Genomic DNA, 56,375 nt, shown 5'->3' on the forward strand with positions numbered 1-56,375 from the left:
ACGCTGAGATATTCCAGCGGAGTTGCCTGAAGCCGGTGCATGGCAAGGAGGTTGGTGAGGTTGGAGACCGGCAGAATCAACGAGCCCGCGTTGGCGAGCCAGATCGCCGCCATCGCGAACGGCAACGGCGATACCCGGATATTCTTCGCCATGCGGATGACGACAGGCGTCAACAGTACCGCGGTGGTATCCAGGCTCATCACCGTCGTTGTGAACAGGCCCAAAGCACTGACGCCGAAGAACAGAACCGCGATGCGCCCGCCCGAATGCCTTGCGAGATAGCGGCCGACTGCATCGAAAAGTCCCGCGGCGCTGCACAGATCGGCGACGATTGTAACGGCGACCAGGAACACGAGGATGTGGCTGGTCCTCGATATGATCGAAGCGACACTGTCTGTTCCGAGCACCGGCACCTGTCTGGAGGCGACTGCAACCGCCGCCGCCAGAGCGACGTAGAACCACAATGGCCAGTTCGGAAACGCGCTAAGCCGAGCTGCGATGTACGATTTTGTTTGTGCCATGGCGGTGCGTGGTTCCTGGTGTTCGGCCGTCAATTCGGCAGCTTGCAGCCCGTGCTCGTCTGCTCGCCCGCCCTATGGCAGGCGGTCAGGTGCGGCGTCAAGTCCGTGTTGACGTACGGCGCTGGACGCGCTTCCTGCAACAGCAATGTCGAGAGGATCGAGGCATTCAAAAACTGCCAATTGCGGCGGCTGCCATCCGACAAGCCAGTAAAATTTCTGGCGTCTTCAGGACTTCTGCCAGGTTTGCTCGGGTGGAGCATTTCGTGGATGACCTCGTCGGCCGAAGCAATGACACCAACATTTTCCAAGCCACGGAGAAGGCCCAAGGCCGAAATGAGGTGGAGATTGGGTGGCCTGTTCAAACCCCTCAAATCTGCATCCTCGAATAAGATTGCGACCGGTTCGTTCGCATTGAGATAGCGTTCTAGGTCGCTGTCGGAACTGCTGAAGTCGACGACCATTGCAAGCTCAACGGTCTTCATTTACCGCGGGAACCTCGCGTATAACATGTTGGCCGCGGACGATCTTGTGGGGCCGTCCCGCAATCATGAGTGCAACTCCAACAGCACCAACTTTCTCTTCAATCTCTACCCGAATTTCGCAAGCCAATAAGCCCCGCATAACAAGCAGTTGCGACTGGGTCATTTTCGGCTGCATTTTCGGACTCTAAAGGATTGCTTTCCTACCTCTAAGGCATTGAAATTGTTGACTCACGTAGTCATTTTGGTTGAATTTCTACACCCAGATCGGCGGCAGGATGTGGGAGCGAACCCGATTTGTGAATTGGGCGCCGGATAAGCCAAGGTCCGCTATTGCGACGCAGGGGTGAAGCGCGCCACCAGCGCATGCCGGTCGCCGGGATAGGTGAAGCGCACATGCGTGACCGGCCCGACATTGCTCCACGTGCGGCGCTCGACGACCAGGCAGGCGGTGTTGCGCGGGATGTCGAGGGCGGTAGCCTCGTCCGAACCGGCCGAGACGGCGTGGATGCGGTGCTCGGCGCTGCTCCAGGGGATCTGATTGATCAGCCACGCGCCTGGCGCCGTTTCAGAAAAATTGGCGTCGGCCGCCTCGGGTACGGTGGAAAGGCTGATCAGCCGTTCCTCCAGGCAGAACGGTCGTCCGCCTGCCTGATGGATGCAGGCCACATCGACAACTGAAGATCCTGGCACAACGTCGAGGCGTCTGATGTCGTCGGGCTTCGCCTTGCGTTGCTCGCGCCTCGACACGGCGAAGGAATAGGCAAGATTGAGTGACTGTACCTCAGCCCTGATGTCGTGGATCTCAAGAACGGCCGATTGGGCCTGCGGCTGCGTGACGAAGCTGCCGGACTTCTTGCGGCGCTCGATGAGGCCCGCCCTGGCGAGCTGGCTCAGCGCCTTGTTCACGGTCATGCGCGAACAGTCGTATTTCTTTGTGAGATCCACTTCGAATGGGATGCGATGACCCGGCGGCCACTCGCCCGAGACGATGCGGCCTTCGATGTCGCTCACGATCCGCTGGTGCAAGGTTGTGTCCTTGCTTTGGTTCATCGTCACGCTCCGGTTAATTCCTCCCGCTCTAATGTGAATGTCGCGGCCTGGAAAGCCCTATGCCGTCAGAAGCTCGCCCATCGCCTTCAGGAACCGGCGGTTGATCGCATCGCGCGCCACGTGGCGGCCGCCTTCCACTTGCTTGTGGCCGAGCGCCCAGACATTGTCGACGACAACTCCACCGGCAAACATCCAGTGATCGAGCATCTGGTCGCCCGAAAGGTAGGGCACGGCTGTCGTGTCGAGCGAGATGAGATCGGCGTGATGTCCGACCGCGATGCCGGCCGGCGCCTTCAGCGCAGCGCCGCCACCGGTGATCGCATGTTCAAAAAGGCTGCGCGCGGTCGAACCGCCTGATGCGGCAACGACATTGCGGGCCCTTAGCGCCAGACGCTCGGAGTATTCGAGCTGGCGCAGTTCGCCTGGAAGCGAGATTTGCACGTTGGAATCTGAGCCGACGCCGAAACGGCCGCCTTCTTCGATGAAGAGTGGCGCCTGGAAGGTGCCGTCGCCGAGGTTGGCCTCGGTGATCGGGCAAAGGCCGGCGATTGCCCCACTGCGCGCCATGCCGCGCGTTTCTGCGTCCGTCATATGGGTCGCATGGATCAAGCACCAGCGGCCATCAACGGGCGCATTGGCAAGCAACCATTCGACAGGGCGGGCGCGCGACCAGGCGATGCAATCCTCGACTTCTTTCACCTGCTCGGCGACGTGGATGTGGACCGGCCCCTCACCGGCCAGCGGCACGACGTTGGCCAGTTCCTCAGGTGTTGCGGCGCGCAGGCTGTGCGGGGCAAGGCCGAGCTCAGCACCTCGAAGCGCGCCTGTCACCTTGCGGCAGCCATCCATCAGGCTGGCAAAGCTGTCCAGCGTGTTGATGAAGCGGCGCTGGCCCTCGATCGGCGCCGCACCGCCGAATCCGGAATGGGCATAGAATACTGGAAGCAGCGTCAAACCGATGCCGCTGGTGTTTGCTGCCGCGCCGATACGCTCGGCCAGTTCGGCAATATTGGCATAGGGCGTGCCGTCCCTGTCGTGGTGCAGATAATGAAACTCGCCGACCCGGGAAAAACCGGCCTCCAGCATCTCCATGTAGAGCTGGGCGGCGACAGCCTCGACATGCTCGGGCGTCATCGACAATGCGAACTTGTACATGACGGTGCGCCAGCTCCAGAAACTGTCGTTTGCCGGGCCCCTCACCTCGGCAAGGCCAGCCATGGCGCGCTGGAAAGCGTGGCTGTGCAGGTTACCCATCGCAGGGACGAGCGTTTCATGATGCTCGTCTGCCGGCTCAAGGGCGACGCCCGTTTCGACGTTTGTGATAAGGCCGTCCGCGATCGTCAGGCGCACATCCTGTTGCCACCCCTGCGGCAAAAGCGCCGCGCTCGCATGAAGTCTCATCGCTGCCGTCTGAGCCATAACGCTTTTTCTCCTGTTTGGCGCCGCGCATCTTTCTTTTCCATGGAGACGCACAAAATTCCACTTGTCACCCGTTTATTATGTATATACATGTTTCCGTATAAGGAAAGGCGCAAAGCTGATGAATGGGAACAAATTTTCAAGCGAAGAGGCACCTGGCGACGTCCGTCCGCATCTCTGGCGGAATGCGCGCCTTGCAACGCTCGATCCCCAGAAGCACGGTCTCGGCATCGTCGACAAAGGGGCAATCGTCACCGAGGGTGGCCGCATAAGCTTCGTCGGCCCGGAGGCCGAACTGCCGGTGTTCGCAATCGAGCGCGCAGAGATCACGGATCTCGAAGGTCGCTGGGTTACCCCGGGTCTCGTCGATTGCCACACCCACATCGTCTACGGCGGCAATCGCGCCCGCGAATTCGAAATGCGCCTTCAAGGCGCGACCTATGAAGAGATTGCGCGTGCCGGTGGCGGCATCGTCTCCTCCGTCAAGGCGACAAATGCGCTTTCGGTCGAAGGCCTTGTCGAAGCGGCCCTTCCCCGCCTGGATACCCTTATTTGCGAAGGCGTGACGACGATCGAGGTCAAGTCGGGCTACGGTCTGAATGTCGACGGCGAATTGAAGATGCTGCGCGCTGCCCGCCAACTCGAGCGCGTCCGCCCGGTTCGCGTCGTCACCTCCTATCTCGGCGCCCATGCAACGCCCGTCGAATACAAGGGCCGCAACGGTGACTACATCACCGACGTCGTCATTCCGGGGCTCGAATACGCCCACGCCGAGGGCCTGGTCGATGCCGTCGATGGGTTCTGTGAGGGAATTGCCTTTTCGACCGCCGAGATCGCCCGGGTCTTCGACAAGGCCGAAGCCCTCGGTCTGCCAGTCAAGCTGCATGCCGAGCAGTTGTCCAATCTCGGCGGCGCGAAACTTGCGGCCTCCTACGATGCGCTCTCTGCCGATCATCTCGAATATCTGGATGCGGAAGGTGCCGCAGCCATGGCCGCGGCCGGTACGGTCGCCGTTTTGTTGCCGGGCGCCTTCTACGCCATCAATGAAAAGCAGAAGCCGCCCGTCCAGGCACTGCGCGAGGCCGGCACTTGGATCGCCATTGCGACCGATTGCAATCCCGGCACCTCGCCGCTGACCTCGCTGCTTCTGACGATGAACATGTCAGCGACCCTCTTCGGCCTCACTGTCGAAGAATGCATTGCCGGTGCAACGCGTGAAGGTGCGCGCGCCCTTGCTCTGTTGGACGAGACCGGAACACTTGAGAACGGCAAGTCCGCCGATTTCGCGATCTGGGACGTCGAGAGCCTGGCTGAACTCGTCTACCGCATCGGCTTCAACCCGCTTCATGCACATGTCTTCAAGGGCGAAAGGATCGACCGTTGACCATTACCCTTCATCCCGGCTCTGTATCGCTCAAGGATCTGGAGACGATCTACTGGACCGGTACGCCGGCGAGGCTCGATGCATCCTTCGATGCCGGCATCGCCAAGGCGGCTGCCCGCATCGCTGAGATCGCGGCTGGCAATGCTCCGGTGTACGGCATCAATACCGGCTTCGGAAAACTCGCCTCGATCAAGATCGACGCGGCCGACGTCGCGACCCTGCAGCGCAATCTGATCCTTTCGCACTGCTGCGGCGTCGGCGCGCCGCTTCCCGAAAATGTTGTTCGCCTGATCATGGCCCTGAAGCTGGTTTCGCTCGGCCGCGGCGCGTCGGGCGTGCGGCTGGAACTGGTGCGGCTGATTGAAGGCATGCTGGAAAAAGGCGTGATCCCGGTTATCCCGGAAAAGGGCTCCGTCGGCGCCTCGGGCGACCTCGCGCCACTTGCCCATATGGCCGCCGTGATGATGGGCGAAGCCGAAGCCTTCTTCGCCGGCGAGCGCCTGTCCGGCGCGGCCGCCCTTGCGAAAGCCGGTTTGAAGCCGATCGTGCTCGCCGCCAAGGAGGGCCTGGCGCTCATCAACGGCACGCAAACCTCGACGGCGCTGGCACTTGCCGGCCTCTTCCGGGCACACCGGGCCGCACAGGCGGCATTGATCACCGGTGCCATGTCGACGGATGCGGCCATGGGCTCGTCCGCGCCCTTCCATCCCGATATTCACACACTGCGTGGCCACAGGGGTCAGATAGATACGGCAACGGCGCTTCGCGCGCTGCTCGAAAGCTCGATTATCCGCCAGAGCCATATCGAAGGCGACGAGCGCGTCCAGGATCCTTATTGCATTCGTTGTCAGCCGCAGGTCGATGGCGCCTGCCTGGACATCCTGCGTTCGGTCGCGCGCACGCTGGAGATCGAGGCGAACGCCGTTACCGACAACCCGCTGGTGCTGTCGGACAACTCCGTTGTCTCGGGCGGCAACTTCCATGCCGAGCCGGTTGCCTTCGCAGCCGACCAGATCGCACTTGCCGTCTGTGAAATCGGTGCGATTGCCCAGCGGCGCATTGCCCTGCTGGTCGATCCCGCACTCTCCTACGGACTGCCGGCCTTCCTGGCAAAGAAGCCCGGTCTCAACTCCGGCCTGATGATCGCGGAGGTCACGTCCGCGGCGCTGATGTCGGAAAACAAGCAGATGTCACATCCGGCTTCCGTCGATTCGACACCAACATCGGCCAACCAGGAAGATCACGTCTCCATGGCCTGCCACGGCGCCCGGCGGCTGCTGCAGATGACCGACAATCTCTTCAGCATTATCGGCATCGAAGCACTGACGGCGGCCCAGGGTGTGGAATTCCGCGCACCGCTCACAACAAGCCCCGAGCTGCAAAAGGCGATTGCCACCATTCGCGATGCGGTGCCGACGCTTGAGGTCGACCGCTACATGGCAAACGACCTCAAGGCGGCAGGCGACCTCGTTGCCACGGGCGCGCTGAATGCATCCGTCGCACGCGGCATCTTGCCGGTTCTGGAGGGCTGACATGGCTGTTTTCGACGTCAAGCAGGGCACATCGCCCATTATCCTCGGCTTACCCCACACCGGCACCGAGGTTTCGACCGACATCTGGGAGCGCCTGAACGATAATGGCAAGATGCTTGCCGATACCGACTGGCATATCCATCACCTCTATGACGGCCTGCTTTCCGATCCAACGACGGTGCGCGCGACGTTCCACCGCTACGTCATCGATGCGAACCGCGATCCGGCAGGCGTCAGCCTCTATCCCGGCCAGAACACCACCGGTCTTATTCCGGAAACGGATTTCGACGGAAAGGCGATCTGGAAGGATGGGCAGGCGCCCGGGGTGGACGACATCCCAGCGCGGCTGCGGGACTTTCACGCGCCATATCACGAAGCGCTTGCAGCCGAGATCGAGCGTGTAAGAGCAATCCACGGCGTGGCGATCCTCTACGACTGCCACTCGATCCGCTCCCACATTCCTTTCCTCTTCGAAGGCAAGTTGCCGGATTTCAATATCGGCACGGACATGGGCAAGACCTGCGACAGCGCTATCGAGCAGGCGACACTCACCGTCGTCGAAGCCGCCGAGGGCTACGACAGTGTGCTCAACGGTCGCTTCAAGGGCGGGTGGACGACGCGCCACTATGGTCGTCCGGAAACGGGTGTGCACGCCATCCAGATGGAGCTTGCGCAATCGACGCATCTTCAAGCCGAGGCGCCGCCTTTTGCCTACGACGCCGCCAAGGCAGAGCGCCTTCGCGTCCATCTCAAAGACATTCTGGTGCGCATCGAGCAGATCGCGCCGGGCCTGAAACGATAACGATCACTCGACAGGGGGAACCCGCATGACCGCAAACCCACGCCACAACATTCGCGAGATCCGCGCGCCGCGCGGCAACGAGCTCAATGCCAAGAGCTGGATGACGGAAGCGCCGTTGCGTATGCTGATGAACAACCTCGACCCGGACGTCGCCGAGAACCCGAACGAGCTCGTGGTCTATGGCGGCATAGGTCGTGCGGCCCGTACCTGGGACGATTTCGACCGCATTGCCGCGACGCTCAAAACGCTGAACGAGGATGAGACGCTGCTCGTGCAGTCCGGCAAGCCGGTCGGCGTGTTCCGCACACACAAGGATGCGCCGCGCGTCCTGATCGCCAACTCGAACCTCGTGCCGCACTGGGCGACGTGGGATCACTTCAATGAGCTGGATAAGAAGGGCCTTGCCATGTATGGCCAGATGACGGCTGGCTCGTGGATCTATATCGGCACGCAGGGCATCGTCCAGGGCACCTACGAGACCTTCGTCGAGGCCGGACGCCAGCACTACGGCGGCAACCTCAAGGGCAAGTGGGTGCTGACCGGCGGGCTCGGCGGCATGGGCGGCGCCCAGCCGCTGGCCGCCGTCATGGCCGGCGCGTCGTGCCTTGCCGTCGAGTGCAACCCCGACTCGATCGATTTCCGCCTGCGCACCCGTTACGTCGACGAAAAGGCCGAGACGCTGGACGAGGCAATGGAGATGATCGCCCGCTGGACCAAGAACGGCGAGGCGAAGTCGGTCGGCCTGCTCGGCAACACCGCCGAAATCCTACCCGAGATGGTCCGCCGCGGCATCCGCCCCGACATGGTCACCGACCAGACCTCCGCGCACGACCCGGTCAACGGCTACCTGCCGAAGGGCTGGACGATGGGTGAGTGGAAGGACAAGCGCGTTTCCGATCCGAAGGCGGTCGAGAAGGCCGCCCGCGCCTCGATGCGCGAGCATGTCGAGGCCATGATCGCCTTCCAGGACATGGGCATCCCGACCTTCGACTACGGCAACAACATCCGCCAGGTGGCCAAGGATGAAGGCCTCGAAAACGCCTTCGCTTTCCCGGGCTTCGTACCGGCCTATATCCGCCCGCTCTTCTGCCGCGGCATCGGCCCCTTCCGCTGGGCGGCCCTGTCGGGCGATCCGGAGGATATTTACAAGACCGACGCCAAGGTGAAAGAACTGCTGCCCGACAACAAGCACCTGCACAATTGGCTGGATATGGCGCGCGAGCGCATCTCCTTCCAGGGCCTGCCGGCGCGCATTTGCTGGGTCGGTCTCGGCGATCGTCATCGCCTCGGGCTTGCCTTCAACGAGATGGTGAAGAACGGCGAGCTGAAAGCCCCGGTCGTCATCGGTCGCGACCACCTCGACTCCGGCTCGGTCGCCTCGCCGAACCGCGAAACCGAAGCGATGAAGGACGGCTCAGATGCCGTCTCCGACTGGCCGCTGCTCAATGCTCTGCTCAACACGGCATCGGGTGCCACCTGGGTGTCGCTCCATCACGGCGGCGGCGTCGGCATGGGCTTCTCCCAGCATTCCGGCATGGTCATCTGTGCCGATGGCACGGACGACGCCGCAAGGCGCCTTGAGCGCGTGCTCTGGAACGACCCGGCGACCGGCGTCATGCGCCACGCCGATGCCGGCTATGAGATTGCCCTCGATTGTGCCAAGCAACAGGGCCTGCGCCTGCCAGCGATCCTCGGGAATTGATCTCTTGGACCGGGCCTCAACACTCCATGAGGCCCGGATACTGCAGCACAGCCTTATCGACCGTAACCAGAGGAATGCCTTCGATCTTTGACTGGCAAGCAGGATCCGGTCGAAGGGATCCTTGTGAATGGCGGGAGTGCTGCGATAGCGAGCGCGGGCTCGCCGCTGACGGGCATCTCTTCGTAGCCGTTTTGAGGGAGACGTTCGCTCAGTATCGAAGGATCGGCGCGAAAATCTGGCGAGCCTGCGCATGCTTGATGGCGGTTTCCCAGATGCTGGCGGGGCTAAAAAAGGGCTCGTCTGCTCGCCCTCGGTCAGTGCTCTCACATGATCGGGCAGCCGCTCGCTGTTGCCGGCTGCCCAGATCAGAATGGACGTATCAAGGAGCAGGTTCGCCGTGTGTCGAAATCGTCTGGAACTGCGATCATACCCTTCATGAAGCCGATCCGCCGCTTCTTCGGGGCATCGGTCTCCTGGAGGGGAACAACTTTCACCAGGGGCTTTCCAGCCTTAGCTATGATGAAGGCCTGCGTCTCGCTTCATGAATGTTTACGGTCGGCATGGCTGCCTCGATAGACTTAGTCCACTAAACTTAGTTCACTATGTCCTCTTTTGCATTGATGGAACCAAAATGACCCGTGCCACTGTCCTCAAAGCCAGTACTTATCGTCGCATGCCATGGAAAAACGGTGGCGGTGAGACGATCGAAATTGCCGTCTCGCCCGCGGGCGCGGCACTGTCTGATTTCGACTGGCGCATCAGTATGGCGACAGTAGCGACGGATGGCCCGTTCTCGATCTTTCCCGGTATCGACCGCACGCTTTCGATCCTGGAAGGCAACGGTATGTCGCTTTCAATCGATGGCGGCGCGCCGGTGCTGCTGACGCGGGACAGCGATCCCCTCGCCTTTCCCGCGGATGTCTCGGTTTCGGCAACGCTTGCCGACGGAACCATTACGGACCTGAATGTCATGAGCCGTCGCGCCAGCCTGCGGCATAGGGTCGATCGGATCGATGTCGATACCACGTCCACGCTGAAAGTGCATGCAACGACGTGGCTTGCCTTGTGCGATCGCGGCGACGTCATCCTCGAATGCGGTCGCAATCGCGCCGTCCTTGGGCTGGGCGATGCATTTTTGCTGGAGGGTGGCGAAGGTGCAGATGTTGTTTTGAGCGGCCGGGCGCTTTGTTACCTCATTGCGATCGAAAGCACCTGAACCTCGCAGCCGGCGATCTGTCGCCAGAGCGTGCGTTCTGGAAATCATGTCCAAAACAATATTATCACTATAGTCTATAAAATAGATGGTTTTACCTATCTGAGAACGAATGTCCGCCCTAGTGTTTTCCTGTCGAAACACATTCAAGCGCTGCAGCGAAGCTCAGTCGCAAGGGGGCAAAACATGAATATCAGGACACTATTGGCGGCGATTACACTCGGTTCCGCCAGCCTGCTGGCACCTTTTGTTGCCCAGGCAGGCGACAAGAAGGTAGTTGTTGCTTATCAGACCGATGCACTGCCGTCGTCTGTCGCGATCGCTAATGGCGAATTTGCCAAGGCAACCGGCTATGACATCGATTTCCGCAAGTTCAACTCCGGGGCCGAGATCTTCGCGGCCATAGCGTCGGGCGATGTGCAGGTCGGCTATGTCGGCTCGAGTCCCCTTGCAGCGGCGACGTCGCGCGGATTGGAGGTCAAGGCCTTCTACCTCTCTTCGATCTCCGGCATCGACGAGGCGCTCGTCGTTCGAAACGGCTCCGGCATTGCGGCTCTATCTGACCTAAAGGGCAAGAAGCTTGCGGCTGCACCCGTTTCCACGGACCACTACCAGCTACTGGCACTGATCAAGTCGCTGGGGCTGACGGAAAAGGACGTTCAGGTCTTTGCAATTCCGCAGCCAGAGATCGTTGCCAGCTACAATCGCGGTGACATCGATGGCGGCTTTGTCTGGGATCCGGCGCTGACCGAGCTCAAGAAGAACGGCAAGGTGCTCGTCACCTCCAAGGATGTGGCAGACAAAGGCGCTCCGACCTTCTCCGCCTGGGTCGCGGCATCGAAGTTTGCCGACGAAAACCCGGCGTTCTTAAAGAGCTTCGCCGGCGTCATCAACAAGTACTATGCCTCCTTTGCAGCAGACAAGAAGGCTTGGGTCGCCGACAGCGACAATGCCAAGCTCCTTGCCAATGCACTCGGCGGAACGTCTGAGCAGCAGGCTGCCGCGCTCAAGAACCTCACCCTGCTGACGCCTGAGGTCCAGGCTTCCGAAGCCTGGCTCGGCGGTGGCGAAAAGTCCGGCGCAGCCAAGATCCTCAAGGAAACGGCCGCCTTCCTGAAGGACCAGGGCAAGGTGAGCGAGGTGCTGCCAAGCTACGCGGCCTTTGTGACGCCGGATGCGCTGGTCAACGCAAGTAACTGAAACACCACGACAATCATCCCATCCGCTGACGCTGGCGCGATAACGCGCCAGCGTCGCAAGACGAAGAGACGTCACATGCTAAAAGTCGATCACGCAAGCGTCTATTTCAGGACTCGTGAAGGCCAAACGGTCCAGGCCCTCGATCGCGTTTCTCTCGATATTCCCGACAGCGGCTTCGTCGTGGCACTCGGTGCCTCGGGTTGCGGCAAGTCGACGTTGCTCAACGCGATTGCGGGTTTCCTGCCGCTGTCAGCAGGCACGATCACGCTGGACGGGCGACCGGTTCGCGGTCCCGGCGCCGATCGCGGTGTTGTATTCCAAAAGGACACACTGCTGCCTTGGAAGACGGTTGTCGACAATGTCGCGCTTGGACCGCAGTTTGCCGGAGCTCCAAAAGCGGTGCGGCGCGCCCGCGCCGAGGAGATTCTCTCCCTCGTCGGTCTCAAAGACTTTGCGAGGGCCTTTCCCTACGAATTGTCTGGCGGCATGCGCCAGCGGGTCGGCATTGCCCGGGCTCTTGCAGCCGAGCCCGACGTGCTTCTGATGGACGAGCCGTTCGGGGCCCTGGACAGCTTGACGCGCGAGCAGATGCAGGAGTTGCTCGTATCGATCTGGAAGGAGACGGGCAAACGCATCTTCTTCATCACCCACTCGATAGAGGAGGCTCTCTTCCTCGGCACGCAGGTCGTGGTGATGTCGCCGCGTCCCGGCCGCATCGTCGCGCGCTTCGATCTCGATTTCGTCCGTGAGTTCGCCCGGACCGGCGACGCGCGATCGATCAAGACCGCGTCAGAGTTCGGCAGTTTACGAGAGGAAATCCGCGCCATTCTGCATGGTTCCGACGGGTTCAGGAGTGCGGCGGAATGAGTGACGCCATCGAAATGAGAAACATTGTCGCTAAGACCGAAGCCGGCCAGCCGAAGACCGTTCGCCTGCAGGGTTATGGCGTCGGGCAAAGCAATACGCTTGTCATCAGTCTCACGACAGCGGTCGTGTTGATTGCCACCTGGTGGCTGGTTGCCAAGCTGGGCGTGGTGCCGCGCCTCTTCCTGCCCACGCCCCAAGAGGTTGTCGCACAGATCGGCGCCGTCTATCGCGACGGCTATGCCGGGGCCTCGCTTAGCGAACACGTCTCGGCAAGTCTGTTCAGGATCGCGACGGCCGCAGCGATCGCCATCGTGGTTGGCATCCCGCTCGGCTTGCTCATGGGGCTCAACCGCTGGGCAAAGGGGATACTCGATACACCGATCGAATTCTATTGGCCGCTGCCGCCGCTCGCCTATCTGCCGTTGATGATCATCTGGCTCGGTATTGGCGAAACCTCGAAAGTGACGCTTCTCGTCCTTGCCATGTTCGCGCCGATCTGCCTTTCGGCCCAGGCTGGCGTGCGCTCATTGCCGATAGAGCGTGTCAATGCGGCGCGATCGCTTGGTGGAAAACCCTGGCAACTTCTCCTCAGTATCGTTTTGCCATCGGCCTTGCCCGAAATTCTAACCGGTATCCGCATCGCGCTTGGTATCGGCTGGGGCACGCTCGTCGCTGCCGAGCTGATCGCTTCCAATCGCGGCATCGGTTACATGATCATGTCCGCCTCCCAGTTTCTGGCAACGGACGTGGTCTTCGTCGGCATCGGTATCATCGCCGCCTGTGCATTTGCCTTCAGCGCCGCTGTTCGGCTCTTGGAAGCCACCCTCGTTCCGTGGAAAGGTAAGAGCTAAACGGGCGCACAAGTGCCTTCACGGCTCACGACGCGCTCGAGCTCGCCGGCATAGGGAACGATGGCATGAAGCAGATGCAGATCTACGCATTCGACATGAACTGCGTCGGCCATATCAACCACGGCATGTGGACGCATCCGCGCGATACGTCCCTTCATTACACGGACCTCGACTACTGGGTTGACCTTGCCCGTACCGCCGAGCGCGGCAAGCTGGACGGGATATTCCTCGCCGATATCGTTGGTGTCTACGATGTCTACAAGAGCAGTCCGGCGCCAGTCATCGAGGCGGGCGTGCAGATTCCGGTCAACGATCCGTTGATGCCGATCTCGGCAATGGCTTATGTCACCACGCATCTCGGCTTCGGGGTCACGGTCAACACCACTTACGAGCCGCCCTTTCTGTTGGCGCGACGGATGTCGACGCTCGATCACCTGACCAAGGGCCGGATCGGATGGAACATCGTTACCGGCTATCTTGACAGTGCCGCGCGTGCGATGGGCTTTGAAGCGTTGCCCGAGCATGATGCGCGTTACGATGCGGCCGAGGAATACCTCGAAATCCTCTACAAGCTTTGGGAGGGAAGCTGGGACGACGAGGCTGTGCTTCGCGACAAATCTCGGGCCGTCTTCGCCGACCCGTCGAAAGTGCGCGCCGTCAGGCATGAGGGTCAATACTACACGATGGAGGCAATCCACCTTGCACAGCCCTCACCGCAGCGCACGCCGGTGCTCTTTCAGGCAGGGGCCTCTGCGCGTGGACAGGATTTTGCGGCCCGCCACGCCGAATGCGTCTTCATCGCAGCGGCGACCCCACAGGCGGCACGACCGACTGTGGAGGCGCTGCGACGCAAAGCCGAGTTGGTTGGGCGCGGTGCCGATGCCTTGCGCGTTCTCGGTCTCGTCACGGTCGTCGTTGGGCGCACGCAGAAGGAGGCGCAGGACAAGCTCGAGGACTATCGCAGGCATGCGAGCGTCGAGGCGTCCTTGGCGCACTATTCCGCCTCAACGGGCGTCGACTTCTCCAGATATGGCCTCGATGATCCGATCGAGCAGAGATCCACCAATGCCAATCAATCTGCGCTCGGCGCAATTACAAGGGAGCCGGGCACACTCCGCCAGATTATCGACCAGATGGTGCTTGGCAGCCGCATTAAGCCGATTGTCGGCTCGGCCGAGCAGGTCGCGGATCGCCTGGCGGCATGGCTTTTGGATGGTGGCGTGGACGGCTTCAATCTGGCGCGCACGGTGGCACCCGAAAGCCTGCGCGACTTTGTCGACCTCGTCGTGCCGGTGCTGCAGGAGCGCGGCCTGTTTAAGGCGGACTACGCCGAGGGTCCCCTCAGGAAAAAGCTGTTTGGCGGCAGCGGCAGGCTGCCATCCTCGCACCCTGCCGCCGCGTTTCGTTATTGATTACTTGTGGTCAAGCCTGACGACCAACCGGTCGCCGAGCCACTGGATGCCACAAACCAGCACGATCAGCACGGCAACGACCGCCACCATGACGGTCGTCTCGAAGCGCTGGTAGCCATAGCGGATGGCAAGGTCACCGAGACCGCCTGCGCCGATCGCGCCGGCCATCGCGGAAGCGCCGATCAGTGTCACCAACGTCACCGTGAATCCGGCGACGATGCCGGGCAGCGCTTCCGGAACGAGCACTTCGCGAATGATTGTCCAGCGGTTGCCGCCCATGGCGCGCACGGCATCGATCAGGCCGCGGTCGACTTCGCGCAGCGACACTTCGGCGATACGCGCGTAGTAGGGTGTTGCGGCAATGGCGAGCGGCACGATGGCGGCCCACGTGCCAAGCGCGGTGCCGACGATGAGGCGCGTCAGCGGGATCAGAGCGACGAGCAAGATGATGAAGGGGACCGAACGGAAGCCGTTGATGATTGCACCGAGGATGCCGTTCACCCAGGCATTCTCGGCGATACCGCCCTTATTGGTGAGCACCAGCGCGAGACCGAGCGGCAGGCCGAAGACCAGCGAAATCAGGCCTGAGGCGCCGGTCATCAGGATCGTCTCCCACAGGGAGCGAAGCAAAAGATTAAACATGATCGGTGTCATAGCCGAGAACCTCCACGCGCGCCGAGCGAGCCTTCAGAAACTTCAGAACCTTTTCCTTCACGGCGGGATCGCGCATGGGGACGGCAATGAAGAACCGCGCCACCGGCTGGTTCTGGATATGGTCGATACCGCCGTGCACAAGCCTGAAGGATTGCGGCAGGGCCGTGGAGAGGTCGGCAAAGACCGCCCCTTGCGCGGCCGGTCCCGCCATGTCGATGCTGAGAATCGCCTCCTGGCCGGAGGTGGGAGACAGCCGGGCGGCGATGTGCTCAGGCAATTGCGGGCGGCTTCCGGAAAGCAGGCTCTGGGTGATCTGCGCCTGCGGATCGGCAAACACCGACCAGACCTGTCCTTCCTCGACAATACGACCGGCATCGATGACGGCGACGCGATCGGCAATATTGCGCACGACTTCCATCTCATGCGTGATGAGCAGGATGGTGAGGCCAAGCTTGTGGTTGATGTCCTTCAAAAGGGTCAGGATCGAACGGGTCGTCTCGGGATCGAGCGCCGATGTCGCTTCGTCCGAGAGCAGCAATGCCGGGCGCGCCGCGAGCGCTCTAGCAATGCCAACCCGTTGCTTCTGGCCACCGGACAGAGACGATGGATAGGCTTTTGCCTTGCCAGTGAGGCCGACAAGCTCCAGCAATTCATGCGCGCGCTTCAGGCGTTCGGCCTTTGCGACGCCGGCGATCTTCAGCGGCAATGCGACATTTTCTTCGACCGTCTTCGACGCCAGTAGATTGAAGTGCTGAAAGATCATTCCGACGCGGCGGCGAAGCGGCTGCAGCTCCCTTTCGTCGAGACCGACAATGCTGCGGCCCTCGATTTCGATCTCGCCACGATCGGGACGCTCCAGGCCGTTCAGGCAGCGGATCAGCGTGGATTTGCCGGCGCCGCTGCGCCCGATAATGCCGAGGATCTCGCCTTTGTGGACGGTGAGGGATATGCCGTCGAGAGCGGCAGTGGCACCGAAATGCCGATGCACGTCGACGAGGCGGACCACCTCTTCTGCCGTGGCCTGCGGCGGAGCCTCGATGGCCGAGGCCGATACGATTGAATTCATGTTCTTTCCCTTCGGAAACGTCCAAGGCGGTCCGGGCAAGGAACGCCCGGACCGCCTTGTTCAACGCGCCCAATGCAGGCGCGAATGTCGATCAGTAAGCGCTGACGCCGGTTCCCTTATACACCTTGTCGAACTCGGCCTTAACCGCGTCGTTCTGGTAGGAGGAGACGAGCGTCTTGACCCAGGCCTCATTCTCGCTGCCCTGCTTGACGGCAATGAAGTTGCGATAGGGATTGTCGGCGATCGGCTCCTGCGCAATGCGGTCGGCGGCCGACAGTCCGCTTTTCAAGGCCCAGTCGGTGTTGACGACGGCCGCGTCCAGATCCTCGATAGCGCGTCCGACGACGCCGGCGTCCAGTTCCTTGATCTCGACATTCTTCGAATTGTCCGAGATGTCGGTCACGGTGGCGAGAATACCCGTGCCGTCCTTGAGCTTGATGATGCCTTCATTCTGCAGAACGCGTAGTGCGCGGCCCTCGTTCGAGGGGTCATTCGGAACCCCGATGGTGGCCCCTTCGGCGATTTCCGAGACGGCCTTATGCTTCTTGGAATAAAGGCCGATCGGCCAGACGGCGGTATAACCGACCGGCACGATATGATAGCCGTGCTGCTCGACCTGATTGTCGAGATAGGGCTTGTGCTGGAAGGCGTTGGCGTCGATTTCGCCGCGTTCAAGCGCCTCGTTCGGTTGTGTGTAATCGTTGAAGACGACCGTCTCGATCGTCAGGCCCTCCTTGGCGGCTTGCGCGGTCACGACGCGCCAGACGTCTTCATCCTCGCCGCTCATGATGCCGACCTTGATCGACTTGTCGTCCGCAAAGGAGGCAACAGGGGCTGTGAATGCAACCAGGGCAACTGCTGAGGCGACGATAGCGGCAAGGCTTGCACGACGCGTCAGGCTTGATGTGGCGGACGTCTTCTTGTTCATTGTGGTGTTTCCCGTCTTGAATTGATGAGGACTGGCCTCGAACGGTCAGATAATTTCAAAACTGCCGATGGTAAACCAAGCAAGCCGATCTCTATTGCGCTGCAGCACGGAAAAACTCTTCGGCGCCTGAACGCAATGACGGGATAAAAATTCTACTGATTTTGTAGAATATTGTCGTTGCCGGCCTGCTTGCCTGACCCTAAACTAAACCATCCGAGCGCGAAGACCAACCTGCGCTCGCAAGCAAGGTGATGTGGACCGCGGGCATTGAAGCAGGACAGCGCGAAATCACGACATGACACCGATGGCCGGACGCGGCGACCCCTGGTGGCGATTATCGGTGGGGGCGTTTCCGGAGCGGGTGTCGCGTACCACCTGGCGCGTTCCATCACGGACCGACCGCCCGCAATCGTCGTTTTTGAGCCACGGCGCGACCTCGGCAGAGGTCTTGCCTATGATACCACTGATCCGGCGCATCGCATCAATGTTCCCGCCGCCCGCATGAGCCTACTTCCGGATCAGCCGGAGGATTTTCTGGAATGGATTGGGCACAATGATGCCGTTGCGGACGATCCGGAAGCACATCGGCCTGATGGCAGCCTCTATCCCCGACGCCATGTCTTCGGCGCCTATATCGCCTCGGCGCTCACGCCTCTCGTGCAAAGCGGCATTGTGCGCCATCGTCGCGCGGTCGTTACGGCGGTGTGCAGGGACGGCGCGCTCTGGGAGATCTTCGACAGCCAGGGCGGACAGATATTTGCCGATTTCCTGGTGATCGCCACCAGTCATCCCGCGCCATCGGCGCCCGGGGCTCTGCGAACTCTTGAAGGACATCCCCGGTTTGTGGCCGATTCCACCGTTGCCGGGGCGCTCGACGTCGTCCGTCCCGACGACCGGCTGCTGATTGTCGGAAATGGTCTGACCGCGGCCGACATCGTCGCCTCGCTGGCGCGCACTGGCCATCGCGGGCCGATCACGTCGATTTCGCGCCGCGGGCTGAGATCGAAGGGACATGCGCCTTTCGCGCAGGACCCGTTCGGCGAGTTCGAGACGGCCCCGGCCCATAGTGCGACGGCACTGCTGCGGAGCGTCCGGCAGGCCATTGAGCAAGCCAAGACGGCGGGATTGACGTGGCACGCGGTTATTGATCAGGTGCGCGGCCACGGCCATGCGATCTGGCAAAACCTGCCGATTGCCGAACGCTGCCGGATCGTGCGCCACATCAGGCCCTACTGGGACGTTCATCGGTTCCGCATCGCGCCGCAGGTAGAAGACGTGTTGGAGCGGGCGATCGCGGAAGGCAGGATGGAAGTGCTGGCGGCCTCCGTCGGTCGGGTGCAGCGCGAGGGCGAGATCATCCACGTGGAGCTGCAACGGCGACATGCGTTGCCGCTTAAGAAAAGCTATGATGCAGTCGTCGTCACAACAGGTCCAGCGCATGGCGGCATTCTCGAGAGCCAGGTATGGCTTGCCGGCCTGCGCGATCAGTTACATTTGCAACTTGACCCGACCGGTCTCGGCATCGCTTGTTCGCAGCGCGCAGAGGCGATCGCAGCCGATGGCCGCCCCGATCCGTCATTGCTGATTTCCGGTCCGCTGGCGCGTGGGACCTTTGGAGAGCTCATGGGGCTGCCACAGATCACCGAACATGCAGTCTTCGTGGCAGGCGAGCTAGCTGCAGGGATAGCGGCCATGAGCCGCCGCGCCTAGTCATATCACCTATTACGCCGCGGGGCGAAGACCTGCGGACGCTGGAGCCGTGAGTGACCTCAGGCATCCGATACGCCGGCATTTTCGGCGAAGGCTTCGAGTTCGGGATCAAAGTCGACCTCGACGACATTGTTGAAGACGGCTGTCGCGAGCATGATGCCGGCAAAGGCGACGAGATCGACCAGCGTCTTGCCATCGTAACGTTCCTTCAGCTTCGTCCAGATCTCTGCGGGAATCGCGTTTGAGTCGGCGACGATTGCCTTGCCGAAGGCATCGAGGAGCGCCTCTTCTTCGGAGAGTAGCATCGCATCCGGGTTGAACCCGGCATTGATCAGCGCCCGGCGAAAGAAGGTGATGGCGATCTTCGATTTTGCTGCTTTCGAAACGGCATGCGAGAAGATCCAGATCGGCCGATCCGCGATTGCCGAGAGTTCGGCGCGCAGCGTGAACCATTCGGCGTAGATGCGATGGGCTACTGGTGAATGCAATAACGTCCGCTTCATGTTCGTCATGCGCCCGCGTACCCTCACCTCCTCGTCATATGCGGCACGGATCTCTTGTGAAGCAGTGGCGTAGTCGATCTGCGGGATATGGCTCATGGCGTGCTCGTTGATTTGGGAAAGACTAACTGGCGACTGTAAGCTAGGGAGGCTTGGCCAGTTCCAGCCTCGTTGCCGTCTTAAGAATTCTCGCACCCGCTTGCTAACCCATCGGCTCGATGCGGGCCAGATATATCAGGAAATCTCCGCTGCGTTCTTGACAACAAGACGTCACCGAGACACGATGAAACCGGTTTCACTCTTAGTCATGGAGAGATCGTGCGGCTCGACCTGTCGATTCTCTTGCCTCATCTCGGCTTTCTCGCGCAGGGCGCCCTTTTGACGGCAGAGACATGCGCCCTTGCGCTCGCCGGCAGCGTCATCATGGGCGCTTCCGTCGCAATCGCCCGAACATCCTCGTCTGCACTGCTGCGGCGGATTGCTTTCGTCTACGTCGATATCTTCCGGAACGTGCCATTCATCGTGCAACTGTTCTTCTTCTATTATGGCCTTCCAGAGATCGGGCTCTATATCGATGCCTTCACGACGGGCGTGATCGCGTTGTCGATCGCCGGTGGCGCCTACGCCTCTGATGTGATCCGCGCAGGCATCCTTGCAATCGACCAGGGCATCATCGAAGCAGCCGAGGTGAGCGGCCTTTCATGGCGTGTGATGTTTACCCGCATCATCCTGCCGATCGCACTCAGGACCTCGGTGCGCCCGCTCGGCTCGGTTCTCATCAACTTGATCCTCACCTCGTCGATCCTCTCCACCATCACGCTCAACGAGCTGACCGGTTCGGCACAGATCGTGGTCTCGCAGACATATCGACCCTTCGAAGTCTATATCGTGCTGCTCGTCGTCTATGCGGCCTTAACCTATCTCGTCTCGCTCGCCATTGCCTTGCTCCACCGTCGCCTCAACCGTGACATGATGGAGGTGGTCGCCTGATGCGCTTTACCGATTTCACGACCTTCGATCTCGTTCTTCTGGCGCAGGGTCTCGGCGTCAATATCGCGCTCTTTCTCGTGACATCGCTGATCGGACTGATGGTCGGAATCAGCTGGGCAATCGTCCGCTTCTATCGCGTACCGCTCCTGAGTGAGGTGATCACTTTCGTCTCCGAACTCCTGAAGAATTCGCCAGTGCTGGTGCAGTTGTTTCTCGTGTTCTTCGGCCTGCCCGGTCTCTTCCACATCCGCGTGACGCCGGCAACAGCAGCGACGATCACCCTTTCGGCCAACACAGCCGCTTTTATCTATGTCATCGCGGTTTCAGCGATCGAGTCGATCGGCCGCGATCAGCTCGAGGCGGCGCGCGTCTTCGGTCTCAGCCGCTGGCAGGTGCTTCGCCATGTGGTCGCCCCGCAGGCAGCCGCATTTGCGATCGGCCCGCTGATCGCGCTGCTCGTCAACCAGTTGCAGGTGACGTCGCTGATCTCGGTCATCGGGGTCGTCGACCTCACCAAGATCGGCAACATCCTCAACATGCGCACACTGAAGCCGTTCATCGTGTGGACGGCCGTCGGTCTGCTCTATTACGCCGCCGCCAAGCTGGTCGCCTTGCTGGGGTCGCGCTTCGAAAATCGCCTTCGCGCCCACAGCGCCTGGAGAGGGCTCTGACATGATCAAAGTTGAGAACGTAAAAAAGGCCTTCGGCCACACCACCGTGCTTGACGGCGTCGACCTGACGATCGCGCCCGGTGAGGTCGTCTCGATCCTTGGCTCCTCGGGCTCCGGCAAATCGACGCTGATCCGGTGTATCAACGGCCTGGAGAAGCTGAATGGTGGCCGGATCATGGTCGACGAGTTCGATGTCGGCAAGCCTCGCGAGCTCGCGGAGGCTCGCAAGCGCTCCGGCACGGTCTTCCAGCTCTTCAACCTCTATCCACACATGACGGTGCTCGGCAATATCACGCTCGCACCGATCGAGGTGTTGAAGAGACCACGCGCCGAGGCCGAAGCGACGGCGCGTGCCCTGCTTGAGTCCGTTGGTCTCGGTACCAGGGCCGACGCCTATCCGGCGCAGCTCTCGGGTGGTCAGCGCCAGCGCGTCGGCATCTGCCGGGCGCTTGCAATGCAGCCGCGCTATCTGCTGCTGGATGAAGTGACCAGCGCGCTTGACCCGGAGATGACGGCGGAGGTGCTGGCGATCCTTGCCAAGCTCGCGCAGGAAGGTACGACGATGTTGTTCGTCACGCACGAGGTCGAATTCGCCAGGCAGATTTCCGATCGCATCGTCTTTCTCGACAAGGGCAGGTTGCTGGTCGATCTGCCGACCAAAGAATTCTTCGCCGCCGAAGGCGGCATGGCGCGCCCGCGCGTTGCCCAGTTCCTTTCCAAGATGCGCAAAGAATAGAGGTTCTAGATGCTGCTATTGGCCAATAACGAAGCCTGGCCCGGCTTTCCGACATCCGTGGAGATGCTGCGCGATGGTGCAATCAGCCTTGACGCGATGGTCGCCGGGATCAGCAAGGTGGAGAGCGAAGTCAAGGTGCGCAGCGTCGGCTATGGCGGCTGGCCGAACATGCTTGGCAATATGGAGCTTGATGCCGCCGTCATGGACGGTAACACCCGTGAGGTCGGCACCGTTGGTGCCGTTCCGAATACACTGCCGGTCGCACGCCTTGCCCACGAAGTCATGAAGCGCCTTCCACACGTCATGCTGACCGGCGACGGCGCTCGGCGTTTTGCCACTGAAATCGGTTTCGCCGAGGATGACGTGCTGTTTGAAGACAGCAGGCGGGTCTGGTGGGAACGGCTGGAAAAGGAGTTGTCGCCGGAGGACCTGGCGCAGTTCCCTGACATTCCGCTTGCACCGCTCAGCCGTGCCATCACCGATCCGGAGCGCGTACGCGATACCACCGTCTTCCTGTCAGCCGATCCCAGGCGCGGCACCCATGCGGCGACATCGACGTCAGGTTGGGCGTGGAAATATCCGGGTCGCCTTGGCGACAGCCCGATCCCGGGCGCCGGCTTCTACGCCGACAGCCGCTATGGCGCGGCCGCCTGCACGCATACCGGCGAGATGACGATGCGCTGCTCGACAGCGCGTACCGTCGTGCTGGCGATGAAGCTCGGCTATTCGCTCTCCGACGCGGTTAAACTCGCCGTTGATGAGCTCAATGAACTCTCCTCTGGGTTCCTGGCCGGCGTCGTCATCCATGCGGTTGACGCCAAGGGAAACCATGAGGTCGTGAATTTCAGATGCGAGGGCGAGATTCGCTACTGGCTCTGGGAGGACTCGATGCCCGAACCGGAATTGCGGGCAGCGAAACTGGCATAATCAAAAGAGGGAATGAACCATGAAGCGCATTCTGACTACCTTTGCCGCCCTGGCCATTGCGGCTGGCTCGGCACTTCCGTCCTTTGCCGGGATGATCGACGATATCCGCTCGCGAGGCACCGTTCGCATCGGCGTGTCGCTCGGCGGCGAGCCGATTGGCTTCCGTGACGCGCAGAACAATCCAGTCGGTTACGACGTCGACGTCGCGACGATGCTTGCCCAGAAGCTCGGTGTGCCGGTCGAATTCGTCGACGTGTCGGGTGACGCCCGGATCTCGATGCTGGTTTCGGGCCAGATCGACGTCGCCGTTGCCAACACCTCGGCAACGCTTGAGCGTGCCAAGACGGTGAACTTCACCATTCCCTACAATCGCGCCGGCCTGCGCGTCATCGTCCAAAAGGATGCAGGCATCAAGGACCTGAAGGATCTCGCCGGCAAGAAGGTCGTCGTCGGTCGGGGCACGACGGGTGAGAGCTTCCTGAAGATCGCAATTCCCGATGCGCAACTCGTCTACGTCGATCAGTTTGCGCCCGATGGCGTCCTGCAGTTGCAGCAGAAGCGCGTCGACGCGGCAATCGAAGATTCGTCACTGCTCGATTCTCTCGCAACCAAGAACCCGTCGCTTGTCACGCTGCCTGGTCTCTATTCCAACGATCCGATCGGCATTGCCGTTGCCAAGGGCGATCCTGAATTCGTGCGCTGGCTCGATATGTTCGTTTCCGACTACATCCAGTCTGGTGCCTATGCCGCAAATTACAAGAAGTGGTGGGGTGCCGAATCCAATCCCCCTGCCCTGAACCCTCAGTGGTAACATGATTGTGGGCTGCCTTCGGGCGGCCCGTTTTCATTAGGCGGTCAGGCGCGGAACGAAACGTGTCGGCACGGTGACAGGCGGCTGACCCGGTCTGAAATTGCCGGGACTGGCAACGGATTCGACGATATGACGGACATAGAGCGACTTATCGTAGCCGATCGACGATATCGGATAGGCGTCGAAATCGGTCAGCGACAGATTGTCGAAGCCATAGAGCCGGAATCGCGACGGCCGGCCGCCGGGAAAATCGGTCCGGCACACGTCAAGAATACCCATCGCCATCGCATCGGATGTGCAGAAGACGGCGTCGGGACAATCGGCGTCGGCAACCTCCTTGGCTGCGGCATGCCCGCTTTCGTAGGAATAATCACCCTGGACCGTTTTAAGCAGATTGATGCCGTAACGCGCAAAGGCCTCGTGAAATGAGCGGATGCGTGCCTGCTCGACCGGAGAGGACGCACGCCCGGTGACGAGTCCCGCGGTCCGCACGGTCTTCGACGCAGCATCGGCGACGGCTTCGGCGATGCCGGCATGCTCGTCCGGGATGATCACGGGCGAGAACTCGTCGTGAAGGCCGTTCAGCATGATCACATGATCCGAGCGGAACATGCGACGGACGGTCGGTGCGTCGGCAAAATCGGAAAACACCAGTGCGGCATCTACATGGTAGGCGACGCCATTGCGAAGGAACTCCTCCACGCGTGCGACCGAACCGATGCGGATCAGGATGACCTGCTTGCCGATCATCTGGACTTGATCGATGAGCCGGTCAAAAAGATCGAGGTCGGAGAGATCGTGGATGTGGTTGACCACGACGGCAACGAGATTGACCGTCTTGGTGGTCAGGCTCTGCGCCAAGAGGTTCGGCTTGTAGCCGAGGCTGGTGGCGGCGGCGATCACGCGCTCCCGCTTCTCGGGCGACACCGGGCGCGGTTCGGTGGAAAGCGCCCGGCTTGCGACGGCGCGCGAGACACCGGCCAAGCGCGCCACATCGGCAATCGTGGGCGGAGCACCGCGGCTATCGTCGTGATTCATGATCGTGAGCTTTCCACCTTCGAAGGCGTGATACCGCAGTGTCGTGTCTTTCGGCTATGCTAATCTTTCGTTTCCTGGCCGCTGGGTGACTGCCATACACGGTTTTTGTGCTTTTCATCTTTGTTTGACTTTCGTTTTGGTTGGAGGAACCGCATGTCCATCACTCTTGCGCCTGTTGCCTTGCCGGATTTCGGCCCCACCTTGACGCAGCCACAAATTCCGTCGGCGACGTACGCCGCGCGAGCGGACGCAGCCTTGAAAGCTGCCGGCACCGACTGGCTGGTTGTCTATGCCGATCGCGAGCACTTCGGAAACATCATGCATCTCTCCGGCTTCGAGCCGCGTTTCGAGGAGGCCCTCCTGCTTCTTGGTCCGGGCGGTCGACGCGTCATCATCACCGGAAACGAATCCGAGAGCTATACGGCGATTGCCGGTCTTGGCGGCATCGAGGTGCTGCGCGCGCAAACGTTCAGCCTCATGGGACAGGACCGCAGCCAAGACCCGCGGCTAAGCGATCGGCTGCGCGATGCGGGAATCAAGGCCGGGGATTCCATCGGCCTGGTCGGCTGGAAATATCTCTCGACTGACGAGGACGACGAGTCCGCCCAGAGCTTCTTCGTTCCGCATTTTATCGTCAACGCCTTGCGCCGGTTAATTGGTCAGTCAGCGCAATTGATCGACGCGACGCCCGTGCTCATGCATCCGGAAACCGGCCATCGCGCGATCGTCGATGTCGATCAACTCGCAGCCTTCGAATGGGCCGCCGTACGCTGCTCGGAGGCGCTCTTCAGGGTCGTTGCCGGTGTTCGCGTGGGAGATACGGAATTCGGGGCTCTGGGGCGCCTCGGCTATGAAGGGGACCCGGTAAACGTCCACACGATGTTTGCCTCCGTCAGCGTGGGCGAGAACATCATCGGTCTGCGAAGCCCGACCGCGCGGCGCCTGAAGAAGGGAGATGGCGTTACGACGGCACTCGGCTACTGGGGAGCGCTGTCTTCCCGCGCCGGCCTCCTCACCGATCATGACGACACATTCCTGACGCCCGCAAAAGCCTATTTCGAGGCCTTGATCACCTGGTACGAGACGGCAGATATCGGCGTGACCGGCGGCGATCTGTTCTCCGCCGTCACCGACAAGCTCAAATCGGCGGGCCTCAACTCAGCGCTGAACCCCGGCCACCTTGGCAGCCACGAGGAATGGCTGCATTCGCCAGTACGGCCCGGCTCGATCGAGCGCTTACGATCCGGCATGCCGTTCCAGGTCGATGTCATTCCGGTGCCGATGCCAGCCGGTTGGGCTCTCAACTGCGAAGACATGGTGGCCTTTGGGGATGCCAAGCTGCGCGAGGAGATACGCCAACGCTATCCTGATATGCATGCGCGCATTGCCGCGCGGCGTAGTTTCATGGCAGACAAGCTCGGCCTGGTGATCTCCGACAACATCCTGCCGCTCTCTTCCACGCCGCTCTATCTGCCACCATTCTGGTTGCAGTCGGACAAGGTTCTCGTCCGGGAATGATCTGCGTCGTCGGCGCCTGCGCGGCGATCATCCGGCCCCCAGTCGTCTCTCATGAAGACGCTTTTCGTGTGTCTGCGGCAACATCGTTGCCGTTCTCAACGTCTATCGAACGCATCAGTTTGCCCATCGCACGGAGGCGCTCGACGAGGTCGCTGCCGTCAACGGAGGCGCGGGTAAGCTCGAGTTGCTGATATTCGCGTGCCGCTTGCTGCCAATGGTCGCCACTGCGACCTTCCGGCCGCCCTTCGGCTTCCCAGAGCGCATAGGCGCGCTGATTGATCCAGTCGTCCTTGGTGCGTGACATGCCAACCCCCAGCCGTGAAGGAATGTATCGTCTCCTGCAGGCTGACAAATGGGCATTACCGAGTGGTTACCGCAGCGCGGAAATTTTGATCTGCTCGCCCATATATTTTCGGCAGATCAGGACCACTTCAACGCGTGGCCGCGCTCGGCGATCTCGACAATGATCCCGTCGGGGTCGCGAAGGAATGCGACCCTGTCAAGCATTTCTGAATTGACCGCAGGGCGCGGCCTCTCCTTGATCTCGACGCCTGCCGCTTCCAACTTTGCAAAGCTTTCGTCGACGCTTTCGACAAGGAAGGTAATATGCAGCACGCCTGATGTGGTCGGCGGCAGGTCTGGGGCACGCGCCGCGCCTGCGGGCGGGGCGAAGATCTCCAGCATGCCGCCGCCGGCATCGAGGAAAGCCACTTCCGTGCCATTGGCCATCGTTTTGCGCAGATGAAGGCGCAGTCCGAGAAGGTCGCAATAGAAGGCAAGGGACCGGTCCATGTCGCCGGTCACCATGCCGACATGCTCGAAGCTTTTCACCATTTCCGCCTCAGCCTCCAGCGGCCTGACGCCGCTCTTCTTCCGGCAGCCAGGAATGATAGAGCGGATGATCCGAGACGATCGGCAGTCTCGTCGGCGCGCCGGTGCGCTGCGAATGATAGGCGGCGGTGACAAGCTCCAGCGAATTGCGGGCATCTTCCAACGTCACCGGTGGCTCGCCGCCCGTCGTCAGCGCATGGTGGAAGAGTTCGAACTGCCTGGTATAGCCGTCTTCCTTGACGACATAGCCGGCAAGCGCGTCATCCACGCGTTTCTGATGCTCTTGCGTGCCGGCAACGAAGGTCCAGGGGTCGCGACCCATCGTGTAGGGCTCGACAATACTCTCGACGACGAGATCGGAGAAGCAGAACCGCAGACGAGAGATCTCCTTGCGAGAGCCGAGCGTCATCGACAGCGTCGCCAGCGAACCGTTCTTCATCTTCACCGACAGTGCGGCCGTATCCTCGACCTGGATCGGATTTACCAGCGTCGCCCCATAGGAGAAGATCTCGGCACATGCGCCATGCACATAGTTCAACATGTCGTGCGCGTGGATCGCGTGGCCAAGCAGGCCGCCACCAAGCTCGGTCCCCCATTTTCCCCGCCACGGGACGGCATAATAATCCGGGCCGCGCCACCAATGAGTTTCGATCGTGGTCAGGAACGGGGTGCCGGTTAGGCCGAGATCGATCAGCATCTTCAGTTTTTGAAGTCCGGAACCATAGCGATACTGGAAGATCGGCATGAGCCTCGGGCCCTCGGCGCGCGCGACGATACGGGCCATCTCGTCCACTTCGGCGATCGAGCCGAACAGCGGCTTTTCGCAGATGACGTGCTTTCCGGCCTCGATCGCCTTTCGGCACAGTTCGAAGTGCGAACTTGGCGGCGTGCAGATGTCGATGATATCGAGATCTGAGCGAGCAATCATCGTCTCGGCATCCTGTGTGTATTCGGGAATACCGAACTCTTCGCAAAGAGCCCTGCCACGGTCCTCGTCCAAAGAGCAGAGAACAGCGACGTCAAACATTTCCTTGTTCCAGGAAAAGCCAGTCAGGTGGCGCGAGGCGATCCCCGCTCCGATGACGCCGACACGAAACTTCTTGGACATGGTGGCTCCTCAGCGATGACCCAGGCGCGCAGCCCTTGATTGTGCTTCCAGTGAAAGGCGGCAGACCTCGTAGACATGAGCCTGGGGCATGGCCGTCTCGCTGCGGTCGCGCACGTCGGCAGCAAAGGCATCGAAATAGTCGAGCCTCTCGCCGCTGCAATCGATGTGCGTCATCTCCTTGCCGTTGACCAGGAATAGATGGTCCTTGCCCGGGCGTCCGGCGATGTCGATATACTTGCGCAATTCGATATAGCCGTCGGTACCGAGAATCGTCAGGCGGCCATCGCCCCAGGTCGGTAGCGCTTCGGGCGTGAACCAGTCGACGCGCACGTAGCCCGAGGCCTTGTCTGAACGCAGCAGGACTTCGCCGAAGTCCTGGAAGGCAGGCCTGTCCGGCATCCCGAAATTGCCGACCGAACTTGCCACGACTTCGCCGCTCGTCGAACCCGTATAGAAGAGAAACTGGTCAACCTGGTGCGAGGCGATGTCGACAATGATGCCGCCGAATTTTTCCGGTTCGAAGAACCAATCCGGCCGCGTCGGCAGTTGCAGCCTGTGTGGGCCGACGCCCAGCGTCTGGATGACCGTGCCGATCGCCCCCTGGTTGACGAGCTTGCCAGCCTTGACGGCGGATCGCACGCAATGACGTTCGGAAAAGCAGATCGAAAAGATGCGGCGCGTCTCAGCGACGGTGCGCTTCACCTCTTCGAGCTGAGCAAACGTCGTCACACCGGGTTTGTCGGTCATCACGTCCTTGCCGGCGTTCATGGCTCGGATGGCCAGGCCTGCGCGGTCACGAGGGATCGCAGCAATGCAGATGACGTCGATCGATGGATCGGCGAATATCGTCTCGCGGTCGATCTGTGGGGCTTCCGGATAGGTTCTCTGGAAAGCTTCCAACAGCGCCGGCACGGATGTCTGCGGGCAATAGCCGACGAATTCTGCACCTGCGGCAAGCAGGCCCTTCACGTGATCGAACGTGTGTGCATGATCGATCCCGACGACCGCAAATCTCAACATAATAGCAATGCCTCCTCGGAAGTTCCTTGCGCCCCGCGTCTGAGTCTTTGGGGGATTTCCTCATGTCGAACAGACAGCGAAACCTGAAAGCTGTCAAGCTTGGATGGACCGGGGGGCACCCAGTAGAGTTACTTAAGGCGTTGATATTGCTTTGTAAAAGTGTGTATCTAAATAGTTATTTAATGGGGTCCGTCGGTTCAGAAAGCAGTAACTGGCGATGAACGTTCTCTCATTGAACAGAGACATTCACAGCCCGCGGCGTCGGGACGACCCTAAGCGCCCTTTTTGGCCGCGATAGCGTGCGGAGGGAAGTTTCTAGTTCTTGGCCGGCTTTACCGCGAAGGAAAGCCAAGCGCCGCGGGAAGCCTTCGCCCGAGGGAGCAAACGTCTCGTTGCGACTCCTCCCGAAAGCGATTGCGCTACCGACTTGCTCGAGCCCGGCCCATGGGTAGCATATCTGCAGGCCATGAGCGGCTTCATTAGTGGCGATGAACTCGCGCGCGTATCCGTCCTGGATTACCTAGCGTACGACGAAGCATTGAGCGGACAGAACTGGAGGCTGCCGGGAGGCTACGATGCGTTCGTCGCAGCGAGCGCGACAGTTGGCGTTACTCTAAGTGCTGCCACTGAGGTCGAATCTGTCGAACTCGACGGGAGGCGGGTTGCCCTACAGACGCACACGGGCACGATCCGCGCCCACGCCCTGATCATGACGGCATCAACCGATGTCCTTGTGGGTGACGCCATCGCCTGGCCATCAGCCCTGGATCCTTGGCGCGACACTGCTCGCCGTTTGGCAGCATTGGTCAGGAAGATATTGCTGCGCCGCAGCATCCGTGCTTCATTGCGGTGACCACTCCAGTAGAGGTGCACTTGATGGCTCAACTTGCTTTGCCGCTGCCAACGATACTCGTCGTAGAGGAAAACGCAGAGGCAAGAGCTGCCGCAGTCGACGCGATAACGGCGGCCGGATTCAACGTTACCGACGCCTCGAGTGGCGATGATGCCTTGCGCATACTGCAAGTCCAGCATGACATTGGCTTGGTATTCACCTCGATTAACATGATCGGGAATATCGACGGAGTTGGGCTAGCAGTTCGCATCCACCGTGATTGGCCAAAGCTGGCAATCGTTATGACCTCTGCCGTGGTGGCCCTCCGACAATCCTCCCTGCCCCAGCGTTGCCGTTTCTTAAAGAAGCCATATCGGTTGGAGGACGCCATCCGGTGCTTCAGGCTTCTGCTTTGATTCTGAAAGGCTGTAGAAAGTACCAGTAATAAAGCGCAAAGCTCGGCTCGAAGGCCCGTCAAGACCCCTGGTTTTGACGTCTGCGAAACCACCCTTTCGAGCAACATCGCCGCATTGCCATTAATCCTGACGGTCGATCATTACAAAGCCATGCCTCGGGCGGATCGTCTGAGCGTCACGTCAGCTTCTTTCACCTCCATGTTGGCGTCTGGCTAGAGAGACCGAATGCCGACCATCGGCACCCACGGCAACCCGGGACCTTGTAACAAGCGTACCCTCGCCCACTTCGGTAAGGACGCCACAGACAGTGCCATCGCTCACAATCAAATCTGTGGCCCGAGCTTCATGACGTTCTGGAAGTCAGGGTAATGAACAGAACCCCTAACGTCATCGCTGAAGCCGATTCCTTCGCTCCATCAGAAGCTCGTGCTCAACCAGCCGCTTAGCTGCGTCACTTAGATCTATTCCGCCGAACGTTTCAGTAACGCCAAGCTCGCTGAACCTCTTAGCAATTGCGTCTCCCAATGGAGCGTTCTCGTGCCGGTAAAGCTGCAAAAGCCTGCTCCATTCCTCGTAAGTGAAGTCTCGCCGAGCGATCATGAAATGTGCCTTTCTGTCGAACCGATCGACAATAGCATGATTTTTGTCGTTTGAAGGCATCGGTTGTGCTTGCCGAGACTGTCCCGCCCGGTCGGCTCATGCTCATTTGAGAGATGAAGCCATTTCTATTTTCGTCAGATACTGCACACCGAGTTCGTGGTGTGAAAGAGCATTTTTTTGACATCCGCACGCGGTTTTCTCGGAACGACATCACGTCAACATAGTTCTTTAACCTGACAAAGTTGTTTCAAGAAGGTCTCAGGGCACCCTATGTCGCTTCAACGCCGTCCCAACCTGCCGCCATTCATTCGAGACGAGAACGGTCACATCCCCATGGCCGACGAGACGGCGAATTGGCTCGTCATCGTGACGCGGGAAGCTCTGGAAGGAGTAGCGTCACCACCAGACGCATCTGAGGAACGACTACTCGAATACGTTGACACGTTTGGCCAGGTTGCGACGTACAAGCTGGAGCATGGTCGTGCCGGAAAGGAGGAAACGATCTGGGTGCAAATGGAAGATGTCGCGGAGTGGAGAAGTGCTCGGTCCGGTCGATGACCTCAGCCCGAGCCGGGACGCCGCCGAACCGAAAGCCATGAAGTTCGGCGCGTTCAGTTCAGTACCCCGTCATTTCAAGATAGCCGACACCTGATGTTGTCCCCTTGAAGGCAATTGGTCCCTCCCAATACGGCGTGGAGGTTGTCATCCAGGATCGGTCGTTCAAAGGTTGAGTGATGATATCGACCGACTTCCGCGGAATTCTGATGCGCCATGCAACCGGCATCTGACGCCCGTTCACCGTTGCTCGTCGTACCGGTTCCATCAGAATCGCCGCGCCTAAAAGAGGTGTGGTGCGTCCATCGGCGCTAATCCAGTTAGCTGAGATGTAACCGTCCTGGTCATCCCGAAGCCGAAATGCCATCACTTTGTCGCCGGTATCCAAGTGCAATGAGAACCAGTCCCAACCTGTCTGGTTGGCCGCGAGCGGCTGCGAAGACCACTCCCGGTCGAGCCAGGCCTTCCCGCTGACCTTGATATCTGCCCCATCAATCTTAAGCGCACCCGAAACCTGATAGAAGGGCTGCGAATAATAGTAGCTGGCCTGACCGTTTTCAGATTTCACGGAGAACCCATGATCTCCTTGCAACACCAGCGGACCGGTTGCCGTCAGGTTCAGCGTGTAGCTAAAGTCCGATCCATCAGCGTTGAGCTCGATATTCGCCAAAGCGTCGCTACTCGCAATTTGAGTGCCCTTCATCTGCCAAGTGTCGATCCACGCTTGGAATGGCACAGCCACTACGTTTGCCTGTCCGACGCCTCCACGGCCAAGTCGTTCCCCTACGTATTGATGGTTCTTGGTGGTGACGGCCGCGTGACCGATCCAAATTTGCGGGTCCGCGAACCCTGGGCGATCACCCGGAGCCATGGCAGATCGAAAGAGCGTCCACTGCGCTCCATACTGCTTGCCATCCTCGCCAACGAGATTTGCGGTCACATACCACCATTCAATCCGGTAGTCGGGATGAGCGCCGTGATCGGCGGGAAACGATAGAGCAACGCCGCGTCGAGGTACGGCAAAGCCTTCTGCGTCCGACCCAAGTCCAGCAAAGCCCTGTGGATAAGCGCTCCCGGCTGGACAAATCATCGATAATGCCACCAGAGCGGAAGCCAGGCACCTAGCGTTCATTAGCGAAAATCCTGAGCAAATCGGCCGGGTTGATCAAGGCTAGGCGCCTGACTGGCACCAGAACCGAGAGGATCGCAGCCAAAAGGGAGATCGCGCCCAACCATAACCAGTCGAGCGGGAAGATCATCATCGGCAGCCGCCATCCGAAAGCCTCGACGTTGACGATTGCAAGCAGCACCCATGCGAGTGCCAGACCTACAGGGATCGAGGCGACGAAAGTTGCAAGCCAAAGGGTTAGGGTGCGCAAAACCTCGAACAGCGCGAGATCACGCCGCCGGATGCCCATGGCCCAGACCGGGGCAAGCTGGGGAAGCCGAATGCCGGAAAGCGTCAGCAAGCTGGAGAACATGGCGAACCCAGCCACCGCAAGTGTGAGAACATTCAAAGCGCCTGTCACCTTAAACGTCTGCTCGAAGATGGACCTCGACTGCTGTTTGAGGGCAGCCTGATCGACAATGCTCGTCTCACGCAATCCAAACTTATCGACCAGCTGGCGCTTGAGGTCCTGGGCCTGCGAAGGAGGCACACGAATTCCGTACCGAAGCTTTGAAACATCGGGATAGTGTTCGACAAGCGAATTAAGCCCGACAATGATTTGTCCCGTCGGATTGCCGTAGTCCGAATAGATCCCGACTACTACCGCGTTCCATCCGCCGGGCATGGTGATGGTCTGCCCGGGCTGAGCGGCGCCGCGCCGCCACATCTGTTCATTGATCAAAGCGCCCTGCCCCGTCGCGACCTTGTCCCACGCGTCATTGTCCGCGACGATCAGTGGCCAATGTTCCCTGTAAGTCGGATCATCAGCAACCCCGTAGATCTGCAGCTCTTCACCAAGAACATCACCTTCGACACGCCAAATCGGTAAGACCGCAGTCGCATATTGCGGAAGCCATTCCCGCAGCCGCCTGGCCTCATCTTCATCCTTGGCGGTGACGTAAAGCTCCGCAGCCAAACGTTGATCCAGCCACCCGTTAAAGGTCAGCCGAAAGCTTGAGACCATTGTTCCGACACCGACATTTGCTGACAACGCCAAAAGAAGCGCCATCAGGGCAAGCGACAGGCCCGGCAGTTGCAGGCGCGTGTCGGCCCAAAACCATCGAGCGACGGCACTGCGTGATGCCCGTTCTGCCCCGAGAAGAGCAATTGTAAGAAGACCCGGCAGCATCAGAGCCGCGGCGAGCAATAAGCAACCGAGTACCGCAAAGCCCATCACAAGCCCCGATCCCACAGCGGCGAGCATTGTCGCCAACGCGAGAAGTATGCTTGCGGTTATAGCCTGGTAAACGAGCCCTATAACGGATGCCCTCGCCCACGCCCTTGGTTGGGCTGCTGTCAAAATTGGCAACCTCCAGACCCTCCACAAACTTTCAGCCGATGATACGGCGGTGCCGCCAAGGGCGATTGCCAGTCCTGCCAGCCACCATTCCGGCCGCAGCGAAAGAGAGCCGGAGATGCTCGCGCCGTATAGGCCTCTGAGGGTAGCAGCCACGCCCGGCATTAGCGCTGAAGCGATGAAGTAGCCAATGACGACCCCGATCAATCCGGACAATAACGCCAGTATCGCAAGCTCTATCACCAGCATCAACGTCAAAGCACGTAGAGAGATGCCGAGGGATCGCAGCGTCCGAAATGTCCCGCGTCTCTGCTCGAACGAAAGGCCGGTGGCCGAATAGACGATGAATAGCCCGACAATGAAGGATAAAAATCCAAAAGCCGTCAGGTTGAGATGAAAGCTATCAGTGAGGCGGGCTACATCGGGATGATCTTGGTTTTCACGGAGCGTAACCTCGGGCGCAATCCTGTCGAGCGGAGCCAATCCCGCCGTTTGATTTGGAGCAACGACCAAACGGCTCAACTTGCCATGTGCGTCCAGCAATCTGTCGGCCACCGCGATATCGGAAAAAGCCGCATCATCGGGTGTCTTCTCCGAAATCTTGAGATCCATATCTGTGGCGCCGCGCAGCTTTGCGGCCGTTCTCGCCGAGACGATAAGCTGGCCCTTCCCCGAAACGAAGCCGAACAAGTCAGAACCACTAGCGATCGGAAAAGCTTGCGCCTCGCTTGGCATGGTAAGTGGGTCGATGCCGATTAGCCGTATCCGCAAGTTTCCAAACCTGTGACTTCCCTCGATTACAGGAGAGACGTTCCATCCTGCCCGGCGCAGCCTTGCGTAGATCTCAACAGGAATGCCGCCGCCGTCCTTTGCCACAATCTGTCGAAGGGCGCCTTGCTCCAAAACAGATGCCGCCCGGACATAGCTCGCCCTAGCTTCCGCATTGATTGCCTGAACGCCTGACCAAAGTGCGGTCGCAAGAGCTATCCCCAGGATCAAGGTTAGAAACTGGAGAGGTTTCCGGCGCCAGTGTGAGAGGAGGGCTGCGAAAGCGGCTAGCCTCATTCACTGATCCTTCCACCATGGAGGACGACCTTTCGATCCAACCGATCAGCGAGACGAGACGAGTGCGTTACCAGAAGAAGAGCTGATCCCGCGTTTCGTGCGAGCGAGAGCATCAAATCGAGGACCGCATCACCGGTGGCTTCGTCCAGGTTTCCGGTCGGCTCGTCCGCGAGAACCAGAGGCGGCCGCGCCGCTAGGGTTCTACCGATTGCGACCCGTTGCTGCTGGCCGCCGGATAATTGCTCGGGATAGCGGCCAAGATAACTTTCCAACCCAAGCCCTTCGATCAGGTGTCGTTCCCATGCGGCATCGTATCTGTCGGCAAGTTTGGCATGAAATGAAAGGTTTGCGGCAACACTCAGTGAGGGGATGAGATTGAACTGCTGAAACACGAGGCCCACGTCCGATCGGCGATATCTTGCCCTTTCGCTCTCTCCAAACTGTCCTAGTTCCCGCCCGTTCATAAAGATCGACCCTGCGTCGGGCTGGTCTAACCCACCTGCCAAATGGAGAAGTGTGCTCTTCCCACTGCCCGACTCTCCCGTGAGCGCCACGCTTTCGCCTGCTGCGACCCCGAGATGGACACCCTTCAGGATTTCGATTGTGCCCTCGGCGGTCGAATACGACTTTCTGACGCCGGATAGGGATAGGATCATACTGCTCTCTGGTACGGCTGCGAAGATGACATGTCAGCTGACCTAAGAAGGCACGACGGTCACGGCAAGGTCCAAACTCTCAGACCACGAAAATCTGATGTAGACACAGCGAATTTCCGCTATTCGTCCCCTCGCGCCAGCCTTTGTGCCGAGCGAGCCGACGAGATCGTGGCGGTTGCTCCCGCGTTGCTCTTACGAAAAGCTCTTTGATGCGGGAGTAGAAATGCACCTTCATTGGTGCATCTCCATTGATGTTCATAGTGGTGGAGCAGCCCCACCGTGGAGTGCGCCTGTGAGCCACAGGATCAGCAGCACAATTACAACAAGTCCGAGGACTCCCCCCAATCCGCGTCCGCCGTAGCGGCCATGTGCGTAGTAGCCGCCGCCCCCGCCCAGGAGCAGTATCAAGATGATGATGATAAGTATGGTTCCCACGGCTTTCACTTCCTTTGTCGGTGTGCATCGCGCATTCTCGAAAATCAACACCACGACAGTGACACGGCGATGCGAGCACTGGAACGGGCACTTGAGCTCAACTCAAACTCCGCCTTCGCTAACAACTTCGCCGCGACGGTGACGATGTTCCGCGAGCGTTTCGATCGTGCGGTCCAGTGTGCTCACAGGGCAATCCAGCTAAGCCCCTTCGACCCTCTGAACGATCATGCCCATCTGCACTTTCATAGGTCTGCTTCTTCAGGCGGAATGCAAGGAGGCCATCCGTTGGTCAGAAACGGCGCTTCGCTCGAATGCGGGTTTCGCCATCCTACACGCAACCTTGATCGCCAGCCAGATGAATGCAGGCCATTTGTAGAGCGCTCTCGCCTCGGCTAGGCGACTGCTTGATCTTGCGCCGACATGGACGATCGGCGGATTCACGCAGATGCGGGTGGTCAGGCCAGAACTCATGGACCAAGGTGCGTCAGCCCCGCGTCAAGTCTGTTTAGCGGAAATAGCTCTCGACTGCACTAACATCAGGCGGCGTTCTGCAAAGGGCCCGAAAGCCTCGGGCCGCTTTGCGCCCGCCACATCCGGAACCATTGCCAATGATGCAGCGAAGGTCCCGTCACGACCCACAGCTGCCGCTCGACGATAGCGCTGGGTGTGTCCTGCGCTGGCCCAATGCGGTAGTTGAAAGGCATTTAGGTCGATGCTCGGCAGCCGATATAGAATCCCGGCCTTCACCAGACGCCGGAACCAATCTCCAACGCATCCGATTGAATAATCGTCATATCGAGGAAGCTCGGCCCGCAAAAGCTGGTCTTCCCGGGACGTGCCCAAGGCGAGTAGCACGGCCGGCAGCGCGCGGCTCCGAGCTTCCAGAAGGAGCCCAGCGCAAGCCCCATGCCGAAGAATGGATTCACCGCCTGCGCCCATCCAGTGACCGCGATGCCCGCCAGCACACCGACATAGCTCGATAGCACCGCCCGGGCCGGAACAGCCAACCAATGGAACCGCCCAGCATCGAGCGCCGCGACCAGTAGGATCGCCGCCATCGCCGGCAGGATGACCGCGGGGGCGCCGCGTCTTTATGGGAAGACCCGACGGCGGTATGCTATTAGGAGTTCTGTCAATCTCTGGAGCCAACACGGATGGGCGGCTCAGATCAAGGGCAACTTAACAGCAGCGTCTTTGGGGAGACGGATCAGCTCGCCCTCGGTCGTGAGGCTTACGAACGAAGCGCATGGGACGACGCTTACCGACATCTCTCGGTTGCCGATGAAGCGTCGCCGCTTGGTGTCGAGGACCTCGAGCGGCTGGCGATGGCGGCCTATCTTGCCGGACGGGAGGTCTCCTACCTGCACGCTTTGGAGCGCACTCATCACGCCTATCTTGATGCTGGAAATTCACTTCGCGCCGCGCGAGCCGCCTTCTGGCTGGGACTGCGCATGGCCTTCCGCGGCGAAGCCGGTAGGGCCACCGGATGGTTCGGCCGTGCCCATCGGCTTCTGCAGCGCGAAGGAAAAGCCTGCGCCGAAGAAGGCTACTTGTTGCTGCCCTCCGCGGAGCAACAACTCGGGGCCGGAGCCTCTGAGGCGGCTTACGCCGCAGCGACTCGTGCGGCCGAGATCGGCGACCAGTTTGGAGACGGCGACTTGAGCGCCTGCGCCCGTCATGTCCAGGGCCGCGTACTCATACAACAGGGCGAGGTAGAGGAGGGGCTCGCTCTTCTGGATGAGGCGATGGTGGCGGTTACCACCGGAGAACTGTCACCGATCATGACCGGCCTGATCTATTGCAGCGTTATCGATGCCTGTCAGCAGGTCTATGCCGTAGATCGTGCCCGGGAGTGGACGGACGCGCTGGCGCAATGGTGCGCAGGGCAGTCGCAACTGGTCAGCTTCACTGGCAGGTGCCTCGTCCATCGCGCCGAGGTCATGCAGATGAATGGTGCGTGGGGCGATGCCATCGAGGAAGCACGCCGCGCGTGCAAAGTGTCGCAGGGATCGGAACTGCCGATTCCGGGAGCTGCTTACTACCAGCAAGCGGAGGTTCACCGGCTGCGAGGCGAATTCGTCGCGGCCGAGGACTCCTATCGACAGGCTAGCCGGCATGGCTGGGAGCCGGTCCCAGGTCTGGCACTGCTGCGACTGGCAGAGCGGCGCATCGACGCTGCGGCGGCGGCAATCAATCGGGCGCTCGGCGCAGCCAAGGATCGGCTGCTGCGAACAAAGCTCCTGCCAGCCTGCGTGGAGATCATGCTCGCCAACGGCGATCTTGCGTCAGCGCAGGATGCATGCCGGGAGTTGGAGGAGAGCGCCGATCGCTTTCGGACCGTGGCACTGCGGGCGATGGCAGCTCAGGCGGCCGGCGCAGTTGCTTTGGCCGCTGGCGATCATCAAGACGCTCTCTCTGCGCTCACACGCGCCTTTCAGCTTTGGCTGCAGGTGGGAGCGCCGTACAGCGCGGCGCGCACGCGCGAGCTCATGGGGCTCGCCTCCCGCTGTCTCGGTGACGAGGAGGACGCAAGCCTGGAACTCGCGGCTGCTCGAGAAGCATTCGAGAATTTGGGTGCAGCTCCCGACATCGCGAGGATCGATTGCACGGCGCCGTTCTTAGCAGGGCCGCGCAGCTCGGGACTGACACGACGTGAACTCGACGTGTTGCGGCTGGTAGCCACCGGCAAGACAAACAAGGTGATCGCGACCGAACTGTGCCTGAGCGAGAAGACTATCGACCGACACCTCAGCAATATCTTCAACAAGCTTGATGTCTCCTCGCGGACGGCTGCCGCCGCATGGGCGTACCGACACGGGCTCGCCTAGAATCCAACCAGCCTATGGGTGAAATTCCCCATGTCGCCGTCGTGCAAATAGGGGGATCTGCCCGAAGCGACTCCTGGCTTCGGGTCATAAGCTTCATCGAGCCTTAACAGGAACTCGGAGGAAGTCATGTCGAGAACCGATTCTGCCGCGACGCCCCGCGACACGCCACGTAATCAGCAAACATCAGATGGCGGTCCGCGTGGGCTGCTCCTCGCTGGCCTGCCGGTCATGGAAAAGCGTTTCCGGTTCGCCGGAATCTCGACGACCGTATTGGAAGGTGGAGATGGTCCGCCGATCGTGCTCCTGCACGGCCCGGGTGAACATGCGCTCAAATGGCTGCGGGTCGTTCCGGAGCTGGTGAAGACCTATCGCGTGATCGCGCCCGATCTGCCTGGGCACGGAACATCGGAGCCTATCACCGGCACGATCGATGTCGATCGCGTGCTGGCTTGGCTCGGCGAGCTCGTTGACCAGACGTGCGCGACGCCGCCCATTGTTGTCGGACAGATCATCGGGGGAGCGATCGCTGCCCGCTTTGCGGTTGCCCATGGCGATCGGCTGCGGTGCCTCGTGTTGTCGGACGCTCTCGGCCTTTCATCGTTCCGGCCGGCGCCGGAGTTCGGAGCAGCGCTGATGGCGTTCGTTACCGAGTCGAGTGCAGAAAACCATGATCTGCTCTGGCAGCGCTGCGCCTTCGACCTCGATACACTGCGCGATCGCATGGGCGAGAGCTGGGAAAGGCTGCGCGCCTACAACCTCGACTGCGCGCAGGTAGCCGGCCTGAAGCGAACTCAGCAAAGCATGATGGAGCAATTCGGACTTCCTGCAATACCCCCGGAGGAGCTGGCGCGCATTAGGGTGTCGACCGTCCTGATCTGGGGTCGGCATGACCTTGCCACTCCGTTGTCCGTGGCCGAAGCAGCACGCGTTCGGTACGGCTGGCCGCTCCATGTTATCGACCACGCAGCCGATGATCCGCCGATCGAACAGCCAACCACATTCGTGGAGGCGCTGCGCGCCGCAATCTCCGCAGCCGAATCCGCTGCTTTCCAGACTCAGTCCGACACGCGCGTGGCCTGGAACCAAATTGCGCCGGGCTACGATCGCACTAATACTGAAACGCAGATGTGGCTCGCCAATGAAGGTCTGCGTAGGGCGGGGCTTCGCCCCGGGATGCGCTTCATCGACATTGCATCCGGTAGCGGCGCACTCAGCATCCCGGCGGCGCGGATTGGAGCCCAAGTGGTCGCCATCGACCAGTCGCCCGCCATGCTCCGCCTGCTGCGAGCGCGCGCCGGCAGGGACGGTCTCGAGATTGACACCCGTGTGATGGACGGGCACGCCCTTGCCTTTGACGACGACGGCTTCGACATAGCGGGATCGCAGTTCGGTGTCATGCTGTTTCCCGACATGCCGAAGGGCGTTCGGGAGATGACACGGGTCGTCAAACCAGGCGGGCGGGTGCTGATCATCGCCTATGGCAATCCGCATCAGATCGACTTCCTCGCTTTCCTGGTCGGCGCCGTTCAGTCCGTTCGCCCGAAATTCGACGGCCCGCACATGAGCCCGCCGCCGCTGCCGTTCCAGCTCAGCGATCCGGAGCGGCTTGCCAGCGAGCTGAGGAAGGTCGGGTTGCAGGACGTCACTGTCGAGACGATCACCGAAAGCACAGCCTTCAAGTCAGGTGCTGAGCTGTGGGACTGGATCGTGTGGAGCAATCCGATTGTCGAAGAGGTGCTCGGGACTCTGGAATTGAGTGAGGGCGAGCGCACAGTGATCCGCCAGAAGCTCGATCGCATGGTCCGCGAACGGGCCGGCGATGGTGGCTCGGCTGTTCTGGCAAACCCTGTGAACATCGGTATCGGGACCAAGTGATCACCCGGCCAATTGATGAGAAAGCCGCTCGCGCTGCAGTTCGCGGCCGCCCCCAGAACTTTGTGGGTGGCTACGTTTCGATGCCAGGCCGCTGCTTGCACTGGTCGACTCCGGCGATAGCGGGAGTGTCAGCCTTGCAAGCGTGCCGCAAACGTCGGCTTGTTGACGCGATTGGGCCATTCCGGCATCCACGCTTCGCGGCAATTTTCCATCCCTTCCGGACACTCCGAGCGTCAATGGGAGCGACGGCTTCGGGCCGACAGGCGATGACGACCTCAGCCGGATCGCGCCAATTGCGGTCAGTAACCCGGAGGCGGCATCCGATCATAGCCAAATCGCCGTTTCTTCCTTGGCGGTTCGGATGATCATCATGGTGAAGAAGCGGGCAACGTTGGTCTGGTCGCGAAACAGCCTCTCGCAGAGGGCGTCGAATTCTTCCATGTCGCGCAGGCGCAGCATCAGAACGACATCGGTTTCGCCCGTCACCGCATAGGCCTGTGAAACGGCCTCTTCGGCAACTGCGATTTTCAGAAAGCGGCGCATATGCTGCTCGCCGTGCAGCTGCAACTCGACCGTAATCAGGGCCTTGATCCTGCGTTCGGCCTTGGTGGGATTGAGGATCGCGACAGTTCTGTCGATGATGCCTGATTTGCGCAGTCGCTGCACACGGCGCAGACAACTGGAGGGTGACAGGCCCACTTCCTCGGCCATGTCGACATTGGTGCGCGAAGCGTCGCGCTGCATCAAATTCAAAAGCTTCCGGTCGATCCGATCCATTCTCTCAGCCTATCCGTCAATCACGCCTTTGCAATGAAATTGCAAAGATCTGCAATCTTTGACCACAAATTCGAAGCGGTCGAGGCTAGTAGATTGAGGCTACTGTACCGGAGGTCTCGTATGCCGATCTTGATGCCAATTTTACGCAAAACCCGGGAAACACTCGAAATTTACTGGGTGCTTGTCCGGATCATGGTTCCCATCACGCTCCTGACGGAGTTGTTGGCGAGGATGGGAGTGATCAAGGCCGTGGCGCCCGCGTTTGCGCCTGTCATGGACCTGGTTGGCCTGCCCCCGGAAATTGGGCTGGCCTGGCTGACGGGAATGCTCGTCGGAATATGGGGCGCCATCCCGCTCATTTTTACGGTGGTTCCCACATCCTCGCTGAGCGTGGCGGACATCACGGTTTTCTCGGCGCTCATCCTATTCGCGCACGGCCTGCCGATCGAGCAGAAGATCATCCAGAAGGCCGGACCGGAGATGATTGCGACGACGCTGCTGCGCATCTTGGGCGGCTTGCTCTACGCCTTTCTCCTGCATCATGTTCTGGTGGCGACGGGGTGGTTGTCGGCTCCCGCCAACCCGACCTGGATCCCAATGAGTGCCACGGTCGGTTGGGCCGAATACTTCCGTGCTCTCGGCGAGACCATGATCTGGATGCTTGCAATCCTTGTTGTTCTGTCCTGGAGCCTTGAGTTCCTGCGCGCGACCGGGCTGCTGGAACTGATGATGAAGGCTCTGTCGCCCATATTGCGCCTTGCCGGCATCCGCGGCGAAGCAGAGCAGCTCACCGCTGTCGGATTGTTCCTAGGGATTTCCTACGGTGCCGGTCTGCTGATCCGCGAGGCGCGGTCGGGCGCAGTATCACCGCGCCAGGTGTTTCTGGCATGCGTATTCATGGGCTTCGCACATAGCGTGATTGAGGACACGATCTTGGTGATCTCGCTTGGCGCTGATGTCTACGGCGTTCTTGGAGGTCGTCTGGCCTTCGCCGTAGCGGCAACCGCAGCCATTGGGGCTCTGCTTGGCCGCCTGTCGGATAAGACATTCTTTGCGCAAATATTCCGGCTGCCACACGTCCAGTCAGAAGGCGGCTAAGCTATTGCCCGCAGCGACTGCTTTGGGGCCGACAGCGGTTATTTGCCGGTTCCGCGCCGATCAAAAAGATGGAAGGCCCTAAGCGCCCGTTTGGCTAGGCGATGCCGTCTGGCGACTTGCAGACGCAGTGGCGCAGTCAAATCAATGGATAGCGGCGAAAACGGAAAGATTCCAAACATCGGCTCCGGGGCCGCTCGCCAGTTTGGCACGAGGAATGCATGGTATCCTTCCGAGATTCCTTTGTTTGGAGGGAAAATAATGGCCTTGGTTATCGATATCGTCAGTGCCGCCGGACAGCTCGAAGCAGCCATTCTCGATGTTACTACGACGGATCCGGACATCCTCCTCTACTCCAAGTCGATGAAGGCAAAGGCAAAATTGCTTCCGCAGGTTTTGGTAAAGCACTATCCGGAACTTTCCTTGATCGAACGCGAACTGCGCGGCGTGTTCGAAGCCTGCTCAGAGGCCATTGATCGCAAATCGGTCAATCCGGTGGTCGTAAAAGCGGCAATCTCCATCGCGGAGGAATATCGACAGGTTATCGAAGGGCTGAAGCGCGGCTAGATGGTAACGGGCCGTGCCCAGCCAGCCAGGTTTGAAGGTCTGGTCGTCGTCCCTTACAACTGGCGGTCGCCAGACGTGCGGGGCCCAGAAAGGCGCGTGTTAAGCTGGCACGCAGTGGTGTTGCACTACATGCTCAGGGATAAGACCAGCTTCATTCCCCAAAAGGTGACGCCAGCCATGGCCGCCTGAGCAACAGGAAAGCAATAAGACAGGCTTCGGGGGCACTGCCATCAGCTCTCCGAGCAAAGTCCCCGCCGGGACGATGGATGGGCATGCCGCTGAGCGCGGAGCAGCACTAGGTGACAGCGCACTCCTAGATTGGCCAGCCGGTCCTCAGCAGACCCATAGAGCAGCGGCCCAGCGCAGACCGCGGACAGAAGTAAGCACTCGGCGAGGGATTAAGCTCATAAGGGATTGACTCGCGGAAGCCCGCTCACAACAGCCGGACGCTTGTCCGATCGGCTGTCACAAGCGCGTCCAGATCAGCGAGACACAGATCACCTTCATCGTGCAGCCGCGCATGTGCACCGTGTCACCCGTGAGTCTTAGCACACCCGTAAAGGCCTTCCTGCTTTCCGGCTCGATAATGGTTCCCGTGAAGTTGCCGTTGCTTCCCTGAAAAGAGCCTATGCGCTTGCCCGCACTATTGCCCGTTTTCATCGTAATGCAGTAGCCTTGCGCGCATTCGTCGATTGCCGCGGTGGTGCCGACTTGTGTCTTCCAGGTGCCGACGACAGGCTCTTGAGCTAAAACGCTGAAGGCCACGAGCGTCATCGACGCCGTGATCAATGCCAACCGTTGCATGGTTCGCTCCCCTTTTGGCGATCAGGGTAAGGCCGCTGGTGCGACCTAAAGCGTTTTATTATACGCCGCGAAGGCGCCACGCTCCAGCGTTCCTTGTTCTTTTCTGCCGTCGGTGAAGGCATCCGCCCGGGACTGGCTCGTCGCAGCCCCGGGTCCAGGTTGCTATCGTCTCAGGCTTCCAGCCACTTCACCTGTTCCGGGGTCAGCGTGATGTCGAGCGCCGAGAGGCTGTCTTCGAGCTCGGCGATCGTGCGTGGCCCGATCAGCGGAATGACCGGGAATGGCTGGGCGATCACGTAGGCGAGCGCGATGTGGATCGGGGTGCGACCGAGCCTGTTGGCGAGCTCGATAGCGCGGTCGCGGCGTTGGAAGTTACGCTCGGAATACCAGCAGCGCACAATCTCCTCGTCGTCACGCTTGTCGCGTCCGGCACGGTCGGTGAAGAAGCCGCGTCCCTGGCTCGACCAGGCGAAATTCGGGATCTGCTTGGCATTCAACCACGTCTTCCACTCGTCGTCGGAGGCTGCTACGCATCCCGCCCAGATCGGATCGAGCATTTCGGCAAGCGAGAAGTTGTTGGAAAGGGCAGCTGGCGCCGTCTTGCCGTTCTTGGCGGCGTAGGCCGCGGCTTGCTCCATGCGCTCGCGGGTCCAGTTCGACCCGCCGAAGATGCCGCGGATTCGACCGCGTCTGACTTCTGCGTCCATGGCATCGACGAACTCGCCGACTGGAACGTCGGTGTTGTCGCGGTGCATGAAGTAGATGTCGACGTAGTCGGTCTTCAGCCGGTTCAGCGACTGGTCGAGTTGCTTGGCGATGATGTCGGGATAGCAAAGCGGTGAATGCGCGCCCTTGCCGATCAGCACGATCTCCTCGCGCGGCACCTTTCGGCTGGTGTGCCAGTCGCCGAAGATGCTCTCGGTCTTGCCGCCGCCATAGACAAAGGCGGTGTCGAAGACATTGCCGCCGGCCTCGTAGAATGCGTCGAGGGTCAGCGACGCGGCAGCGAAGTTCGGGAAGAATTCGAAACCGAGCGTGACCACCGAGGCAGGCTTGGAAATGCCGGGGATCTGGCGCTGGGGAATGCTGTTGCCGCGCTGAACGGCACCGCCTGCAAGGTTCGCGGTTCGCTTGTCGGCCTTCTCTACGCCGTATTCCAGACCAATCGAGGCACGCCATTGATCGAGAACGCGCAGGTTTCCGACCGAATCAGCCCAGCTCATGCCCGGTGAGCGGAATTCCTTTTCGCCGGCGCGGATTGCATCACCGGTTGCATCGACCTCGAAGGAATAGAGCCAACGGTCTTCCTTGACCTCGATCGCCTGCAGTTCGTTCCCTTTGAAGATCTCTATCCTGCCGATGCCGCCCTTGTGGCCGGAGGCAAACCAGAAGTCCTTGACCTCGACGCGTCCTTCCGAACCGATGATGCGCAGCGTGTTGTCCTGCTGCGCCATGATCGAGCAGGACACTTCAGCGATGATGCCGTTCGGGAACTTCAGGACTGCGGAAGCCCACTCATCGACCCCCGATTGACCGAGGTGACCGACGCCGGAGACCTTTTCCGGCTCGAGGAACGGCTTGCCTTCGGCAGCACCCGCGAGCAACCGCGCCATGGAGACCGGATAGCCTCCGACATCGAGGATACCGCCGCCGGCCGTCTCGTTGGCGAAGAGGCGATGCTCGGGCCGGAACGTGCCCATGTTGAAGCCGAAGCTCGAACGGATGATGCGCACGGTCCCGACAACACCGCTTTTGACCAGTTCTACGATCTTCGCCGTCTGCGGGTGTACGCGATACATGAAGGCCTCGCCGGCAAAGACGCCGGCTTTCCTGGCTTCATGATAGATCGCATCGGCGTCGAAACTGGAAAGAGCAATCGGCTTTTCAACCAGAACGTGCTTGCCGGCGCGGATAGCCTTAATCGCCCATTCGGCGTGACCGGTATGAGGAGTTGCGATATAGATCGCGTCGACATCTGCATCTGTCAGCAGCGCATCATACCCTTTGACGATCCGGGCGCCGGGGAAGTTTTCGCCGAGCCCCGGCTTTTCCGGATTGCGAGTAGCAATGGCGACGAGCCTTCCGGTGCGCGAATGCGCGATGCCGTCCGCAAAGGTGCGGGCGATCGTGCCCGGGCCGATAATGCCCCACCGGATCGGTTGGTCTGTGCTCATGTGAATTCCTCTTCATTGCATAAGTCTTGGGATGAAGTTTGCAGTCAGCGCAGGCGATTACCGTCGCTGTCGAACAGAAAAGTGCGGTTGGCGCTCAGACCGACGGTCAGCGTGTCCCGATTACCGGCGGCGCGCGATTCCGGGCGCTCGATGATGAGTTGCTCGCCGCCTGCCGTTGTCGCGTAGATGTAGCTGGTGTTGCCCAGGTGCTCGGCGACGTCGATCGTCACGGTGAGATCTGCCTCACCCTGCCCCGCATCGACGAAATGCTCCGGCCGGATGCCGAGCGTCACTTGCGCGCCAGGCGCGATCGGGCCACCCACCGGCATGCTCAGGCGGACATTGTTGTCCCCCGCAAGCGCAATCGTCGCGGTTGAGCCGTCCTTTTCGATGATCTCGGCTTTGAGGAAATTCATCTTTGGCGAGCCGACGAAGCCGGCGACGAACTGGTTGGCGGGATCGTCGTAGAGGTCGAGCGGCGCGCCGACCTGCTCGATGTTGCCGGCACGCAGGACGACGATCTTATCGGCTAGTGTCATCGCTTCTGTCTGGTCGTGGGTGACATAGATCATCGTCGTGCCGAGCTGCTTATGGAGCCGCGAGATCTCGACGCGCATTTGGACGCGCAATTCCGCATCCAGGTTCGACAACGGCTCATCGAAGAGGAAGACCTGCGGCTCGCGCACGATGGCACGGCCGATGGCGACGCGTTGACGCTGTCCGCCCGAAAGTTGTTTCGGTCGCCGCTGCATCAGCTCGTTGATCTGCAGGATATTGGCCGCGTGCTTGACGCGCTTTTCGGTGTCCTGCTTCGGGTTTCCGTTCATGCGCAGCCCGAAACTCAGATTTTCCTCGACCGTCATGTGCGGGTAGAGTGCGTAGGACTGGAAGACCATGGCAATGCCGCGGTCGGCCGGTTCGACATCGTTGACGACCCTGCCGCCGATGTTGATCTCGCCGGCCGAGATATCTTCAAGGCCAGCAATCATGCGCAACAATGTTGACTTGCCGCAGCCGGAAGGGCCGACGAAGACGACAAACTCGCCGTCCTTTACCTCAAGATTTGCGCCATGGATGATTTCCAGCGCGCCAAAGCGCTTGACGACATTTTTCAACGAAAGTTCGGACATCAGGCGTTCCCCGATTATTTGACTGCGCCGGCCGCGATGCCGGCGATGAAGTGGCGCTGCAGGAACACGAAGACGACCAGGATCGGCGCCGTCAGCATCATCGCACCGGCCATGATGCCACCCCAGGACACCTTGGTGAGCCCGATCAGCGTGCCAAGCGCCACCGGTGCCGTCATCATCCCCGGCTTGGAGTTGATGAGCAGCGGCCAGAGATAGTTGTTCCAGGAGTGCAAGAAGAGGATGATCGCCAGTGCCGCCATCGTCGGTCTTGCGAGTGGCAGGGCAATGCGAAGGAAAATCTGCCATTCCTTGACGCCCTCGACGCGCGCCGCATCGAAGAGTTCCCCAGGCATCATCGAGAAGGCCTGACGCATGAAGAGCACGCCAAGCGAATTGAAAAGCGGCGGCACGATCAACGCGGTCCAGGTGTTGGCGAGCTTGAATTCGCGCGCCACCATGATGAACTGCGGGATGACGACGACGGCAAAGGGCAGCGTAATTGTACCAAGAATGATGCCGATCACGACCGACCGCCCGACGAAACGGTAGCGCGCAAGTGCCCAGCCGGCCATTGAGGTTAGAAGCACCGACAGGATCGTGTAGATCACGGCAACGCCGATCGAGATCGACATCGCCCGTATGAAATTTGTGTCGGCCTGTAGGTTCTTGAAGTTCTCGATGAAATTCGTAGACGGCCAAAGGACGATTTCGGGGCTGAATATGCCGAAGTCCGACATTGTGGAGAAGACGAGCATCATCCACAGCGGAAACAGCCAGATGATGGCCAGCGGCGTCAGGACGGCGTGCAGAGCGATCTGCCGCAGCAGAAGCGATTGAGATTTCGATCTCATTTGGGCTCCCTTCCGATCCAGAGGTTGAGCAGCGAGATTGCGACCGCCAGTGCCGCCATCGTGTAGGCGACCGCCGAGGCGTAGCCGAAATTGAGAGAGCGGAAACCCTCGCGATAAAGGAGAAGGCCAAGCGTTTCCGTTCCGCCTCCCGGCCCGCCGCGATTGGTGATGAGGAATGGCTCGGTGAAGAGTTGCATCGTGCCAATGACCGACAGGATGACGCAAAACAGGATGATCGGCTTTAGAAGCGGCAGGGTGATGTGGAAGAACTGCTGTGACTTGCTGACGCGATCGAGCGTTGCCGCCTCGTAGACGTCGTCAGGAATGGATTGCAGGCCGGCGAGAATGATGATGGCGTTATATCCCGCCCAGCGCCAGGTCACCGCGATGATCACAAGGGCCATAGCAGCATTGGCATTGTCGAACCACGAGACGGCTGGAAGACCAACGAGGGTGATCAGCTTGTTGACGATCCCGAAGTCGAAGCTGAACATCAGGCGGAAGACGGCCGCGTAGGCGACTTCGCCGACGACGACGGGAGCGAAAAAGGCAAAGCGGAACAGAGGCCGCGCTTTCAGAAGCGGCGAATTCAAAAGTACAGCCATCACAGTGGCGATCGTGATCATGACCGGCACCTGAATGACCAGGATGATCAGCGTGTTGTAGAGCGCGTTGTAGAAGGCAGGATCACCAACGAGGCGGCCCCAGTTCACCGAGAAACTGAATTTCCATGGATTGACGCGGGTGTTCTGAAACGAGATCAGAAACGAACTGATGATTGGCCATATCCAAAACGTGGCAAAGACCAAGAGATAGGGCGCAAGAAAAGCGTAGGCGTTCCGGTTCCGGATCGGCATTCTATTCTCCTCACAGACGAGACGAGCCATCCCTTTGGATGGAGGCCGGGCGCCAAGCGGCGCCCGGCATTCTTACTCATTTCGCAATGGGAAGACCTGTCGCCGTGGCGATCTGGTTTGCGGCATCGTCGAGCGCAGCCTTGGCGTCGGGATAGCCGCCGGCAAAGTACTTCGTCTGCGCCGCCCTGTAGATCGAATCAGCGTCCGTCTGGAACGCCGTGCCGCGGCTTGGGACAATCTTCGGCAGGGTCGAAAGGATGTCGGCCCAGACCTTCTGGTCGTGCCAATAGGGCAGTGGCTCGTTGACAAACGGGTCCTGGACTGCAGTTAGCAGCGACGGAACGAGGCCGAAGGACTTCAGCATCGTCACCTGGCCCTCATTGGTGCCGAGCGCATAGTTGATGTAGGTCCAGGCTGCTTCCTTGTTCTCGGAATTTGCGGCGATTGCAAGCGACGAACCGCCGAGGTTTGCCGCATGCGGACCATCCGCCGTCAGGCTTGGCATCATGTAGACGCCCCACTTGCCAGCAAGATCGGGCGAGCCGGACCGAATCGTGCCTTCATACCAGCCGCCATACATCTGGCTTGCGACCTTGCCTGCCGTATTGGCCTGGATCTTCTCGTCCCAGATGGCTGCCGTCAGCGTGCCGGCGTCCTTCATCTGCTTGACCTTTTCGAGCGTCGCAACGCAGGCCGGCTGATTGATAGTGATCGTCTGGCCGTCCGTCGCGAAGTAGCCGCAGCCCTGCTCGTTGGAAATCATGCGGAACCATTCGCTGTCGCCGTTAAAGTCGGCTTGCGCCATGATGACGCCCGGATTGGCCGCGGAGATCTTCTTGCCGGCTGCAATGAAGTCGTCCCAGGTCTTGATCGTCGAAGGATCAACGCCTGCCTTTTCATAAAAGTCGCGGCGATAGAAAACGGCGACCGGGCCGGAGTCCCAAGGCATGGCGTAAGCGACATCGCCGACCTCAAGCTCGGTGCGCTTGAAGTCCGGGAATTTTGCCTGGATTTCTGCCGTGTACCCCAGATCCTTCAGGTTGGCGAAGCAGTCGGGGAAGCGGCTCCAGAAGATTTCCGCCTCGAAGTTCTCGACGCTGACGATGTCAGGCAGTCCTTCGCCGCCGGCAGCGCAGGCTGCGAGCATCTTGTCGAAAACCTGCTGGTTACCAAGGTCTTCGACCGTGACCTTGATATCCGGGTACTGCTTGTTGAACCCTTCGAGCGTGGACTTCAGCGCCGATGCGGCGATGTTCCAGCTCCAGATGGTGAGATTGCCCGACTGCTGCGCGAATGCAGAGCCCGAAGCAAGCAGCGCAACCATTGCGGTCGCACCAATCAGTTTGAAGCGCATTGAAAATCCTCCCTTTTCAATTGCCGTCCCTTAGCGAACGCGGCTAGACTATCTGGAAGGGAGCCGCTGTCTCCTAAAAAGGGAACATGGACTTGGCGGAAAGTAAGATCGGAAGGCGGGCTGTCTATCAGCCGGGAGCGAGCAGTATCGAAGGGTTGCCGACGGCCCTGCAGATGTTTCACAACCATCCACCCGTGATGCTGATGCCGCACTGGCACGTGCAGGTCGAGGTCAACTATATCATGCAGGGTAGTGTGCACTACCGCATGAACGGCCATAAGATCTCGATGAAGGCGGGCGACATGTGTCTGTTCTGGGGCGGCCAGCCGCACCAGATGGATGATTGCTCTGAGGATGCGATCTATGCTGGCGGACACCTTCCACTGGTCTACTTCTTCCGTATGCGCCTGCCGATTAACATTTCCAGCCGCCTGATGAAGGGCGAGATCCTGTTCACCTCGGCAACCGATGCGGCTGACAAGGAGAATTTTCCGCGCTGGGTGCGCTACGCCAAGTCCGGTGATCCGGCCAAGGCTCAGCACGCCCTCGACGAGATGCTTTTGCGCGTCGAGCGAATCGCACTTGAACCCTATTCGCTGCTGCCGACGCTCGGGCCGACGGATGCGGATGATATCGAGCAATGCTATCCGCAATCATCGCGCAGCGTCGCCCGCATGTGTGACTTCATCGCCGTCAACTTCCTGCAGGAAATCGATTCGGTCGATATTGCTCGCGCCGCCGACCTTCATCCGAAATATGCGATGAACCTGTTCAAGAAGACGACCGGCATGACGCTCAGCAAATATGTCAATCTCCTGCGCCTGTCGCGCGCGCAAGCGATGCTGATGAACGACGAGGCGAACGTTTTGCAGGTCGCGATGGATAGCGGCTTCGGCTCGATCAGCGCCTTCAACAAGTCGTTCCGCCATATCGCGGGCATGTCGCCTTCCGATTTCCGCCGCGATGCCCGCATGGTCACGCAATATGCGCCTTAGGTTACTGGCAGCCACGCCGCCTCAAGGGTTTCGCGTCGTGGCAAACACATTATAGACAAGCTCGGCGGAGGCAGACAGTTCGCGTTCCTTGAGTTTGACGAGGCCAAAACCTGGGACGGAGATGTCTCCCTCTATCTGCAGCGCCTTGACGAGACCATGCCGTTCGAGGAGGGCTGCCACGGGCTCGGCAAAGATGCCGAGCCGCTGGCTCTGCAACATCAGCAACATGGTCAAAAGCGCATCAGAAGTCGAAACGACGCTTGCCGGCACGATGCCATGGCGGCGGATGAAATCATCGATGACCTGGCGAAGGAACGAGCCATGCGGTTGGAGCACCCAACTCTGATGTCTGAGGTCGTCCTCGGTGACGACAGGCTTGGCCGAGAGAGGGTGATCGACTGCCACGATCACACGCAGCGTCTCCTGACCGACCGGTAGATAGTCGAACCAGAGTGGGTTCATGCCACTTGGAATGCGGCAGACAGCAAAGTCGAGCCTTCTGTTCAGCACATCCTCGAGCAGCACATCGCTGCTGCCAACGGCGATGCTGATGTCGATCGTCGGGTGGGTCTCGAAGATGCGCTTCAGGGCGGGGGCGACATAATCGGCCGCGGGCGTCATAATCGTGCCAAATGCCACGCTGCCACCCTGCCCGGCAGCGGCGACCACCATTTCGTATTCGGCGCGTTGTGCTTCGGAGATCAGCATCTTGGCGTGGCGAACGATCACTTCGCCCTGAGGTGTCGGGACAAGGCCACGGTTGTGACGCTCGAAAAGCTGGTGCCCAGACATTTGCTCCAGCTCATTGAGGGTTCTCGACAGGGCCGGTTGTGAGATTCCAAACATTTCGGCAACGACGCCGAGCTTTCCGTGCTCGCCGAGCGCCACGAGCATCTTCAAGTGCCGCAGTCTGAAACCGTCTAATCCCACGATTGCCTCACTCGATATAAGATATTTGCATATCAAAATGCGAAAGACTGATTATACATTCCTGTATCGATCAGCTAAGTGCATGACAACAGCGGCGTCAAAGCAAGGAAATTCATCGTGGTTGAGAAAACTCCCTCCCCGAATCAGAACGCAGTTCAAGAGCAGGACGGATCGCGCCAGCTACGCTCCAAGGCTTGGTTCGACAATCTCGCAAATCCTGACATGACCGCGCTCTACCTGGAGCGCTACATGAACTTCGGTCTTAGCCAGGAAGAGCTGCAGTCGGGAAGGCCGATCATCGGTATCGCTCAGACTGGCTCCGACCTGTCGCCGTGCAATCGTCACCACATCGAGCTCGCCAAGCGCGTTCGCGAAGGGATTCGTGACGCAGGTGGTATCGCCATTGAATTCCCGGTGCATCCGATCCAGGAAACTGGCAAGCGTCCGACCGCAGGTCTCGACCGCAACCTCTCCTATCTCGGTCTCGTCGAGGTTCTCTACGGCTATCCGCTGGATGGCGTGGTCCTGACGATTGGTTGCGACAAGACGACGCCGGCCTGTCTCATGGCGGCCGCAACCGTGAACATTCCGGCGATCGCACTGTCGGTTGGCCCGATGCTGAACGGCTGGTTCCGCGGCGAGCGCACAGGTTCCGGTACGATCGTCTGGAAGGCTCGCGAAATGATGGCGCGCGGCGAAATCGACTATCAGGGCTTCGTCAAGCTCGTTGCCTCCTCCGCGCCCTCGACCGGCTACTGCAACACGATGGGCACGGCGACCACGATGAATTCGCTCGCCGAAGGGCTCGGGATGCAGCTGCCGGGCGGCGCGGCAATTCCGGCCCCCTACCGTGACCGTCAAGAAATCTCCTATGAGACCGGGTTGCGGATCGTCGAAATGGTTCGCGAGGACCTCAAGCCTTCCGACATTCTGACCAGGGACGCCTTCATCAACGCCATCCGGCTCAACTCGGCTATCGGTGGCTCAACCAATGCCCCGATCCATCTCAACGCACTTGCCCGCCATGTCGGCGTCGAACTGACGGTCGATGACTGGCAGACCTACGGCGAGGAAATCCCGCTTCTCGTCAACCTGCAGCCAGCTGGTGAGTATCTCGGCGAGGACTACTACCACGCCGGCGGCGTTCCGGCCGTCATGGGCGAGTTGATCAAGCACGATCTGATCAACACAAGCGCGATGACCGTGAATGGAAAGACGGTCGGCGAGAACTACACCACAGCGACGATCGAGGACGACAAGGTCATTCGTCCGTTCGAGCGCCCGCTGAAGGAGCGCGCCGGCTTCCGCGTCCTGCGCGGCAATCTCTTCTCCTCCGCAATCATGAAGACGAGCGTGATCTCGCCTGAGTTCCGGCAGCGTTACCTGTCCAATCCGAACGATCCGGAAGCCTTCGTTGGCCGCGCGGTCGTCTTCGACGGACCGGAAGATTACCATCACCGCATCGACGATCCGTCGCTGGCGATCGATGCGTCGACGGTGCTTTTCATGCGCGGTGCCGGGCCGATCGGCTATCCGGGTGCCGCCGAGGTGGTCAACATGCGTGCGCCGGATTATCTCTTGAAGCAGGGCATCAGCTCGCTGCCCTGCATCGGTGACGGTCGTCAGTCCGGCACGTCTGGCTCGCCCTCCATCCTCAACGCGTCGCCGGAAGCGGCAGCCGGTGGTGGGCTTGCGCTGCTGAAGACCGGCGACCAGGTTCGCATCGACCTCAAGAAGGGGTCGGCCGACATCCTCATCAGTGACGAGGAACTTGCCGAACGGCGCAAGGCGCTCGAGGCAGCCGGCGGTTATGTCTATCCGGAGAGCCAGACGCCCTGGCAGGAAATCCAGCGCACCTATGTCGGCCAGATGGAAACCGGCGCCGTGCTTGAGCCTGCCGTCAAGTACCAGCGTATCGCCCAGACCAAGGGCATTCCGCGCGACAACCACTAAATCCTCCGAGCGCGGACAGCTCGCGTCGCTGAACACAGTCCGATTAAGTACAATGGGCGCGATGCCATCGTCGGCATCGCGCCCATTCTCAATTTGGAGACGAGATCGAGATTCCTTGGTTTTGACCTTGCCCACCGGCATCTATTGTGGTCGATTTCGACGCGCCGCTAGGTTGGAGGGCGGCGGGTTCGTTTTGATCTTGAGCGCGTCCATCGCTCGTGTGACGGAACATGTCGATGTCTTATACTCTTCTGGATTCTGCCGCCGCCGGCGGTTTGTTTGTCGGTCGTGCCTGGAACCCCGGTGTTGAAGGCCCGAGCATCGTGGCGGTTCGGGATGGCCAGTTGGTCGACATCACCTCCAAAGCTGCGCCGACGCTGAGTGCGCTCCTGGAACAACACGATCCCGCCGCCTTCGTCCGCGCCGCGGATGGTCCTGTGCTCGCCACATTCGAGGAGATTGCTGCCGTTGGCATCGGAACGCCTGACCCGTCGCGGGTTCATCTGCTTGCTCCTGCCGACCTTCAGGCCATCAAGGCTTGCGGCGTAACGTTCGCACAGTCGATGATCGAGCGCGTCATCGAGGAGAAGGCCGCTGGAAGTCCCGATCGCGCCGCCGCGATCCGCGAGCGCGTCAGTACGCTGATCGGTGGTAGCCTCTACAATCTGAAAGCAGGTTCGGCTGAAGCCGCCAAGGTCAAGCAGGCGCTGATCGACGAAGGCATGTGGTCTCAATATCTCGAGGTCGGCATCGGACCTGACGCTGAGGTTTTCACGAAGTCACCCGTCCTTGCTTCTGTCGGCTGGGGCGCCGATGTCGGGCTGCATCCAATCTCGACCTGGAACAATCCGGAACCCGAGATCGTACTTGCCGTCAACAGCGGCGGCGAGATCAAGGGTGCAACACTTGGCAACGACGTCAATCTGCGCGACGTGGAGGGCCGCTCGGCGCTCCTGCTCGGCAAGGCAAAGGATAATAACGCCTCCTGCTCGATCGGCCCATTCATCCGCCTGTTCGACGAGAAGTACGGCCTTGATGACGTGCGCAGCGCAGAGCTCGACCTCAAGGTCACCGGCGCGGACGGATTCGTTCTTCACGGAAAGAGTTCGATGTCGAAGATCAGCCGCGATCCTTTCGACCTCGTCAAGCAGACCTGCGGGGCCCACCATCAGTACCCGGATGGCTTCATGCTGTTCTTGGGAACGCTGTTTGCACCGACGCAGGATCGTGATGCGCCAAACCAGGGCTTCACCCACAAAATCGGTGACGTCGTCGAAATTTCGTCGACAGGCCTCGGCTCGCTCGTCAATACCGTGCGGCTTTCAACCGAGTGCTCTCCCTGGACATTTGGTATCACCGCCCTGATGGCAAGCCTTGCAAAGCGGGACCTCCTTTAGGCGTTCGGGCGAGCGGCGCGTGTGCGGAAATCGTGCGCTGACGGATTGTCTCCCTGTTCTGGCGCAATCGATCGGATATATGCTCCAGGAATGAAGCGGAATCGTTGAGGGTCCCATGAACAAAGCCCTTGCCTTGATAAGCGTGCTCGCCTTTATAGGCTGCACCACGAAGGACTTTTCCTCGCCGGGTCTCGATCCGATCCCCGGGAGTATCACCTACAGAGGCCAGCCGCGTACCAAGCTGACGAAGTCGCCGCCAGGGTCGACCTTCCCGCACAATTTCATCGACGAGTGGGGCCAACAGGTCGATGAGACCTACATGATACAACCCGACAAGTCGCTGAAGATCGTTCACAGGGAAATCCGTCCGATTCGCCTCAACCGCTAAACAGCGCTGGCGGTGAATCGGACGAAGCTCGCCTGCCCATTGACCACCCACCCTGCAACCTCGACTAGTTCCGATCGACAAGCTCTTCGGGTGGCTAGTCACATGCGTTTATCATACAATGTTATGCAATTAGCCGATTGAATTTGGCCCGCGGCTAATACACACTCGCCAGAGGGGTGCGATGCCGGGTATGTGGCCGAGCAAATGAACGTGACGCTAATCCGGTACATGGAAAATTTATGATGAGTGCAAAGACGCCGAATGCCATCGATACCTTTGTCGGTTCTCGCGTGAGGATGCGAAGGCAACTCCTAGGACTTAGCCAGGAAAAACTGGCCGATCAGATAGGTGTGACATTCCAGCAGGTGCAGAAATACGAGAAGGGTCTGAACCGGATCGGTGCCAGCCGACTGCAACGTATCGCCGATGTGCT

At 60.2% G+C, this 56,375-nt stretch carries 54 protein-coding genes and 1 pseudogene (2 of these 55 cut by a window edge); 28 read left to right on the forward strand and 27 right to left on the reverse strand.

Annotated features, from left to right (window positions below):
* From BSG20_RS18330 to BSG20_RS18350, 4 genes are all read right to left on the reverse strand, one after another.
* Positions 1-521, reverse strand: partial view of an ArsB/NhaD family transporter gene (locus BSG20_RS18330; RefSeq protein WP_083539948.1) — the 5' portion only. The gene continues 691 nt to the left of window position 1, outside the view; 521 of the gene's 1,212 nt are visible here — the first part of the coding sequence; it begins with the start codon at positions 519-521; the stop codon falls past the left edge of the window.
* A gap of 29 nt (positions 522-550) precedes the next feature.
* Positions 551-1,003 (reverse strand): hypothetical protein, encoded by a 453-nt coding sequence (locus BSG20_RS18335; RefSeq protein ID WP_072377632.1) that lies wholly within the window; start codon positions 1,001-1,003, stop codon positions 551-553.
* A 327-nt stretch (positions 1,004-1,330) separates the two neighbouring features.
* Positions 1,331-2,053, reverse strand: a complete 723-nt coding sequence (hutC, locus tag BSG20_RS18345) for a histidine utilization repressor (protein ID WP_072377636.1) — start codon at positions 2,051-2,053, stop codon at positions 1,331-1,333.
* A gap of 57 nt (positions 2,054-2,110) precedes the next feature.
* Entirely contained in the window at positions 2,111-3,472 is a 1,362-nt protein-coding gene (locus BSG20_RS18350) for a formimidoylglutamate deiminase (protein ID WP_072377638.1), read from the reverse strand.
* Between the two features lie 121 nt (positions 3,473-3,593).
* Here BSG20_RS18350 and hutI point away from each other — a divergent pair, with 121 nt between their 5' ends.
* From hutI to hutU, 4 genes are read left to right on the forward strand one after another with little or no spacing between them, the layout of a single operon-like run.
* Entirely contained in the window at positions 3,594-4,856 is a 1,263-nt protein-coding gene (hutI, locus tag BSG20_RS18355) for an imidazolonepropionase (RefSeq protein ID WP_072377640.1), read from the forward strand.
* Positions 4,853-6,388 (forward strand): histidine ammonia-lyase, encoded by a 1,536-nt coding sequence (gene hutH, locus BSG20_RS18360; RefSeq protein WP_072377642.1) that lies wholly within the window; start codon positions 4,853-4,855, stop codon positions 6,386-6,388. Before hutI ends, hutH begins: the two co-directional genes overlap by 4 nt.
* Position 6,389: 1 nt before the next feature.
* Positions 6,390-7,190, forward strand: a complete 801-nt coding sequence (gene hutG, locus BSG20_RS18365) for an N-formylglutamate deformylase (RefSeq protein WP_072377644.1) — start codon at positions 6,390-6,392, stop codon at positions 7,188-7,190.
* 25 nt (positions 7,191-7,215) lie between these two features.
* The gene (gene hutU / locus BSG20_RS18370) at positions 7,216-8,892 is read left to right on the forward strand and encodes a urocanate hydratase (protein ID WP_072377646.1); all 1,677 of its coding nucleotides are present in this window, start codon (positions 7,216-7,218) and stop codon (positions 8,890-8,892) included.
* A 365-nt stretch (positions 8,893-9,257) separates the two neighbouring features.
* Here the strand turns inward: hutU and BSG20_RS37550 are convergent.
* Positions 9,258-9,422 (reverse strand): annotated as a pseudogene (locus BSG20_RS37550) (type II toxin-antitoxin system Phd/YefM family antitoxin); the annotation flags it as partial.
* 101 nt (positions 9,423-9,523) lie between these two features.
* Here BSG20_RS37550 and BSG20_RS18380 point away from each other — a divergent pair.
* The 5 genes from BSG20_RS18380 (at position 9,524) to BSG20_RS18400 (ending at position 14,435) form a co-directional block, all read left to right on the forward strand.
* The gene (locus tag BSG20_RS18380; RefSeq protein ID WP_072377649.1) at positions 9,524-10,108 is read left to right on the forward strand and encodes a HutD/Ves family protein; all 585 of its coding nucleotides are present in this window, start codon (positions 9,524-9,526) and stop codon (positions 10,106-10,108) included.
* 183 nt (positions 10,109-10,291) lie between these two features.
* A complete protein-coding gene (tauA, locus tag BSG20_RS18385; RefSeq protein WP_072377651.1) occupies positions 10,292-11,305 on the forward strand; it encodes a taurine ABC transporter substrate-binding protein in 1,014 nt (337 codons plus the stop codon).
* A gap of 75 nt (positions 11,306-11,380) precedes the next feature.
* Positions 11,381-12,172, forward strand: a complete 792-nt coding sequence (locus tag BSG20_RS18390; RefSeq protein ID WP_072377653.1) for a taurine ABC transporter ATP-binding protein — start codon at positions 11,381-11,383, stop codon at positions 12,170-12,172.
* Positions 12,169-13,023, forward strand: a complete 855-nt coding sequence (locus BSG20_RS18395; protein WP_072377655.1) for an ABC transporter permease subunit — start codon at positions 12,169-12,171, stop codon at positions 13,021-13,023. Before BSG20_RS18390 ends, BSG20_RS18395 begins: the two co-directional genes overlap by 4 nt.
* 65 nt (positions 13,024-13,088) lie before the next feature.
* Positions 13,089-14,435 carry an LLM class flavin-dependent oxidoreductase gene (locus BSG20_RS18400; RefSeq protein WP_072377657.1) on the forward strand — a complete coding sequence of 449 codons (1,347 nt, stop codon included), beginning with the start codon at positions 13,089-13,091 and terminating at the stop codon, positions 14,433-14,435.
* Here the strand turns inward: BSG20_RS18400 and BSG20_RS18405 are convergent, their stop codons facing one another.
* The 3 genes from BSG20_RS18405 to BSG20_RS18415 form a co-directional block, all read right to left on the reverse strand.
* On the reverse strand, positions 14,436-15,089 hold the full coding sequence (locus tag BSG20_RS18405) for a methionine ABC transporter permease (RefSeq protein ID WP_072377659.1): 654 nt from the start codon (positions 15,087-15,089) through the stop codon (positions 14,436-14,438).
* The gene (locus BSG20_RS18410; RefSeq protein ID WP_072377661.1) at positions 15,070-16,155 is read right to left on the reverse strand and encodes a methionine ABC transporter ATP-binding protein; all 1,086 of its coding nucleotides are present in this window, start codon (positions 16,153-16,155) and stop codon (positions 15,070-15,072) included. Before BSG20_RS18410 ends, BSG20_RS18405 begins: the two co-directional genes overlap by 20 nt.
* A 91-nt stretch (positions 16,156-16,246) precedes the next feature.
* A complete protein-coding gene (locus BSG20_RS18415) occupies positions 16,247-17,083 on the reverse strand; it encodes a MetQ/NlpA family ABC transporter substrate-binding protein (protein ID WP_072377663.1) in 837 nt (278 codons plus the stop codon).
* 267 nt (positions 17,084-17,350) lie between these two features.
* On the opposite strand from BSG20_RS18415, the gene BSG20_RS18420 reads away from it, so the two are divergent.
* Positions 17,351-18,793 carry an FAD/NAD(P)-binding protein gene (locus tag BSG20_RS18420; protein WP_244541362.1) on the forward strand — a complete coding sequence of 481 codons (1,443 nt, stop codon included), beginning with the start codon at positions 17,351-17,353 and terminating at the stop codon, positions 18,791-18,793.
* Between the two features lie 59 nt (positions 18,794-18,852).
* Here the strand turns inward: BSG20_RS18420 and BSG20_RS18425 are convergent, their stop codons facing one another.
* Positions 18,853-19,392: a carboxymuconolactone decarboxylase family protein gene (locus BSG20_RS18425; protein ID WP_072377665.1), complete on the reverse strand. Its 540-nt coding sequence runs from the start codon at positions 19,390-19,392 to the stop codon at positions 18,853-18,855.
* Between the two features lie 219 nt (positions 19,393-19,611).
* Between BSG20_RS18425 and BSG20_RS18430 the strand changes: the two genes are divergently transcribed.
* Genes BSG20_RS18430 through BSG20_RS18450 form a run of 5 tightly spaced genes read left to right on the forward strand, consistent with a single transcriptional unit; the run spans position 19,612 to position 23,428 of the window.
* Entirely contained in the window at positions 19,612-20,283 is a 672-nt protein-coding gene (locus BSG20_RS18430) for an amino acid ABC transporter permease (protein ID WP_072377667.1), read from the forward strand.
* Positions 20,283-20,954, forward strand: a complete 672-nt coding sequence (locus tag BSG20_RS18435) for an amino acid ABC transporter permease (RefSeq protein WP_072377669.1) — start codon at positions 20,283-20,285, stop codon at positions 20,952-20,954. Before BSG20_RS18430 ends, BSG20_RS18435 begins: the two co-directional genes overlap by 1 nt.
* A 1-nt stretch (position 20,955) precedes the next feature.
* Positions 20,956-21,690 carry an amino acid ABC transporter ATP-binding protein gene (locus BSG20_RS18440; protein ID WP_072377671.1) on the forward strand — a complete coding sequence of 245 codons (735 nt, stop codon included), beginning with the start codon at positions 20,956-20,958 and terminating at the stop codon, positions 21,688-21,690.
* A 9-nt stretch (positions 21,691-21,699) separates the two neighbouring features.
* On the forward strand, positions 21,700-22,617 hold the full coding sequence (locus tag BSG20_RS18445) for an isoaspartyl peptidase/L-asparaginase (protein ID WP_072377673.1): 918 nt from the start codon (positions 21,700-21,702) through the stop codon (positions 22,615-22,617).
* Between the two features lie 19 nt (positions 22,618-22,636).
* Complete coding sequence (locus tag BSG20_RS18450; protein ID WP_072377675.1) at positions 22,637-23,428, forward strand: transporter substrate-binding domain-containing protein; 792 nt, start codon at positions 22,637-22,639, stop codon at positions 23,426-23,428.
* 36 nt (positions 23,429-23,464) lie between these two features.
* Here the strand turns inward: BSG20_RS18450 and BSG20_RS18455 are convergent, their stop codons facing one another.
* On the reverse strand, positions 23,465-24,466 hold the full coding sequence (locus BSG20_RS18455; protein ID WP_072377677.1) for a LacI family DNA-binding transcriptional regulator: 1,002 nt from the start codon (positions 24,464-24,466) through the stop codon (positions 23,465-23,467).
* Between the two features lie 153 nt (positions 24,467-24,619).
* Here BSG20_RS18455 and BSG20_RS18460 point away from each other — a divergent pair, with 153 nt between their 5' ends.
* Entirely contained in the window at positions 24,620-25,984 is a 1,365-nt protein-coding gene (locus BSG20_RS18460) for a M24 family metallopeptidase (protein ID WP_072377679.1), read from the forward strand.
* Between the two features lie 49 nt (positions 25,985-26,033).
* On the opposite strand, the gene BSG20_RS18465 is transcribed toward BSG20_RS18460, so the two are convergent.
* From BSG20_RS18465 to BSG20_RS18480, 4 genes are all read right to left on the reverse strand, one after another.
* Complete coding sequence (locus tag BSG20_RS18465) at positions 26,034-26,288, reverse strand: DUF2934 domain-containing protein (RefSeq protein WP_072377682.1); 255 nt, start codon at positions 26,286-26,288, stop codon at positions 26,034-26,036.
* Positions 26,289-26,404: 116 nt separating this feature from the next.
* Positions 26,405-26,818 (reverse strand): VOC family protein, encoded by a 414-nt coding sequence (locus BSG20_RS18470; protein ID WP_072377684.1) that lies wholly within the window; start codon positions 26,816-26,818, stop codon positions 26,405-26,407.
* A gap of 7 nt (positions 26,819-26,825) precedes the next feature.
* Positions 26,826-27,923, reverse strand: a complete 1,098-nt coding sequence (locus tag BSG20_RS18475) for a Gfo/Idh/MocA family protein (protein WP_072377686.1) — start codon at positions 27,921-27,923, stop codon at positions 26,826-26,828.
* Positions 27,924-27,932: 9 nt separating this feature from the next.
* On the reverse strand, positions 27,933-28,943 hold the full coding sequence (locus BSG20_RS18480) for a Gfo/Idh/MocA family protein (RefSeq protein ID WP_072377688.1): 1,011 nt from the start codon (positions 28,941-28,943) through the stop codon (positions 27,933-27,935).
* Positions 28,944-29,265: 322 nt separating this feature from the next.
* Here BSG20_RS18480 and BSG20_RS18485 point away from each other — a divergent pair, with 322 nt between their 5' ends.
* The 3 genes from BSG20_RS18485 to BSG20_RS18500 all read left to right on the forward strand — a co-directional run bounded on the left by BSG20_RS18485 (position 29,266) and on the right by BSG20_RS18500 (position 31,349).
* A complete protein-coding gene (locus BSG20_RS18485; RefSeq protein WP_072377690.1) occupies positions 29,266-29,796 on the forward strand; it encodes an FAD-dependent oxidoreductase in 531 nt (176 codons plus the stop codon).
* 23 nt (positions 29,797-29,819) lie between these two features.
* Positions 29,820-30,191 carry a response regulator gene (locus BSG20_RS18490; RefSeq protein ID WP_072377799.1) on the forward strand — a complete coding sequence of 124 codons (372 nt, stop codon included), beginning with the start codon at positions 29,820-29,822 and terminating at the stop codon, positions 30,189-30,191.
* An 870-nt stretch (positions 30,192-31,061) separates the two neighbouring features.
* Positions 31,062-31,349: a hypothetical protein gene (locus tag BSG20_RS18500; protein ID WP_072377692.1), complete on the forward strand. Its 288-nt coding sequence runs from the start codon at positions 31,062-31,064 to the stop codon at positions 31,347-31,349.
* Positions 31,350-31,407: 58 nt separating this feature from the next.
* On the opposite strand, the gene BSG20_RS18505 is transcribed toward BSG20_RS18500, so the two are convergent.
* From BSG20_RS18505 to BSG20_RS18525, 5 genes are all read right to left on the reverse strand, one after another.
* Positions 31,408-32,478, reverse strand: a complete 1,071-nt coding sequence (locus BSG20_RS18505) for a lipocalin-like domain-containing protein (protein ID WP_072377694.1) — start codon at positions 32,476-32,478, stop codon at positions 31,408-31,410.
* Positions 32,468-34,876 (reverse strand): ABC transporter permease, encoded by a 2,409-nt coding sequence (locus BSG20_RS18510; protein WP_072377696.1) that lies wholly within the window; start codon positions 34,874-34,876, stop codon positions 32,468-32,470. Before BSG20_RS18510 ends, BSG20_RS18505 begins: the two co-directional genes overlap by 11 nt.
* Positions 34,873-35,532 carry an ABC transporter ATP-binding protein gene (locus BSG20_RS18515; protein ID WP_072377698.1) on the reverse strand — a complete coding sequence of 220 codons (660 nt, stop codon included), beginning with the start codon at positions 35,530-35,532 and terminating at the stop codon, positions 34,873-34,875. Before BSG20_RS18515 ends, BSG20_RS18510 begins: the two co-directional genes overlap by 4 nt.
* A 255-nt stretch (positions 35,533-35,787) precedes the next feature.
* Positions 35,788-35,967 carry a DUF3309 family protein gene (locus tag BSG20_RS18520; RefSeq protein ID WP_083539949.1) on the reverse strand — a complete coding sequence of 60 codons (180 nt, stop codon included), beginning with the start codon at positions 35,965-35,967 and terminating at the stop codon, positions 35,788-35,790.
* Positions 35,968-36,710: 743 nt separating this feature from the next.
* Positions 36,711-37,025, reverse strand: a complete 315-nt coding sequence (locus tag BSG20_RS18525; protein WP_072377702.1) for a hypothetical protein — start codon at positions 37,023-37,025, stop codon at positions 36,711-36,713.
* A gap of 96 nt (positions 37,026-37,121) precedes the next feature.
* Here BSG20_RS18525 and BSG20_RS38415 point away from each other — a divergent pair, with 96 nt between their 5' ends.
* Both BSG20_RS38415 and BSG20_RS37015 read left to right on the forward strand, forming a co-directional pair.
* A complete protein-coding gene (locus tag BSG20_RS38415) occupies positions 37,122-38,795 on the forward strand; it encodes a response regulator transcription factor (protein ID WP_072377704.1) in 1,674 nt (557 codons plus the stop codon).
* Positions 38,796-38,921: 126 nt separating this feature from the next.
* Positions 38,922-40,670: an alpha/beta fold hydrolase gene (locus BSG20_RS37015; RefSeq protein ID WP_208610999.1), complete on the forward strand. Its 1,749-nt coding sequence runs from the start codon at positions 38,922-38,924 to the stop codon at positions 40,668-40,670.
* Positions 40,671-40,994: 324 nt separating this feature from the next.
* On the opposite strand, the gene BSG20_RS18545 is transcribed toward BSG20_RS37015, so the two are convergent.
* Positions 40,995-41,447, reverse strand: a complete 453-nt coding sequence (locus tag BSG20_RS18545) for an Lrp/AsnC family transcriptional regulator (RefSeq protein ID WP_072377706.1) — start codon at positions 41,445-41,447, stop codon at positions 40,995-40,997.
* A gap of 120 nt (positions 41,448-41,567) precedes the next feature.
* Here BSG20_RS18545 and BSG20_RS18550 point away from each other — a divergent pair, with 120 nt between their 5' ends.
* Complete coding sequence (locus BSG20_RS18550) at positions 41,568-42,545, forward strand: nucleoside recognition domain-containing protein (RefSeq protein ID WP_072377708.1); 978 nt, start codon at positions 41,568-41,570, stop codon at positions 42,543-42,545.
* 144 nt (positions 42,546-42,689) lie between these two features.
* The gene (locus BSG20_RS18555; RefSeq protein ID WP_244541364.1) at positions 42,690-43,109 is read left to right on the forward strand and encodes a hypothetical protein; all 420 of its coding nucleotides are present in this window, start codon (positions 42,690-42,692) and stop codon (positions 43,107-43,109) included.
* A gap of 465 nt (positions 43,110-43,574) precedes the next feature.
* Here BSG20_RS18555 and BSG20_RS18565 read toward each other — a convergent pair whose 3' ends face one another.
* The 6 genes from BSG20_RS18565 to BSG20_RS18590 all read right to left on the reverse strand — a co-directional run bounded on the left by BSG20_RS18565 (position 43,575) and on the right by BSG20_RS18590 (position 50,279).
* Positions 43,575-43,913, reverse strand: coding sequence for a DUF2147 domain-containing protein (locus tag BSG20_RS18565; protein ID WP_072377710.1), 339 nt, complete (start codon positions 43,911-43,913; stop codon positions 43,575-43,577).
* 170 nt (positions 43,914-44,083) lie between these two features.
* Positions 44,084-46,087: an aldo/keto reductase gene (locus BSG20_RS18570; RefSeq protein WP_072377712.1), complete on the reverse strand. Its 2,004-nt coding sequence runs from the start codon at positions 46,085-46,087 to the stop codon at positions 44,084-44,086.
* 44 nt (positions 46,088-46,131) lie between these two features.
* Positions 46,132-47,217 carry an ABC transporter ATP-binding protein gene (locus tag BSG20_RS18575; protein WP_072377714.1) on the reverse strand — a complete coding sequence of 362 codons (1,086 nt, stop codon included), beginning with the start codon at positions 47,215-47,217 and terminating at the stop codon, positions 46,132-46,134.
* A 14-nt stretch (positions 47,218-47,231) separates the two neighbouring features.
* Positions 47,232-48,068, reverse strand: a complete 837-nt coding sequence (locus BSG20_RS18580; RefSeq protein ID WP_072377716.1) for a carbohydrate ABC transporter permease — start codon at positions 48,066-48,068, stop codon at positions 47,232-47,234.
* Entirely contained in the window at positions 48,065-48,925 is an 861-nt protein-coding gene (locus tag BSG20_RS18585) for a carbohydrate ABC transporter permease (RefSeq protein ID WP_037126335.1), read from the reverse strand. Before BSG20_RS18585 ends, BSG20_RS18580 begins: the two co-directional genes overlap by 4 nt.
* Before the next feature lie 76 nt (positions 48,926-49,001).
* The gene (locus tag BSG20_RS18590; protein ID WP_072377718.1) at positions 49,002-50,279 is read right to left on the reverse strand and encodes an ABC transporter substrate-binding protein; all 1,278 of its coding nucleotides are present in this window, start codon (positions 50,277-50,279) and stop codon (positions 49,002-49,004) included.
* 86 nt (positions 50,280-50,365) lie between these two features.
* Between BSG20_RS18590 and BSG20_RS18595 the strand changes: the two genes are divergently transcribed.
* Positions 50,366-51,274 (forward strand): helix-turn-helix domain-containing protein, encoded by a 909-nt coding sequence (locus BSG20_RS18595; RefSeq protein WP_072377720.1) that lies wholly within the window; start codon positions 50,366-50,368, stop codon positions 51,272-51,274.
* Between the two features lie 21 nt (positions 51,275-51,295).
* Here BSG20_RS18595 and BSG20_RS18600 read toward each other — a convergent pair whose 3' ends face one another.
* Complete coding sequence (locus BSG20_RS18600; protein ID WP_072377722.1) at positions 51,296-52,204, reverse strand: LysR family transcriptional regulator; 909 nt, start codon at positions 52,202-52,204, stop codon at positions 51,296-51,298.
* A gap of 117 nt (positions 52,205-52,321) precedes the next feature.
* On the opposite strand from BSG20_RS18600, the gene BSG20_RS18605 reads away from it, so the two are divergent.
* The 4 genes from BSG20_RS18605 to BSG20_RS18620 all read left to right on the forward strand — a co-directional run.
* Positions 52,322-54,157, forward strand: coding sequence for an IlvD/Edd family dehydratase (locus BSG20_RS18605; RefSeq protein ID WP_072377807.1), 1,836 nt, complete (start codon positions 52,322-52,324; stop codon positions 54,155-54,157).
* A gap of 236 nt (positions 54,158-54,393) precedes the next feature.
* A complete protein-coding gene (locus BSG20_RS18610) occupies positions 54,394-55,554 on the forward strand; it encodes a fumarylacetoacetate hydrolase family protein (protein ID WP_072377724.1) in 1,161 nt (386 codons plus the stop codon).
* Positions 55,555-55,669: 115 nt separating this feature from the next.
* Positions 55,670-55,942, forward strand: a complete 273-nt coding sequence (locus tag BSG20_RS18615; RefSeq protein WP_072377725.1) for a hypothetical protein — start codon at positions 55,670-55,672, stop codon at positions 55,940-55,942.
* Between the two features lie 242 nt (positions 55,943-56,184).
* Positions 56,185-56,375, forward strand: partial view of a helix-turn-helix domain-containing protein gene (locus BSG20_RS18620; RefSeq protein WP_072377809.1) — the 5' end (the start) only. The gene runs 262 nt beyond the window's last position; only the first 191 of its 453 coding nucleotides appear in the window; the start codon lies at positions 56,185-56,187; the stop codon falls past the right edge of the window.

The organism is Rhizobium tibeticum (assembly GCF_900110205.1).
GTDB classification, from domain to species: domain Bacteria; phylum Pseudomonadota; class Alphaproteobacteria; order Rhizobiales; family Rhizobiaceae; genus Rhizobium; species Rhizobium tibeticum.

What these genes read in the sequence shown, in the direction of transcription:
- BSG20_RS18335 (WP_072377632.1), bottom strand. Translation starts at nt 1,003, where the DNA reads ATGAAGACCGTTGAGCTTGCAATGGTCGTCGACTTCAGCAGTTCCGAC.
- hutC (WP_072377636.1), bottom strand. Translation starts at nt 2,053, where the DNA reads ATGAACCAAAGCAAGGACACAACCTTGCACCAGCGGATCGTGAGCGAC.
- BSG20_RS18350 (WP_072377638.1), bottom strand. Translation starts at nt 3,472, where the DNA reads ATGGCTCAGACGGCAGCGATGAGACTTCATGCGAGCGCGGCGCTTTTG.
- hutI (WP_072377640.1), top strand. Translation starts at nt 3,594, where the DNA reads ATGAATGGGAACAAATTTTCAAGCGAAGAGGCACCTGGCGACGTCCGT.
- hutG (WP_072377644.1), top strand. Translation starts at nt 6,390, where the DNA reads ATGGCTGTTTTCGACGTCAAGCAGGGCACATCGCCCATTATCCTCGGC.
- hutU (WP_072377646.1), top strand. Translation starts at nt 7,216, where the DNA reads ATGACCGCAAACCCACGCCACAACATTCGCGAGATCCGCGCGCCGCGC.
- BSG20_RS18380 (WP_072377649.1), top strand. Translation starts at nt 9,524, where the DNA reads ATGACCCGTGCCACTGTCCTCAAAGCCAGTACTTATCGTCGCATGCCA.
- tauA (WP_072377651.1), top strand. Translation starts at nt 10,292, where the DNA reads ATGAATATCAGGACACTATTGGCGGCGATTACACTCGGTTCCGCCAGC.
- BSG20_RS18390 (WP_072377653.1), top strand. Translation starts at nt 11,381, where the DNA reads ATGCTAAAAGTCGATCACGCAAGCGTCTATTTCAGGACTCGTGAAGGC.
- BSG20_RS18395 (WP_072377655.1), top strand. Translation starts at nt 12,169, where the DNA reads ATGAGTGACGCCATCGAAATGAGAAACATTGTCGCTAAGACCGAAGCC.
- BSG20_RS18400 (WP_072377657.1), top strand. Translation starts at nt 13,089, where the DNA reads ATGAAGCAGATGCAGATCTACGCATTCGACATGAACTGCGTCGGCCAT.
- BSG20_RS18405 (WP_072377659.1), bottom strand. Translation starts at nt 15,089, where the DNA reads ATGACACCGATCATGTTTAATCTTTTGCTTCGCTCCCTGTGGGAGACG.
- BSG20_RS18410 (WP_072377661.1), bottom strand. Translation starts at nt 16,155, where the DNA reads ATGAATTCAATCGTATCGGCCTCGGCCATCGAGGCTCCGCCGCAGGCC.
- BSG20_RS18415 (WP_072377663.1), bottom strand. Translation starts at nt 17,083, where the DNA reads ATGAACAAGAAGACGTCCGCCACATCAAGCCTGACGCGTCGTGCAAGC.
- BSG20_RS18425 (WP_072377665.1), bottom strand. Translation starts at nt 19,392, where the DNA reads ATGAGCCATATCCCGCAGATCGACTACGCCACTGCTTCACAAGAGATC.
- BSG20_RS18435 (WP_072377669.1), top strand. Translation starts at nt 20,283, where the DNA reads ATGCGCTTTACCGATTTCACGACCTTCGATCTCGTTCTTCTGGCGCAG.
- BSG20_RS18440 (WP_072377671.1), top strand. Translation starts at nt 20,956, where the DNA reads ATGATCAAAGTTGAGAACGTAAAAAAGGCCTTCGGCCACACCACCGTG.
- BSG20_RS18445 (WP_072377673.1), top strand. Translation starts at nt 21,700, where the DNA reads ATGCTGCTATTGGCCAATAACGAAGCCTGGCCCGGCTTTCCGACATCC.
- BSG20_RS18450 (WP_072377675.1), top strand. Translation starts at nt 22,637, where the DNA reads ATGAAGCGCATTCTGACTACCTTTGCCGCCCTGGCCATTGCGGCTGGC.
- BSG20_RS18455 (WP_072377677.1), bottom strand. Translation starts at nt 24,466, where the DNA reads ATGAATCACGACGATAGCCGCGGTGCTCCGCCCACGATTGCCGATGTG.
- BSG20_RS18460 (WP_072377679.1), top strand. Translation starts at nt 24,620, where the DNA reads ATGTCCATCACTCTTGCGCCTGTTGCCTTGCCGGATTTCGGCCCCACC.
- BSG20_RS18465 (WP_072377682.1), bottom strand. Translation starts at nt 26,288, where the DNA reads ATGTCACGCACCAAGGACGACTGGATCAATCAGCGCGCCTATGCGCTC.
- BSG20_RS18470 (WP_072377684.1), bottom strand. Translation starts at nt 26,818, where the DNA reads ATGGTGAAAAGCTTCGAGCATGTCGGCATGGTGACCGGCGACATGGAC.
- BSG20_RS18475 (WP_072377686.1), bottom strand. Translation starts at nt 27,923, where the DNA reads ATGTCCAAGAAGTTTCGTGTCGGCGTCATCGGAGCGGGGATCGCCTCG.
- BSG20_RS18480 (WP_072377688.1), bottom strand. Translation starts at nt 28,943, where the DNA reads ATGTTGAGATTTGCGGTCGTCGGGATCGATCATGCACACACGTTCGAT.
- BSG20_RS18490 (WP_072377799.1), top strand. Translation starts at nt 29,820, where the DNA reads ATGGCTCAACTTGCTTTGCCGCTGCCAACGATACTCGTCGTAGAGGAA.
- BSG20_RS18500 (WP_072377692.1), top strand. Translation starts at nt 31,062, where the DNA reads ATGTCGCTTCAACGCCGTCCCAACCTGCCGCCATTCATTCGAGACGAG.
- BSG20_RS18505 (WP_072377694.1), bottom strand. Translation starts at nt 32,478, where the DNA reads ATGAACGCTAGGTGCCTGGCTTCCGCTCTGGTGGCATTATCGATGATT.
- BSG20_RS18510 (WP_072377696.1), bottom strand. Translation starts at nt 34,876, where the DNA reads ATGAGGCTAGCCGCTTTCGCAGCCCTCCTCTCACACTGGCGCCGGAAA.
- BSG20_RS18515 (WP_072377698.1), bottom strand. Translation starts at nt 35,532, where the DNA reads ATGATCCTATCCCTATCCGGCGTCAGAAAGTCGTATTCGACCGCCGAG.
- BSG20_RS18525 (WP_072377702.1), bottom strand. Translation starts at nt 37,025, where the DNA reads ATGGCGGCGATCCTACTGGTCGCGGCGCTCGATGCTGGGCGGTTCCAT.
- BSG20_RS38415 (WP_072377704.1), top strand. Translation starts at nt 37,122, where the DNA reads ATGGGCGGCTCAGATCAAGGGCAACTTAACAGCAGCGTCTTTGGGGAG.
- BSG20_RS37015 (WP_208610999.1), top strand. Translation starts at nt 38,922, where the DNA reads ATGTCGAGAACCGATTCTGCCGCGACGCCCCGCGACACGCCACGTAAT.
- BSG20_RS18545 (WP_072377706.1), bottom strand. Translation starts at nt 41,447, where the DNA reads ATGGATCGGATCGACCGGAAGCTTTTGAATTTGATGCAGCGCGACGCT.
- BSG20_RS18550 (WP_072377708.1), top strand. Translation starts at nt 41,568, where the DNA reads ATGCCGATCTTGATGCCAATTTTACGCAAAACCCGGGAAACACTCGAA.
- BSG20_RS18555 (WP_244541364.1), top strand. Translation starts at nt 42,690, where the DNA reads ATGGATAGCGGCGAAAACGGAAAGATTCCAAACATCGGCTCCGGGGCC.
- BSG20_RS18565 (WP_072377710.1), bottom strand. Translation starts at nt 43,913, where the DNA reads ATGCAACGGTTGGCATTGATCACGGCGTCGATGACGCTCGTGGCCTTC.
- BSG20_RS18570 (WP_072377712.1), bottom strand. Translation starts at nt 46,087, where the DNA reads ATGAGCACAGACCAACCGATCCGGTGGGGCATTATCGGCCCGGGCACG.
- BSG20_RS18575 (WP_072377714.1), bottom strand. Translation starts at nt 47,217, where the DNA reads ATGTCCGAACTTTCGTTGAAAAATGTCGTCAAGCGCTTTGGCGCGCTG.
- BSG20_RS18580 (WP_072377716.1), bottom strand. Translation starts at nt 48,068, where the DNA reads ATGAGATCGAAATCTCAATCGCTTCTGCTGCGGCAGATCGCTCTGCAC.
- BSG20_RS18585 (WP_037126335.1), bottom strand. Translation starts at nt 48,925, where the DNA reads ATGCCGATCCGGAACCGGAACGCCTACGCTTTTCTTGCGCCCTATCTC.
- BSG20_RS18590 (WP_072377718.1), bottom strand. Translation starts at nt 50,279, where the DNA reads ATGCGCTTCAAACTGATTGGTGCGACCGCAATGGTTGCGCTGCTTGCT.
- BSG20_RS18595 (WP_072377720.1), top strand. Translation starts at nt 50,366, where the DNA reads ATGGACTTGGCGGAAAGTAAGATCGGAAGGCGGGCTGTCTATCAGCCG.
- BSG20_RS18610 (WP_072377724.1), top strand. Translation starts at nt 54,394, where the DNA reads ATGTCTTATACTCTTCTGGATTCTGCCGCCGCCGGCGGTTTGTTTGTC.
- BSG20_RS18615 (WP_072377725.1), top strand. Translation starts at nt 55,670, where the DNA reads ATGAACAAAGCCCTTGCCTTGATAAGCGTGCTCGCCTTTATAGGCTGC.